37 protein-coding genes (1 of these 37 only partly in view) are annotated in these 42288 nt (G+C 39.0%); 7 read left to right on the top strand and 30 right to left on the bottom strand.

All coding sequences use genetic code 11. The annotated features are described in order from the left end of the window. From FZC40_RS01490 to FZC40_RS01480, 4 genes are all read right to left on the bottom strand, one after another. On the bottom strand, positions 1-328 hold a 328-nt coding region (locus FZC40_RS01490; RefSeq protein ID WP_186843608.1), incomplete at its 3' end, for a dihydropteroate synthase. Positions 329-1132: 804 nt separating this feature from the next. Beyond that, on the bottom strand, positions 1133-2440 hold the full coding sequence (locus tag FZC40_RS01485; RefSeq protein WP_148566570.1) for a DEAD/DEAH box helicase: 1308 nt from the start codon (positions 2438-2440) through the stop codon (positions 1133-1135). Positions 2441-2598: 158 nt separating this feature from the next. Next, positions 2599-2751 (bottom strand): hypothetical protein, encoded by a 153-nt coding sequence (locus FZC40_RS17005; RefSeq protein WP_186843609.1) that lies wholly within the window; start codon positions 2749-2751, stop codon positions 2599-2601. A 440-nt stretch (positions 2752-3191) separates the two neighbouring features. Beyond that, on the bottom strand, positions 3192-3890 hold the full coding sequence (locus tag FZC40_RS01480; protein WP_148602165.1) for a TrmB family transcriptional regulator: 699 nt from the start codon (positions 3888-3890) through the stop codon (positions 3192-3194). A 253-nt stretch (positions 3891-4143) separates the two neighbouring features. Here FZC40_RS01480 and FZC40_RS01475 point away from each other — a divergent pair, with 253 nt between their 5' ends. Continuing rightward, positions 4144-5550, top strand: a complete 1407-nt coding sequence (locus tag FZC40_RS01475) for a DUF1254 domain-containing protein (protein ID WP_148602164.1) — start codon at positions 4144-4146, stop codon at positions 5548-5550. Positions 5551-5721: 171 nt separating this feature from the next. On the opposite strand, the gene FZC40_RS01470 is transcribed toward FZC40_RS01475, so the two are convergent. From FZC40_RS01470 to mtnK, 7 genes are all read right to left on the bottom strand, one after another. Next, complete coding sequence (locus FZC40_RS01470; RefSeq protein WP_148602163.1) at positions 5722-6609, bottom strand: patatin-like phospholipase family protein; 888 nt, start codon at positions 6607-6609, stop codon at positions 5722-5724. Continuing rightward, the gene (locus FZC40_RS01465) at positions 6596-7924 is read right to left on the bottom strand and encodes an HD-GYP domain-containing protein (protein ID WP_148602162.1); all 1329 of its coding nucleotides are present in this window, start codon (positions 7922-7924) and stop codon (positions 6596-6598) included. Before FZC40_RS01465 ends, FZC40_RS01470 begins: the two co-directional genes overlap by 14 nt. 172 nt (positions 7925-8096) lie before the next feature. Continuing rightward, positions 8097-9980, bottom strand: coding sequence for an ABC transporter ATP-binding protein (locus FZC40_RS01460; protein ID WP_148602161.1), 1884 nt, complete (start codon positions 9978-9980; stop codon positions 8097-8099). Then, entirely contained in the window at positions 9970-11706 is a 1737-nt protein-coding gene (locus tag FZC40_RS01455) for an ABC transporter ATP-binding protein (RefSeq protein ID WP_148602160.1), read from the bottom strand. Before FZC40_RS01455 ends, FZC40_RS01460 begins: the two co-directional genes overlap by 11 nt. A 126-nt stretch (positions 11707-11832) precedes the next feature. Beyond that, entirely contained in the window at positions 11833-12267 is a 435-nt protein-coding gene (locus tag FZC40_RS01450) for a MarR family winged helix-turn-helix transcriptional regulator (RefSeq protein ID WP_187389058.1), read from the bottom strand. A 151-nt stretch (positions 12268-12418) separates the two neighbouring features. Beyond that, the gene (locus FZC40_RS01445) at positions 12419-13270 is read right to left on the bottom strand and encodes a DegV family protein (protein ID WP_148602158.1); all 852 of its coding nucleotides are present in this window, start codon (positions 13268-13270) and stop codon (positions 12419-12421) included. A gap of 206 nt (positions 13271-13476) precedes the next feature. Then, positions 13477-14763 carry an S-methyl-5-thioribose kinase gene (gene mtnK / locus FZC40_RS01440; RefSeq protein WP_148602157.1) on the bottom strand — a complete coding sequence of 429 codons (1287 nt, stop codon included), beginning with the start codon at positions 14761-14763 and terminating at the stop codon, positions 13477-13479. A gap of 705 nt (positions 14764-15468) precedes the next feature. On the opposite strand from mtnK, the gene FZC40_RS17000 reads away from it, so the two are divergent. From FZC40_RS17000 to FZC40_RS01430, 3 genes are all read left to right on the top strand, one after another. Further along, the gene (locus tag FZC40_RS17000; RefSeq protein WP_186843610.1) at positions 15469-15651 is read left to right on the top strand and encodes a hypothetical protein; all 183 of its coding nucleotides are present in this window, start codon (positions 15469-15471) and stop codon (positions 15649-15651) included. Positions 15652-15883: 232 nt separating this feature from the next. Beyond that, on the top strand, positions 15884-17272 hold the full coding sequence (locus tag FZC40_RS01435; protein WP_148602156.1) for a diguanylate cyclase domain-containing protein: 1389 nt from the start codon (positions 15884-15886) through the stop codon (positions 17270-17272). Between the two features lie 356 nt (positions 17273-17628). Next, the gene (locus FZC40_RS01430; protein WP_148602155.1) at positions 17629-20385 is read left to right on the top strand and encodes a methyl-accepting chemotaxis protein; all 2757 of its coding nucleotides are present in this window, start codon (positions 17629-17631) and stop codon (positions 20383-20385) included. Between the two features lie 170 nt (positions 20386-20555). Here FZC40_RS01430 and FZC40_RS01425 read toward each other — a convergent pair whose 3' ends face one another. Together FZC40_RS01425 and FZC40_RS01420 are read right to left on the bottom strand one after the other, a co-directional pair. Then, positions 20556-21062 (bottom strand): GNAT family N-acetyltransferase, encoded by a 507-nt coding sequence (locus FZC40_RS01425; RefSeq protein ID WP_148602154.1) that lies wholly within the window; start codon positions 21060-21062, stop codon positions 20556-20558. Positions 21063-21147: 85 nt separating this feature from the next. Next, positions 21148-22002, bottom strand: a complete 855-nt coding sequence (locus FZC40_RS01420; RefSeq protein ID WP_148602153.1) for a pirin family protein — start codon at positions 22000-22002, stop codon at positions 21148-21150. Between the two features lie 247 nt (positions 22003-22249). Here FZC40_RS01420 and FZC40_RS01415 point away from each other — a divergent pair, with 247 nt between their 5' ends. Next, positions 22250-22516 carry a hypothetical protein gene (locus FZC40_RS01415; RefSeq protein WP_148602152.1) on the top strand — a complete coding sequence of 89 codons (267 nt, stop codon included), beginning with the start codon at positions 22250-22252 and terminating at the stop codon, positions 22514-22516. A gap of 198 nt (positions 22517-22714) precedes the next feature. Continuing rightward, positions 22715-23314, top strand: coding sequence for a hypothetical protein (locus FZC40_RS01410; protein ID WP_148602151.1), 600 nt, complete (start codon positions 22715-22717; stop codon positions 23312-23314). A gap of 477 nt (positions 23315-23791) precedes the next feature. Here FZC40_RS01410 and FZC40_RS01405 read toward each other — a convergent pair whose 3' ends face one another. The 4 genes from FZC40_RS01405 to FZC40_RS01390 form a co-directional block, all read right to left on the bottom strand. Beyond that, positions 23792-26713, bottom strand: a complete 2922-nt coding sequence (locus FZC40_RS01405; RefSeq protein ID WP_148602150.1) for a methyl-accepting chemotaxis protein — start codon at positions 26711-26713, stop codon at positions 23792-23794. 358 nt (positions 26714-27071) lie between these two features. Beyond that, entirely contained in the window at positions 27072-27350 is a 279-nt protein-coding gene (locus FZC40_RS01400; RefSeq protein WP_186843611.1) for a GNAT family N-acetyltransferase, read from the bottom strand. Between the two features lie 135 nt (positions 27351-27485). Then, positions 27486-28010 carry an O-acetyl-ADP-ribose deacetylase gene (locus tag FZC40_RS01395; RefSeq protein ID WP_148602148.1) on the bottom strand — a complete coding sequence of 175 codons (525 nt, stop codon included), beginning with the start codon at positions 28008-28010 and terminating at the stop codon, positions 27486-27488. A 131-nt stretch (positions 28011-28141) separates the two neighbouring features. Next, a complete protein-coding gene (locus tag FZC40_RS01390; RefSeq protein WP_148602147.1) occupies positions 28142-28414 on the bottom strand; it encodes a late competence development ComFB family protein in 273 nt (90 codons plus the stop codon). 297 nt (positions 28415-28711) lie between these two features. On the opposite strand from FZC40_RS01390, the gene FZC40_RS01385 reads away from it, so the two are divergent. Continuing rightward, on the top strand, positions 28712-29941 hold the full coding sequence (locus FZC40_RS01385) for a multidrug effflux MFS transporter (RefSeq protein ID WP_148602146.1): 1230 nt from the start codon (positions 28712-28714) through the stop codon (positions 29939-29941). A 79-nt stretch (positions 29942-30020) separates the two neighbouring features. Here the strand turns inward: FZC40_RS01385 and FZC40_RS01380 are convergent, their stop codons facing one another. The 13 genes from FZC40_RS01380 to FZC40_RS01320 form a co-directional block, all read right to left on the bottom strand. Further along, entirely contained in the window at positions 30021-31697 is a 1677-nt protein-coding gene (locus FZC40_RS01380; protein ID WP_148602145.1) for an RCC1-like domain-containing protein, read from the bottom strand. A gap of 46 nt (positions 31698-31743) precedes the next feature. Next, complete coding sequence (locus FZC40_RS01375) at positions 31744-32709, bottom strand: protein phosphatase 2C domain-containing protein (RefSeq protein ID WP_148602144.1); 966 nt, start codon at positions 32707-32709, stop codon at positions 31744-31746. Positions 32710-32744: 35 nt separating this feature from the next. Then, entirely contained in the window at positions 32745-33476 is a 732-nt protein-coding gene (locus FZC40_RS01370) for a vWA domain-containing protein (RefSeq protein ID WP_148602143.1), read from the bottom strand. 54 nt (positions 33477-33530) lie between these two features. Further along, positions 33531-34817, bottom strand: coding sequence for a serine/threonine protein kinase (locus tag FZC40_RS01365; RefSeq protein ID WP_186843612.1), 1287 nt, complete (start codon positions 34815-34817; stop codon positions 33531-33533). A 290-nt stretch (positions 34818-35107) separates the two neighbouring features. After that, a complete protein-coding gene (dhaM, locus tag FZC40_RS01360) occupies positions 35108-35491 on the bottom strand; it encodes a dihydroxyacetone kinase phosphoryl donor subunit DhaM (RefSeq protein ID WP_148602141.1) in 384 nt (127 codons plus the stop codon). A gap of 3 nt (positions 35492-35494) precedes the next feature. Continuing rightward, positions 35495-36133, bottom strand: a complete 639-nt coding sequence (gene dhaL, locus FZC40_RS01355) for a dihydroxyacetone kinase subunit DhaL (RefSeq protein WP_148602140.1) — start codon at positions 36131-36133, stop codon at positions 35495-35497. 45 nt (positions 36134-36178) lie between these two features. After that, positions 36179-37174, bottom strand: coding sequence for a dihydroxyacetone kinase subunit DhaK (gene dhaK, locus FZC40_RS01350; RefSeq protein ID WP_148602139.1), 996 nt, complete (start codon positions 37172-37174; stop codon positions 36179-36181). 145 nt (positions 37175-37319) lie between these two features. After that, positions 37320-38105, bottom strand: a complete 786-nt coding sequence (trpA, locus tag FZC40_RS01345; RefSeq protein WP_148602138.1) for a tryptophan synthase subunit alpha — start codon at positions 38103-38105, stop codon at positions 37320-37322. Continuing rightward, the gene (trpB, locus tag FZC40_RS01340) at positions 38098-39282 is read right to left on the bottom strand and encodes a tryptophan synthase subunit beta (RefSeq protein WP_148602137.1); all 1185 of its coding nucleotides are present in this window, start codon (positions 39280-39282) and stop codon (positions 38098-38100) included. The genes trpA and trpB overlap by 8 nt, the downstream gene beginning before the upstream one ends. Further along, positions 39279-39887 (bottom strand): phosphoribosylanthranilate isomerase, encoded by a 609-nt coding sequence (locus FZC40_RS01335; protein WP_148602136.1) that lies wholly within the window; start codon positions 39885-39887, stop codon positions 39279-39281. The genes trpB and FZC40_RS01335 overlap by 4 nt, the downstream gene beginning before the upstream one ends. 31 nt (positions 39888-39918) lie before the next feature. Then, entirely contained in the window at positions 39919-40692 is a 774-nt protein-coding gene (gene trpC, locus FZC40_RS01330; RefSeq protein WP_148602135.1) for an indole-3-glycerol phosphate synthase TrpC, read from the bottom strand. Next, on the bottom strand, positions 40689-41717 hold the full coding sequence (trpD, locus tag FZC40_RS01325; protein WP_148602134.1) for an anthranilate phosphoribosyltransferase: 1029 nt from the start codon (positions 41715-41717) through the stop codon (positions 40689-40691). Before trpD ends, trpC begins: the two co-directional genes overlap by 4 nt. Beyond that, positions 41710-42288, bottom strand: the 3' portion of a protein-coding gene (locus FZC40_RS01320; RefSeq protein WP_148602133.1) for an anthranilate synthase component II. 6 nt of this gene lie beyond the right edge of the window; only the last 579 of its 585 coding nucleotides appear in the window; the start codon falls outside the window, past its right edge; its stop codon occupies positions 41710-41712. Before FZC40_RS01320 ends, trpD begins: the two co-directional genes overlap by 8 nt.

Here is a 42288-nt window from a genome sequence, read left to right as displayed (position 1 = left end):
TGAAGGCGATATCCACTTTATCCCCTTCCAACGAAACGGAGTTGAATAGTCCCGGTTTGTTGCAGTATTTCATCGCTTCAACGCAGGTGTGTACGTTGGGGCTGTCCACTGCGATCGGCACATCCGTAGCGTCCTGGACGATGTCGATCAGCCATTTCATGGTTTCCAATTCGATGACATCATCCACCGAAGCACAGACATCAATAAAATCGGCACCGGCTTCCGCCTGTTTGATGGCTAAATTTTTAATAAATTCTGAATCCTTGGCGGCAATGGCCTTCGCGGTGGAAGGTATCGCACCATTAATTTTTTCTCCAATAATAATCATTTTTTATCTGCCTCCTTATAATATCTTTTCAAAGAGCTCTTATAATTTTACATTTCTACGAGCCGTCTAACTATACGCGTACATTTTGTATGGACTTAGTATAGCATCGTTGTAAAGGTACGTCAATCGTTTTTTTTATATGTATTTAATTTTTTTTATTTATATTAAGTGTCTTAAAATAGTGTATTAGTCTAATATATATATATTATTATTAAATGCATTTAAATATTTATTTTGCTTTGAATGACTGCTGTCGACTAATTAAGTAAGTACAATTACTTATTATGCTTGTTGCTGGCCCGCAAAAAAGTGCCAGAGGATTTCAACAATCCCAAGGCACTCAAGTATATGATCTGACAATCTCACAAAATATATGATATACATCAGATATGAAAAAGCCAATAAAATGATGATACTAATATTAATTGGCTTTTTATTAATAGTTACTATCTAAATTGATATTAAAATTTGAGTCTTTCAATTTCTACATTACTTCTTTTATTGATACCCTGTTAGGGGAAAATTTATCATATAACGTTTGTTTTTAATAAGAACGACCAATTTTTTCCATAAAAAAAGCACCCTTATACAGAGTGCAAATAGATATTATCCTTATTTTTCTTTGCTTTCCGGCACAACTAACGATACTATTTTGACAGTTGCTTTTTTATCAGCTTTTTTCTTCTTTGTTTCTTTTTTTCTTGGACTCTTGTCTCCCATGATATTCCTCCTCATCACTTAGTTTTATTGATTTATAAAAACGAGCCTGTTTGTAACATCGATAAAGCCTATTTTAAAATTTTATTAAAATTGGTTTTCAGCCCGCTTATTTTTAGAATAATAGTGTTCTTCATTATTCTTTCTCGTTTTATTCTTTGAGGTGCTGGTTGTGTTACCCCGGCGGTGTTTAGTTGGTGGCGTTTTTGGACCAAATGATCTTCGGGCGGGTACCCCTTTTAATTCAGATGGCATTTCAATCAATGGATATGGATGATCTTCAACCAGAGGGATTGATTTTGACACAAGTTTCTGAATTTCTGCCAATAGTGGTTTTTCTTCCTGATCACAAAAAGAAATTGCAATTCCACCAAGGCCGGCTCTTCCGGTACGACCAATTCGATGAACATAGGTTTCTGGAACTTCCGGCAAATTGTAATTAAAAACATGAGATAATTCTTCAACATCAATTCCTCTGGCAGCAATATCCGTTGCAACCAATATTCTTGTTTTTCCCTGTTTAAAATTATTTAATGCCAACTGTCGTGCATTCTGGGATTTATCGCCATGAATCGCCTGCGCTTGTAATCCCGCTTTTACTAAAAGTTTTACAATTTTATCAGCGCCATGCTTTGTTCTGGAAAACACTAATGCCGAAACAATAGCTTTATCTTTTAGTAAATGAATCAGTAAGTTTGTCTTATTACTTTTATTCACATAATAGACAGATTGTTCGATAACTTCAACTGCAGATGATACTGGCGTTATGGCTATTTTTACCGGATTCTTTAATATATTACCAGCCAGTTTTTCAATTTCCTTCGGCATCGTCGCTGAAAAGAGCATGTTTTGTCTTACCGCAGGCACATATTTCATAATTTTTTTGACATCTTGAAGCATTCCCATATCCAGCATCATATCTGCTTCATCCAGTACAAAATATTTTATCTTATCCAGATGAACATATTTTTGATTAATCAGGTCGAGCAACCTTCCCGGTGTTGCGACCAAAACATCAATTCCCTTGGTCAGTGCATTCGTCTGCGGATGTTGGGATACTCCCCCATAGATTGCAAGCGTTCTAAGGCCTAAATGCTTGCTATACGCTTTAAAACTATCGGCAATTTGAATTGCAAGCTCTCTTGTTGGCGCAAGCACCAATGCTTTTATATGTCTATTTCCTTTTAAATTTCTTTGTTCAAACGAAATGCCTTGTAAAATTGGTATGGCAAAGGCTGCTGTCTTTCCCGTACCTGTTTGAGCACACCCCAGTAAATCCGCTCCATCCAATAATTGGGGAATGGCCTCTGTCTGTATCGGTGTAGCTTCTGTATATCCTTCAGTTTTTAAAGCCCTCTGAATCGGCTCGATTATATTTAAATTTTCAAATAACAATAATTATTTCTCCTTTAATTTTTTTTCGTATTACTACGTATTGTGATTGGCAAACTGGCAAGTATTTAATAATTCAAATAAACGCTTGCCTTTGCCAAAAATAAAGAACGCATACACTGCGTTCTTTCAGAATGACGACATATTTCTTTTTACAGCCATTATTTGTCAAAAACTCCGCCGGATTTTTTGTTTCTAAACGCTTTTCGGCTGTTTACTTTTGTTTGACTCGGCTTTTTTCCATTAATACCTTGCTGTGAACTTTGCTTCTTTTTCTCATCAATTAATTTTTTCATTCCTTCAATATTGTTCATTGGTATAATTTCCTCCTTTGCTTTCCCTTAGAGAACCAAAGGCAGATGCAGGCACAAGGACATTTATTTGTCTTTTTTTTTAATAAACAAAAACGTCCCTGTGTCTGCACCCTAGCTAGTTTGGAAACCTGTATTCTGTAAGGTGTTATTTCGTAACGCAACATTTTCTGGCATCTTGCAAATGTACGGTTATTTTTATATTATATCCTATTAAGAAGAATTTAGCTACAAAACATTTTATATTAAGGCATTAAACGTCTGTTTCTTGAAGTTATCAACTAATTTTTAAGAATCCTTTCTATCTTTGTTGGTCTTCATCTCTTTAGCCAAAATGAAAAAAGCGCTTCCTGTGAACCGTAATTATGGTAAAACATTAGAAATACCTTAAACGAATATTAATTAAACACCGATCGCTAGTTATTATCGTTTAAAATACCAATTTATTTTCCATTATTGTTTCTCTCTAATTCAATTAATTTTATTTCATTTCTAAGGGCTTCCTTAAAAACATTCACAAAGTTTTTCTGTCCAGAATATAAACACGTATCATAGTCACTTTCTGAAAATTCTCCTGTTAAAACATAGGTTGAATCGATAATAAACCGTATTTGTTTATCTTTTTTATCAGCCAGATAAACTTCAGCTCCCGGCATTTTGAAATCTTCGTTTGTTATTACTACGACCTTGATCCTGTTATTAATTAATTTTTCTAATTTGTTCCTGATTTCTTCTAAATATTGAAATGGCAAAGAAATGTAAATCCTTTTTTCTGCCTGATCAAGCATATTAAACATTTTATCTTTTATGTGCACACAGCCGTCAATGGTAATGTACCCAGCTGTTGCATCTTTCGCCGGAATTAAGTTTTTCAGCAAAAATTCTTTTGCCTCTATCATTACCCGCAGTTTATTGTTATAAAATTCTTCAATCGGCACCGCAATATATTTATTGGAAGCCCCTTCCATCAGGTAGGCTGCCCCCTTTTCCACCAAGCCGGCAAGGGCATTGTATACATTTGATCGCGAAATGCCAGTTGCCTTGGCCACTTCATATCCATTGGACGCGCCATTTTGAAAAAGACTAATATAAATGGTCGCTTCCTGCCTGGTTAAACCAAACAAAGTCAATTTTTCAATCATCTGTACATGCCTTTCTGTTTATTTTACGTTAGTAGTATTCATTAGGAATACTTTATCCATTTTAAATGATCTTGTCAATCATAATTCACAAGACCTTTGCTTTAATCGACAACGATCATATTTAACCAGCTATTAATTGATTGGGTACTCAATTTCATATAATTATTTCCCATATTCTAACTTTCTTTACTACAAAGCACCTTTTAATATGATATAATTTTCTTATTAAATTTTGTTGGAAAGGAATGTAACAATGAAGAAAACGATTACCCTGGTTCTTGCCTTATGCCTGCTGTCGACTGCGTTTTCCGGCTGTACCGAAAAACCGACCTCGACAACAGCTGAAACCGATGGTTGGCAGACTGTCTCAGATGCCTATGTTTACTGTCTTCCCCTTGTTCTGGTAAATGCAACGATGGAAGCGATGACAAATACCGTCGAGCCCAGCGATACCAGAGCTCCCATCAATCAGCTGATTCACGCCAAAGGCCTTGCGACAGCTGCATCAAAGGATATTGTAACTCCCAACGTGGATACCGTGTATTCCCAGGCATTTCTTGATCTTACTGATACTGCTATGGTTTATGTCAAACCAAAAACAGACCGCTTCTGTTCAGTCGAAGTCATGGATGCGTACACCAACGCGGTGTCCATTCTCGGCTCAGGCGGCGATACCCAGGATCAGCAGACCTACCTGTTTACTGGCCCCAATTACAAGGGAACCGTCCCTGACAATATGAAGCAGGTTTCCTTGCCCACCAACCTTTCCTGGATTCTGATCCACACTGTCTGCAACGGCGACGCCGATCTCGATAATGTCTATGCCATCCAGAATCAGATGCAGCTGCTTCCTCTGGAGGCCTACCTCTCAGGTGAACCCTATACCCCGCCAACTGGAACCGATAATGCAGACAACGATTTTGTCCCAATCACTGCTGTCGATGCGATGACCCCGCAAGAGTTTTTTGACACCGCCAATCAGCTCATGGTGAACAATCCCCCGACAGCAGCGGATGTCCCTTTGATGAAAGCCCTGAATAGCATCAATGTCGGCCCGGGATGCACTTTTGATGTTTCTGCTCTCGGTGACAATGCTTCTGATAAATGGGAAACCATGGTGACCAATCTCACCGGCGTTTTAGCAACGGACTGTTCTAAATTTTCCGTAGCGCTGGGAAGCTGGAGTTACTTCGGCGAACCGATTGCCAAATTTGGGACGGAATACGAATTCCGGGCATTGATTGCAATCAATGGCATTGCCGTAAATCCCACTGCTGTTGCCATTTACCCAAAAGCTTACAAAGACAGCAATGGAGAAACCCTGAGTGGCAGCAATGCCTACACCATTCACTTTGATAAAGACGCCCTGCCCCCTACTCAAGAAAACGGATTCTGGTCCATCACCGCTTATAATAGCAACAATTTTCTTATTGATAATGCATTGAACCGTTATTGCATCAATGACCGGAGCAGCTTTACTTTAAATGAAGATGGTTCCTTGGATATTCTGGTTCAGACCAATGCTCCTGATGCATCAAAACTGTGTAACTGGCTTCCAGTTTCAAGCGATGATTTTCATCTGTATCTGCGGATCTACCTGCCCCAGGAATCGGTTCTCAATGGCCAATGGTCTGCCCCCGTCATTAAAAAAATAGTTTGACTTGATAGAAACAGTGCCACAATCCAGCTCTTAGCTGTTTTGCGGCACTGTTTCTATCTACCATTATTTTAGGATATTATCGTATTATACGATTTTTCACCCCATTTAAAAGCTATCTCATTTTTTTTTGATCATCATTCTCCACGTTCGTTTTTTTCTAATTTTTTGATTTCAGACTTGATCAATTCCCAGGAATTCTTTCCATTGGGGTAAATCTCGCTTGCCCTGGGCGTATCCCAACCGATAACTTCTGGACAGTTTATCAAAATTGATCTCTCGATTGGATACCGGCATGGTTTCCGGGTAAACAAGGAAGGCTTTGCCTTCTCTTTCCAAAGCTTCAAGTTCATCCAGTGTCTGATTGTAGATGATATGGCGGCTCAGCATCGCTTCCGCCACTTTCGGATGCTTGCGGTAATAATTTTTAATCGTCCTTTTTAATTTCATCGGACTTTTACGGTAGCCTTTTTCTCGGGTCAGCACAACAAAAAATTTCTCAAAGCCATCCTTTTTGGCAATGTCCAAGGCAATCCCACCGCCCAGTCCGCCATCTACATAATAATGCTCCTTGTAAAAGGTTGGCGGCATAAAAATCGGCATGGACGATGAAGAACGGACAATTTTCACCAAATCATCTAACGTGTGAATATCATTCTTCGTATAATAGACCACTTCGCCCTTATCCCGCTCAAAAACACCGATACGCAACTGCGCCGGATTGGCCATAAATGTCTCAAAATTAAAAGGCAGTGAAGCCCCTGGTTCGGACGTTTTTTCATAAATATAATCGGATCGAAAAAAACCTTCCCCTTTAAAAAAAGATTTCCAGCCGCCAAATTCCGGATCTAAAACTAAATCCACAAATGAGCGCTTGGCACGACTTCTGTCCCGGGATAAATAATTGATACTATGGCTGGAACCTGCTGAAATTCCGGCCACGTAATCAAAATATATTTCATTTTCCAACAGGTTATTCAAAAATCCAGCACTGTAGCTGGCCCGCATTCCACCGCCTTCAAAAATTAATGCTGTATCTTTGATATTATTAATTAATTCCATGGGTTTTGCCTCTCTGAATTTCCATCTGATCGTCCATCTGATCGTCCTCTTCTAATGCCAGTTCAAAATCCTTATAGCGTTTTCGCGCTTTCGTTTGCTTTTTTATCCGGGTTCGGGTTACTTCCTGGTAATGGTCTATCAGAATCGCTACTATTTTTTTATCGATCTTATTATCATCTGCCATTTCTTCGAGAATTTCAATCACAGCTTCCTTCTGCATGCCCTTGCGATAGGGTCTGTTTTCTGTTAATGCCGTAAAAATATCCGCAACGGCCATAATTCGTGACCCTAAAGGCAGATCTTCACCCTTTAGCTTAAACGGATAGCCTGTGCCATCCAGCCGTTCATGATGCATGGAAGCATAAATATTGATTTCCTCAAGTCCTTTCACATGATCCAGTAAAACATAAGTTTGATAGCTATGCCCTTTAACGACTGCAAACTCATCTTCCGTCAATTTTCCTGGTTTTTCTAAAATTTCCGTTGGAACAGACAGTTTCCCAATGTCGTGGACATAGCCTGCTGCCAGAATTTTTTTACAAGTCATTTCATCGCAATTTGAAAGTTGAGCCAGCAGTCTGGCAACGGCCGCAACACCCTCACTATGGACCGCCGTAAAATTGCTCCGGAAATCAATCACTCGCGCAAATAATTTTCCAATTCCAATCAATGCATCAATATCAATCAATTGATCATTAAAACTTAATTTTTTATAATAATTGCTGCTGCAGGAAATGGATTCCAGATCGAACCAAAAGTATTCTTTTTTCTTAAGTCGTTCAAAAGCTTTTACAAATTCAGGATTGAATCGCTTCCCCGAAGCTTCTTCTATTCTGCTATAAATTCGCTCTGCCTGATTGAACGGTTTATCATCCTTTGAAATCAGAGTAGCGATGCGATCGGCTAAATGGATCAGGTGACTTTCCAACGGCACATCTTCACCGTCTTTTTTTAGTCCATTGCCATTGTCCCAATCGACATGATGAAATTTGATAATCTTTGCCTCTTCAGAAAACTCTTTGTAATCTTTTAGTAGCATCCAACCAATTTTAGCATGTTTATGAGGATTAAGCGCATCAAATTTTAAGACATCCAGCCTTTCCTGCATGCTTAAACCGCCAATATCATGCAGAATAGCGGCCACACTTAAGTGATTCTGCTGCTTTTCATTTAAGTTAAGTTCTTCCCCAAGGTTGTAAGTTATATAAGCAACCAATCTGTGATGATTATTTAGCTCCGGGCTTACCATATCGGAAGCCCTTGATAATTCAAGGGTCAACTCAAGAAATGAGATCATGGTCACTTTTCCTTTCATTCAAATCATTCTATTCTGGAATATTGTGCTATAAAATCATATTTTTGTCAAATTTATAAAGGATGAGAAATAATACGCAATTATTTTTCATCCTTTAAGCGATAACCAGATAAAACAATTGTCTTTAAATATTCAGGCGACACCTTGAGAAAAATCAACCAGCTTAGTTTTATTAATCAATTTCCAGTGCTCCGGTATACAATTGATAATAAACACCTTTTTTCTTTAACAGACTTTCATGGTTTCCCCGTTCAATGATACGTCCTTGATCCATTACCATTATGGCATTGGAGTTCTTAATGGTGGATAGTCGATGAGCAATAACCAATACCGTTCTTCCTTCCATCAAGTGGTCCATTCCCTCCTGAACAACTTTTTCGGTACGGGTGTCAATGCTGGAAGTTGCTTCGTCTAAAATCAGTACCGGAGGATCTCCGACCGCCGCCCTGGCAATCGCGATTAATTGGCGCTGTCCCTGAGATAAGTTTCCGCCGTCACCGGTAAAAACCGTATCATAACCTTCGGGCAAATGATTGATGAATGAATGAGCATTGGCCAGTTTTGCTGCCCCAATGACCTCTTCATCTGTAGCATCCAGTTTTCCGAAACGAATATTTTCCATAACCGTACCGGTAAACAAATGCGTATCCTGAAGTACGATTCCAAGTGACCGTCTTAGATCCGATTTTTTTATCTTATTGATATTAATCCCATCATATCGAATTTTACCATCCTGAATATCATAAAAACGATTGATCAAATTGGTGATCGTCGTTTTTCCCGCTCCCGTTGCCCCGACGAAGGCGATCTTTTCACCCGGTTCAGCATACAGTTCAATATCATGAAGAATCATCTTGTCGTCATTGTAGCCGAAATCGACATGGTCAAAGACCACATTTCCTTTTACCAACGTATAAGTGGTGGTATTATCCGCCTTATGATGATGTTTCCAGGCCCAGATGCCGGTTCTTTTCGGAACTTCAATTATTTCACCGTTTTCTGAAACCTTAGCATTGACTAGTTCCACATACCCTTCGTCGAACTCTGGTTTCTCATCCAAAAGCGTAAAAATTCGCTCTGCTCCTGCCAGCGCCATCACAATCGCATTCAACTGCTGTGACATCTGATTGATTGGCATGGTAAAGCTCTTGTTAAATTGAAGGAAAGATGCCAACCCCCCAAGGGTAAAACCGCCAACAGCAAAAATTGCCAGAATCGATCCGATGATAGCAGTAATGACATAGCCGATATTTCCGAGATTTGCCATAATCGGCATTAGAATATTGGCATACATGTTTGCTTTATCGGCGCTGTGAAACAATTCGTCATTCCGTCGATTGAATTCTTTCAGACTCTCTTCTTCATGGCAGAATACTTTGATGACTTTCTGTCCTTCTACCATTTCTTCAATATATCCGTCAATCGAACCAAGGTTTTTTTGCTGCGAGATAAAATAACTGCCACTTTTTGCAGCCACTTTTCTCGTAACAACAAGCATCACGCCAACCATTAATAAAGTTACCAATGTCAACGGGATATTTAATATCATCATGGCTGCAAAAACGCTGACAACGGTAATAACTGAGGATACCAATTGAGGCAAGCTCTGGCTGATCATTTGTCTTAATGTATCCGTATCATTTGTATAAACACTCATGATATCTCCATGGACATGGGTATCAAAGTATTTTATCGGCAAATTCTCCATATGCGAAAAGATGTCATTTCTGATGTTTCTCAGAGTACCCTGAGCGACATTGATCATAATCCGATTGTAACCCCAAGTGGCAAGCGCCCCGCAATAGTAGACACATGCCATTATCATCAGCGCGCGAAAAAGAAGACTGAAATCAGGGTTTTGTTTTCCAATAAAGGGTACGATATAATCATCAATTAAATTTTTCATAAACAACGTTCCCGCGACATTAGCTAAAGAAGAGAGAACAATCAACGTTATAACTGCTAGGCAGTGAATTTTATAGTGTTTAAAAATGTATCCAAACAACCGCTTAATACTTTTTTTCGAATTATTGGTTTTTCTTTTATTATTCTCCATCGATGTCAGCTCCTTTCGTCTGGGATTCATAAACATCTTTATAAATACTACTGCTTTCCAGAAGCTTTTCATGCGTTCCCATGGCGTCGATGACGCCATCATTCAATACGATGATTTTATCCGAGTCCTGTACCGATGAAATTCTTTGTGCAATAATAATTTTTGTCGTATTCGGAATTTCTTCTGCAAATGCTTTTCGGATTAACGTGTCAGTTTTTGTGTCGACTGCACTGGTGGAATCATCCAGGATCAAGATCTTTGGTTTTTTTAGCAGTGCTCTTGCAATGCAAAGCCGTTGTTTTTGTCCACCGGATACATTGCTTCCCCCCTGTTCAATATAAGTATCATATTTTTGTGGTAATGTTTGAATAAACTCATCAGCTTGAGATAGTTTGCAGACTCTTTGCAATTCTTCATCAGAAGCATCCTGACCTCCCCAGCGAAGATTATCTTTAATCGTCCCTGAAAATAATACATTCTTTTGCAAAACCATAGTGACTTCATTTCTTAGTGCTTCAATATCATAATCTCTTACATTCAGACCTCCGACCCTAACTTCCCCAATTGAAGTGTCATAAAGCCGCGGGATGAGCTGAACCAGAGATGATTTTGCGCTGCCGGTTCCACCAATAATTCCAAGCGTTTCACCTGATTTTATTGAAAAATTGATATTGCTTAATACATAATTATCGCTGTTTTCTTTATAAGTAAAACTCACATTTTTAAACTCGATCGATCCATCAAAAATCGTATTTTGAGGATTTTCCCCATTTATCAAATTTGGTTCTTCATTGATGACTTCGGCAATACGATCGGCTGATGCCTTGGCCATTGCCACCATGACAAAGACCATGGAAATTAACATCAGACTCATTAGAATATTGATGCAATACGTAAATAGTCCCATTAACTCGCCAGTAGTTAATGATCCTCCCACAATCATTTTGGCTCCCAGCCAGGAAAGCAAAAGGATGCAAGTATACATCACAAATTGCATAATTGGCATGTTCAATACCAGAAGTTTTTCGGCTTTTAAAGATATTTTATATATTTTCTCTGTCGATTTTTGAAAGATGCTTTTCTGCTGTTCTTCCCGAACATAAGCCTTGACAACTCGAATGGCATTGACATTTTCCTGTGTGCATCCATTAAGCACATCGTACTGTTTAAACAGTACCGTAAATATTGGAAATGTTTTGACTGTAATAACCGCAAGAACAAATCCCAGAAATATAATTGCTCCCAGAAAAATCAATGATAATCTTGCATTAATATAAAAAGCCATCGCCATTGCACAGATCAACATAAACGGAGCTCTCGTACAAATACGTAGAATCATCTGATAGGCATTTTGTACATTGGTAATATCGGTTGTTAGCCGTGTGATCAAGCCGGCTGTTGAGTACTTATCAATGTTTGAGAATGAAAACTTCTGAATGTTTTCAAATATTGCTTTTCTTAAATTTCTGGCAAACCCCGAGCTTGCTTTTGCTGCAAATATTCCTGACAGTACACCAAATACAAGCGAAAGCATTGCCAGCAAAATCATTACTCCCCCCATTACACAGACATGTGTAATATCGCCTTTTTCAACCCCATTGTCAATAATCGATGCCATCATTAATGGAATAATAACTTCCATGATAACTTCGAGAATAACAAATAACGGTGCTAATATTGAATCTTTTTTAAACTCTTTTATTTGTGACATTAATGTTTTAACCATTGTTCCTCCTAATTTTTTTCTCTTATATTTTTCATTCAATTCAAAATTGTTCATGTTCTTATAGTAAGGAGCCTTACTGTAAGGTTCCTTACTATAAGGCTAAAAAAAGTTAAAATTCTTAGATCATTATCCATTGATATTTCTTGAAAGTATATTTATTACACTTAAAAATGTCTCCAGATCCTTATTCGAAATCCCTTTTATCAAATTTTGTTCAAAAATATAAATATTCTCATGCAAATGATCTCCTAATTTCTTGGCCTCTTTCGTTATCCCAATTTTCTTTAGTCTTGCATCATACGGAACGCTTTCCCTAGAAATCAGTCCTTTTTTTTCCATCAGCTGCAAAATACCTGTCACCGAAGACCGACGAATTTGTAATTTTTCTTCAATATCTTTTTGAAATACATCCCCGTTATTTTTTTGCGCTTCTGCCAAAATTCCCAGCACCCGTGCTTGAACACCAGTTATTCCACTGTCTTCAGCGGCACGGTCAAGAGATCTTTTAACCTGATTTGATAATACAATGACTTTTTTTCCGACATCATATTTTATTTCCATCATTCACCTCCGAATTTGTTAGCTACCTAACATAGGATAACATTGAATCTTCTGTTGTCAAGATTAAATTCTCAATATATTAAAGCTTTCATTCCTAAAGTTCCGAACGAAGTGCAAACCTGATGCCGCATTTAAAAAAATAAAGCAGTGGTCAATTAAGAATATAAAGAACACCTAAAGTATTCGGCCCACAATGCGAGGATATCACGCCTCCTGCCTGAGTTACTAATATCTCTTCAAATTTATTCAAACTTTCCAAGTACTCTTTTACTTTATTGATGATCTTCTCTGAACAACCGGAATGGGTGATGAATACTCTGGCAGAATTTGCCAGTAAAAGTTCCTTTTCCCGTTCTTTCGCATATTTGAGAATAACCGATTTTGCGTTTCCTCGATATTTCTTTCTCACTTGCATTTTTGCATCAGAAACAACAATTTCTGGTTTCAATTTTAATGAATTGCCAATGAGTGCGGTAACCGAAGAACATCTTCCCCCCCGATAAAGGAAGGTTAATGTGTCAACTACAAAACTAGCCTTTACTTTTCCGTTAATTTGTCTGTTGTCCGCTAAAATTTCTTCTACCGTACATCCCCTGCTCACCTGTTCAGCCGCCCGGATGACTTGTAGTCCGATTCCCGTTGATAAATTCCGGGAATTCACAACCACCAGCTTTTTATAATTGAGCGTCTCGGCTGCCAATCTCATTACATTGCAGGTTGTCGACATAATCTCTGAAATTCCGAAAAATATAATGTCCCGCTCTGCTTCTATATAAGGTGTTATGACATCAATTGCTTCTCCGATAGTGGGAGCCGCCGTCTTAGGTGTCTCACCCGTCTTATTGGACCATTCATAAATCTCTTTCTGATTCATGCCATTGCCGTCCTTTACAGATTTATCCCCCATGGTAATCGTCAATGGAAGAATACCAATGTCATATTTTTCTATCAAATCCGCTGATAAGTCACAGGTGCTGTCTGCGATAATCTTGATATTATCCATCTGTGTTTCTCCTTCTATATTTATTAATTTTTATATAACAGTTTTGTCATGAACTATTCTAATGTGAACTAAATATCTTGTCAATAAATAAAAACAACCTTGAATTTCATATACCAAGAAATCTAAGGTTGTTCATTACAACTTATTTAATTTTACTGATGGCGACCGTTCCAAATCAGTCGTCTTATTTTCGCAAAATCAATATGCTAACTGAGTGTCTCGTGCATTGGATAAATTAATGCCTTCATCACATCAAAATATCGGTGAGTAATGGTTTTAATGAGTTTAATAATATCCTTAACGGTTTCGACTTCTTCATGTTTCATAATCAATGTATCGGCGATCAGCAATGAAAGCCGCCGGGCAGAGTTACGACTGTCCAAATTTTGCAATACATCGAAATCAGGCAACGGAACCAGGGCTCCAACCCGACTGGCAATCTGACAACCGGCAAATCCGCATACTTCTTTTATCTGTTTTTTAAGAACATCGTCCCGATATTCCGGATACTCCCGATAGATTGGTTTTGCATCTTTATCCCAGCATCCAGAATACACTTTTTGATATTCATAGACCATGTCTTTGATATAACCCAGGATCTCTTTGCGATAGGCCTTTCGAGACTTTGGGGTTCCTTCAGTATGATAAAACCAGGCAATGTACTCATAAATCAGGTTTCCCATCAGATAGCCCATATCCGATGATGTCGGCCCCATAAAAGGATACTCCATATCGATGACTTTCATTTCTTTTTCATCAATCATGATGTTTGACGTATGGAGATCGCCATGAACCAGGCACTCGCTTCTTTTCATGAAAATCCCACGTAGTTTTAATAATTCAACTCTTACTTCACGTTTATCCCAAAACAATTCAGCCATTGCTAAATGATTAGGGTCACCCTCCAAAGTATGATCAATATCATGCTCAAGAAATGACTCTCTTGAGAAAAGAATCGTTTCCATGATCCGCCGCATCTCCGGATTCATAAATTTACATTCCAGGGCTTTGTGGGTAATCTGGTCTAAATAAATTTCCGACGTATAAAAATTTGATTTTGCAATGAATTCGCCAATTTGTTTCGGAAATCCAGGGAAATATTTTCCTTTGATCAACTCAAAACGCATGATTTTCAAATGACCGCAATCTTCATAAACAAAAAGATTATTTTCCGGATCGATATGATACATTTCCGGCAAATATTCAGGCGTGATCGCTGTCCTCAGCTTGATAATTTCTGCTTCTGTTTGATTTCGCTTAGTCGTCAGTTTCGCTGCTTCACCTAATACACGCATATGCGGTTTTGCCTGTTTTAGAATAACTGATTTTCCGGTTTCATCCCAAACCCGGTAGATATGATTGACAAAACCATCGCCATCATCTTCTCCCCCGCCAACTTCATAGACATCAAGCATTGCTTCATTGGGAAAAACATTGGTGTAGTTTTTTATATATTCTATCACTGTTTTTGGTGTCAAATCTCTGTAAGACATATCTTACCTCACGTTTCTTTACTCGATAACTATGAATGTTATTTTATCACGATCACGAACGGAAATAAATGAACTATTTATTTCAATGATGCTAATTATTTGTATCCCCTTCTCATTTTTAATTAATTTTCCTTACTCACTTTTAGAAGTGCCTTTTTACTCACACTGCCGCAAAATTGCTGGCCGTAAAAATTATGTTATTAAAAAGCCTGACTAACACAAAAAAAGATCAGCATCATTATATTCGTTGATAATCCACAAAATAGTGAAATAACTGTAAATCCGATAAAACCAGACATATAGATTTTTTTTGCGGCCGTCGTGATCTGAAATTCTGCCAAATACAGAAATAAAAGGCATAAATAGATTGACTAAAAATAAAAATTATGCTAGCATATATAAAACATATATTTATAGTATGATATGAAATGTGGTACTTGTTTTAATAGACTCATTGTCTTGTACACTTTTTCCCCATTAGACAAAATATGTGGTGCGCATTGCACAAATCTGGCAAGATTCTCGTGTGCAATATATTGCTATTTTTTATTTAACTATACAATCTTTTCAATTATGTTATACAACGGTGGATTTAATCGATATTATTTTGATGTATGCAGCCTTTACTGATTGCCATTCTGAAAAAGTTGTAGTAAACTTATATCAATTGCTATAAATAGTATCAGTAAAGAGGTTGTTGCAGCTATGAACACCATGCTCTTCACAAACATACTTTCTAATAAAAAGCATAAAAATTTAGAATCCATATATCTCAACTTAAAGTATCATAGTTTATTGATTGCTTTAAAAACCGCCTTCATTGCGCTGCCAATTGACGATTCTAACGGAAATCAACTGGTGGCGTTTATTCATAAAGAAGATAGATAATTAAATTTTTAACATCAACCGCCATTTACTTTTATATTGTATTATATGCCCCGTCTACGCTTTATCAGGAAACATAATAATTAGTAATACAACTCTGGTTTCTTATTCATCAAAGCTACTCATCTTTCGTTGTTTTTTCTCTTGTTTCTATCATATCAATTTCAGAGATTTTAACTTTCGCACTGACATTCGACGTAATTTTCCAATAATTTAAAGAAAGGAATAATTGATAATGAAAAGCTTTTATGACACAAATAGTCAAAATGAAATATTAGAACGGATTTTTTCTCTAACTCTTGGACTTCTATGCGTAACTAACTTAAATGGTCAGTTTCTAAAAGTGAACGCTGCCTGGAAAATCACCCTCGGTTATTCAATGAATGAACTCACACAAAAAAATTTGATTGATTTTGTACATCCAAATGATTTGGATGCTACACTTTTCGCCATAAAAGAGCTTATCAACCAAAATGATGTTCTCAATTTTACAAATCGATATCGTTCAAAAGAAGGCACTTACTGCTACATCGAATGGGAACTCCACCGCTATGGCAATTTTCTCTATATTGCCGCAAGAGACATCGCTCAAACAAAAATATCTGAAGTATCAAACCAGGAATTCAAAAATAATATCGACGAGAAACAAGAGCAAAATCGAAATAATCATGAATCAAGTTTAAGCAAAAGACAACGAGTACTAATTGTAGATGATTCACCGTTGAACACAAAAGTATTGGAGCAGTCTTTAAGTGGCGATTATGATGTTCTTGTCGCACACAGCGGTATGAAAGCATTATCCATTGCCAATTCAACCGAACCGCCTGATATTATTCTTTTGGACATTGTCATGCCGGAAATGAATGGCTATGAAGTATGCAAAAAACTCCATCTGAATCAAAGTACAAAAGAGCTTCCTATCATTTTTCTTACCTCGCTGAATCAAGCGGATAGTGAAGAATATGGATTAAAACTTGGTGCTATTGATTACATTACCAAGCCGTTTAGTATTGCAATTGTAAAAGCCAAAATAAAAAATCATTTGGCATTGAAGTACTATCAGGATGTTTTGAAAATAAATACAGATGTAGATCAATTGACCAACATTGCCAATCGCAGACGATTCGATGAGATGTTATCCATCGAAATAAAAAAATCAAAACGGACCGGTAGTCATTTATCTTTGCTGATGATCGATATTGACCATTTCAAACTATATAATGATACCTATGGTCATTTAGAAGGAGATGAATGCCTTCGTAAAGTTGCTTTTATCTTAAAAAGCACATTGAAAAGGCCTGGAGATTTAGCTGCGCGCTGGGGCGGCGAAGAATTTACCTGTCTGCTTCCCGATACAGACAATAAGGGCGCCGCTAAAATCGCTGAATTATTGAGAATAGCCATTATGGATTTAAGAATTCTCCATAATTCCTCTCCGGTTAAAAAAGTTGTTACCATATCTATTGGTGCCGCCACGTCAAACCCTTCGGACGAAGCATCCTATGAAACCCTTTTAAGACATGCTGATGATGCGTTATACAAAGCAAAGGCTTCAGGACGCAACCGAATAAGCATCGAACAGCTTTCTACCTATGCCCACCGATCCATAAAGGCCATTGGGTGAAACCTAATCAAGGTTGTACACTTTTTTCCAAAATCTATTTAGGCATAAAAGCCACTTTTATTTTGCAATAAATATAAACAATCCACCGTAATTGAAAATAAGCCCAACTACGCAAATGATAAATTTGTGTAGTTGGGCTTATTATTTTTGGATTGATCTAACGGAAAATATTTATTTTTCTTTCTTAAGTTATATTCATACATGACGATAAATGAATTGATATTGTGAATAAAGTAATTTACTTTGAAATATTTTAGTGGCTCAATATTTTTTTGTTAACGTAAAATTTTAGGGCGTCACTTTAAAAATCACGGTTAATTATTATTCAAACAAAAATTGAAATACGGAGGTTCTATATGCAATGGTTTTATAATATGAAAACAAGATCTAAACTGGTATTGGGTTTTATTCTTGTAGCGCTTATATCAGGAATAGTAGGGATTGTTGGAATTGTAAACATTAACTCGTTAAACGCTTCAAGCACTGAGCTTTATGAAAACATGACAGTACCAATATCTGATGTTGGTGTAATATCAGCTTCGTTTCAGCGAATGCGTGTAAATGTCCGAGATATGATTCTTGAAGATAATCCTGAACAGATCAAGGTGGCTGCTGATAAAGTCGCTATCAGAAATGATGAAATTGACACAGCCGCCGCCGACTTTGAGAAATCAATTGATACAGATGAAATGAGAACTGCCTATGACGAATTTATTGCTTCACGTAAAGCCGTTGCTGAACAATTTGAAATAGTAAAATCACTTGCCACTCAAAATCTGGATGATGAAGCAACTGCATTGATGTCTGACAATGCTTCTTTTGAAAAGGCCTCAAACATCGAACAGGATGCCATTTCCAAGTTAGTACCAATGAAATTGGAAGCTGCTGGCGTAAAGGAAGCGTCCAATACAAAACAAGCAACTAGTTCAACAATTGTGATGATTATTATTACAATTATCGTTATTATCGGTGCCATTGCTTTAGGTCTATTCCTCAGTTCAATTATCAGCATTCCCCTTAAAAAAGCAGTTAATATGATTAAAGACATGAGCAAAGGGCATTTGGGAACCCGGCTAAATATGAACACCAAGGACGAAATTGGTGAAATGGCAGTTGCCATGGACAACTTTGCAGACGAGCTTCAAACGATCACCATTGGAACCCTGGAAAAGATATCCAACGGTGATGTATCCAGCACTATAGAAATCACTGATGAACAGGACGAAATTAAACCAGCCCTTAAAAAGACTATCGACAACGTCAGAGGGCTCGTCGCTGAAGCATCCATGCTTTCCCAAGCAGCTGTGAATGGCAATCTTGAAGCAAGAGGCAATGCATCGGCTTTCAATGGCGGATTTAGAGAAATTATTGAAGGGGTTAACAATACTCTGGATGCCTTAGTTGGTCCACTTAATACCACTGCTGATTATCTTAATCGTATCGGGAAGGGTGAAATTCCTCCAAAAGTCAATAAGACTTCCTATGGTGATTTCAATACCATTAAAAACAACATTAATGCCTGTATCGATGGGTTGGAAGCCCTACAAGAAGGCAATCGCGTTCTCGGTAAAATGAGCTTAAACGATTATTCTGAAAAAGTTGAAGGCTCTTACCTTGGAATTTATGGCGAAATTGCGAATTCAATCAATAACATTCATACCCGATTATGTCGTGTTGTGGAAATCTCAACCCATATTTCTGAAGGGGATATGCAGGATTTGGAAATTCTGAAAAACATTGGAAAACGCAGCGAAAATGATCATCTTATTCCGAGTTTGGTTTTGATGATTGAAATGATTGTCATGCTGGTAGACGAAACCGATAAAATGGCTCAAATTGCGATTGAGGGCGACTTAAATAATCGAGGCGACCTTAGTCGGTTCTCAGGAGAATATTCAAAAGTCATCAATGGTTTTAACAATACTTTAGATGCAATCATTGCACCCATTCAAGAAGCCTCCTTTGTCCTAAATGAATTATCCCAAGGTAATTTAAGCTCATATATGGAAGGCAACTACCAGGGCCAAAATGGCAAAATTAAAGACGATATGAATAAAACCGTTGAGTTTCTCAAACGCTATGTCAGCGAAATTACTGCGACTTTGGAAGCTCTGGGTCAAGGAAATATGGATCAGGACATAACGACTGAATATCTTGGCGATTTCTTAGCCATCAAGAATGCTTTAAATGATATCACCACAAACATGAGTCATACCATGAATGAAATAAATATCGCTGCCGGACAGGTTGAAATAGGGGCCCGACAAATCTCGGACGGCGGACAGGCTTTGTCTCAGGGAACAACCGAGCAAGCTAGTGCTATCCAAGAATTAACCGCTTCTATTGATGAAATTGCCAACGAAACAAAGAAAAATGCCTTAAATGCCAATAAAGCTAATGAACTAACGGTTGATGTTCAATCAAATGCTGAAGTAGGTAATGACCAAATGAAAAAGATGATCACTGCTATGAATGAAATTAATGATTCATCCAATAGTATTTTCAAAATTATTAAAGTCATCGACGATATTGCATTCCAAACCAATATTCTAGCCTTGAATGCAGCGGTAGAAGCTGCTCGGGCAGGACAGCATGGCAAAGGTTTTGCCGTAGTCGCTGAGGAGGTACGCACTCTTGCCGCACGAAGTGCGGAAGCAGCTAAACAAACAACCGGCCTTATTGAAGGCTCCATCCAAAAAGTGGAAGTCGGAACAAAGATCGCTGATGACACAGAAAAAAGCTTAAAAGTAATTTCAAATAATGTTGGCATAGTTGCCGACTTGGTTAGAAATATTGCCCAGGCTTCCAACGACCAGGCTTCTGAAATTGCGCAAATCACCCAGGGCATTGAACAGGTTTCCCAGGTCGTTCAAACCAATTCAGCAACAGCTGAAGAAAGTGCCGCCGCCAGCGAAGAACTATCCGGTCAAGCTGAAATGCTTAAAGGAATGGTAGATGAATTTAAATTAAAAGAGCAAAACAAAAATCCTATGAGTGATTCATCTGTGTCACAGCCGCTTAAACCAATTGATAATCGTCCCTCTAAACTAATTAACAATCGTCCGTCAGAACCAATTATCATTTTGGATGATATGAATTCAGATAAATACTAAATCCATCAACTCTTTAATAAAATGATATTCACTGCAAAAGTCACTTTCTTGATACAGCATTGAAATTCGAACCAATAAGAACCCATTCTTTATGCATTGTTATGCCAAAGCATGTCAATGAAAAAGAATGGGTTCTTAATTTATCTTGCAAGTTCTATTCAGTTCTCAAATTATTTTTTTAAGAGTGCATATATACATGAGTCATAAATCTCGTCGTGTTTGCAAACACTCTTTTTCAAAACGCCCTCCAGTTTGAAATCCGCTTTTTCAAGCACTCGCCTGGATCCTGAATTATAGGAAAAAGGTTCTGCAAAAATTCGTATAATGTCAAAGCGCTCAAAAGACTCATAACAGATTTCTTTCACTGCTTTTGTCATAATTCCGCCATTCCAGTATGACTCACCCAACCAGTAGCCCAATTCTCCGCTTTTTCTATAAACGTCCTCTTTCATAAAAACACCGATACTGCCAACCGCTTGTCCATCCACAACAATCGCTCGACAAATCTGATGCTTATCCCCTTTTTCTATACAATCATTTACATACCATTCAGCATCGGTATTCGTATAAGGAAAAGGGAAAGCATCCCGAAGGTTATCTGCTATCTTTTTATTATTCCCATATTTGGCAACATCAGGAATAAAACTTGTTTGCCATTTTTTAAGTACAAAATTCATACACAGCCTCCTTGATTTTTCTAGCATTCTTCTCTGAAACACACATTTTAATTCAAGCAGCGATGCGCCTTGTCTTCATTAAAGATTATTTCATTTCCGAGAGTTTAGGCGACTCTTTTATAAATGTGCTATCTTCCAAATCCGCAAATGCCTGTCTTAATTCTTCCTCAGTATTCATAACAATGGGGCCACCCCAGGCGATCGATTCTTTTATTGGAGGTGCAGAAAACAGTACAAAGTGGAGAGCTTTTTCTGTTGCCCTTACTTGCACAAAATCACCATCATCAAAAAGGATTGCTGATTTTTCATGATAGATCTCATCTGCAACTTGCCCTTCTCCTTCAAGCAAAAAAACAAATACCGTTTCTCCCTTCGGTGTAGGAATTCTAATTTCACATTTGGCCTCAACCGTTGCATCTAAGATCATGGCCTGGATATGATGCGATTTAACGCCCTTCGTTCCTTGAAATTCTCCGGACACAATACTCACACTGAACCCATCCCCTTGAACAATCGGAATATCTTCTTTTCGGATTTCAAAATATTTCGGTTCAGTCATTTTTTCCACTTGAGGGAGATTTAGCCACAATTGAAAACCCAGCATTTTTTTTGCAGGTTGAGGCATTTCCTGATGCATAATCCCACTTCCTGCCGTCATCCACTGTGAGCAGCCGGATTCAATAACACCTTTATTCCCCAAGCTGTCCTCATGAATGATGCTGCCCTGTATCAGATAAGTCACGGTTTCAATCCCACGATGAGGATGCATTGGGAATCCCTTGATATAATCCTCCGGGTTTTCAGAATCAAAAGAATCCAACATTAAAAACGGGTCAAAAGCTTTAACCTGGGGGTGGGATAATACACGGCTTAAATGAACACCGGCACCATCGATTGCATCAGTCCCTCTAATTACCTGCGTAACCTTTCTTTCCTTCATAGCAAAACCTTCTTTCTTAAATTTCATACAGATTTTTCAATGTGATTAATAGCTGAATTGTACCCTATTTGCATTATTTTTAACTTAATGTTTCGTTTCTATCATTGCGTTTTCTTAATTGTTTCGCCTGTCTTTCTATTTTTTCTAAAGTTATATTAGCCCATGGCGATAATATAATCAGAACATTATTTAGTAAATTAAATATAAAAATTGAAGTGTTCAAACAAAATAAGGAGGTTTATTCATAATGAAATACCTTGACGACATAAAAAAAAGTACCAAGCAATTATTAAACTTCAAATCAAGCACCAGAAACAAAATCAAAGAGACAGCCATGATCACGGAGTGCTTCTCTTACTACCTGCAAAGCATGGTCACCGAAAAAAAGGAACCTGTTTCCATTGCGGACATATCCGCTGATATTAATGTCAAATCTGACCAAAATAAAAGTGAACTGCAAATTAAACAACCTGTTGAAACAATCAGAGGCCTCATACCAATAAAACAAATATAATGATTCAGGATTCCGAAAGGTGACTAGTTTTTATCTGTCTGCACTGACTTAACAACCTTGTACTAGATTTCTCGGATGATGATAAATTTCATATCAACAATTACTAAAGCCTTGCCCCAATTATGTCGATATCTCTTATAATAAGGGTCCAGTATGATATTTAAAAAAATAATCTCAATTTATTACAAGGAGGATTTTATGAGTACTAATTCAATTGATAGCAGCAAACTGCTGACTCAAACACCTCAGACAAAAATCGCCACGCAAAATGCCAATGCAAAAGAAGCTGTGCAGGCTGTCGAAAAAGTCGCATCAGTGGACGCACGCACGGATACCGTCGAACTTGGAACAAACTCAAAAGAGGATATCGGGACCTACACCATCGATCAAAAAAAGCTAAGTGAACTCAAAGCTGATTTTTCAAAAAACACTGCCGCATTCAAAAAAATGGTTGCTGCAATGCTTGAAAAACAGGGTTTAAAGGTTAATGAAGTCATTAAATCCTTAAGTGAAGGCAAGGATGTCTCCATTACCGTGGACGCTGACACGCAGGCATCGGCTCAGGATGCGATCTCTGAAAATGGTTACTGGGGTGTTGATAAAACGGCTGAACGGATCGTAGATTTTGCCAAAGCCGTATCCGGCGGAGATAAAAGCAAACTTGAAACTCTGAAAAGCGCCTTTATTGATGGTTACAATCAGGCCAAAAAATCTTTTGGCGGAGAACTCCCAGACATTTCTCAAAAAACCTATGACAAAGTCATGGAAGGTTTTGATACTTGGAACGAAGAAAAATAAATTCATAGCTTTGTAAACTGACCCTTTTAAAAATCCAATGACCGCACCTTGGGATCTTCATAAAAAAAATGACCGAGCCGCAAATATTCAAGGCCAATTATTTCACAGTGCTCCCATCGTGACATTGTGAAATAATTGTTCCCTGAGCTTCTGCTTTTTCAAATGTGTTCATATTCAATTTGCGATTTACACCAATACCGTTATCTTATTCTTAACTCTTTTATCATGCTCAGGAGTTTCCATTGTATCTTTTCTTCAAAAATACTTTTGTCTCAATGTATTATTTCACAATCTTTTCCAGTAGCATCTCATTATCTAAGGCTTTCTGAGAGCACTTTAATATTTCAGCTCTTTTTTTTATCAGTTGTGAATTCATTTTTTTCAATAGAAAATACGCCCTTCAAAATCCAATATTTTTTCCATTGTCCACTTTGAAGGGAGCATATCATAGTACCTTGTCTCATTATTTAACTTACTTTATTTAAGTCTAAACTGTGAAATCAGTTCTTTAAGAAGTTGTGCCTGACTGGATAATTCTTCGCTTGACGCTGCTGATTCCTCAGCTGTTGCTGTGTTTCCCTGTACCACCTGCGATACCTGATCAACGCCAAGATTTATCTGTGCAATATTAGTCGCTTGATCATTTGATGCCTGAGCAATTTCTCGCACAAGTTGTGCTGCCTTGGTAACTTCTATTACAATTCCCTGGAGGGCTTCGGCTGCTTCATCGGCTATTACGGTTCCTTCTTCCGTCTTTTTAACAGATCCTTCAATGAGCACGGTTGTTTCCTGAGCTGCTTCTGCACTTCTGTTTGCCAAATTCTTGACCTCTTCCGCCACAACAGCAAATCCTTTCCCATGTTCGCCGGCTCTGGCGGCTTCTACAGCTGCATTAAGCGAAAGTATATTTGTCTGGAATGCGATATCATCAATGACCTTGATAATCTTAGAAATATTTTCAGAAGCCTGATTAATTTCATTCATTGATTCCTGCAGCTGTCGCATCTGCTTATCGCCTTTTTGAGCTTTTTCCTGTGCTGTTGTTGAAAGCATGTTTGCCTCATTTGCCCGAGTTGCATTGGCTTTTGTCTTATCAGCAATTTCATCTATGGATGAGCTGAGCTCTTCTATTGTGGCAGCCTGCTCTGTCGATCCCTGGGCAAGCATTTGGCTTCCATCGGATACCTGCGAAGATCCTGCTGAGACTTGGTCTGCAGCTTCATTGATATCTCTGAATATATTATTAAGTGATTCGATTATGCTATTGAGTGCTGTCTTTATGGGTTCAAAATCGCCCTTGTAATCGCCCCTTATACTAACCGCCATATTTGCATTTGCCATTTGGTTTAAGATATCCGAAACTTCATCAATAACACCCTGTAAAAAATCAAGGGTACTGTTTAACGCTACTTTAATTGCTGAATGCTGTCCTCTATAATCGCCTTCCATTCTAAGTTTCAGGCTGCCGTTTGCAACCTCCTCCAGAACAATGCTGGCTTCCTGAATCGGTGCTACCATTGCATCTAGGGTTGCGTTGACACCACCAATTATTTTAGCATACTCGCCATTGTGTTTTGATCTATCAGCCCGGGCATCAATATCGCCATTGACGGCTGATTCTACCAGACTGTTTGTATCACTCGCCAGCATTTTTATGGCATCAAAGGTTTTATTCACCGATACTTTAACCGTTGCATAATCGCCTTTGTAATCCCCATCCATGGAATGTGTTAAATCACCTTTTGCCATCGCTTCCAGTACGCTGGATGCTTCTTTGATTGGTTCTACGACAGCATCAAGGGTTTTATTGACACCATCAACGATTTTCGCATATTCACCTTGATGCTTGGAGACATCTGCTCGGTCATCAAGTTTTCCTTCCACAGCTGATTCCACAAGGCTGTTTGTATCACTGACCAGCATTTTAATTGTATTAAGGGTTTTATTCAGAGACGTCTTGATTACTGCATAATCGCCTCGATAATCCCCTTCCATGGAGTGTGTTAAATCACCTTTTGCCATCGCTTCCAGGACATTGGATGCTTCCTGGATCGGTTCAACCACAGCATCAAGGGTTTTGTTGACGCCATCAATAACTTTGGCATAGTCTCCATTGTATTTTGAAACATCCGCTCTTTCACTAAGTCTTCCTTCAACTGCCGCCGTTACAAGAGTATGGGTATCATTAACCAACGTCTTAATTGCAACTTGTGTATCTTTTAATGCTGGACCTACCTGATCATTTTCACCCACCATGACAATTTCATCATCCAGGTTACCCTGGGATATATTTTTAAGTTTATTAATCAGGTTTTCCTGAACATTTTTCTGCATGGAAGCAACTGATTTCAGCATGGCTCCAATTTCATCATTTCGGTTTATATATTTACTGCCTTTCTGGTTTTTGTTTTTTCTGAAGTCAAAACCAGACAACCGATTTAATTCCTCAGTTGTCGCAACAATTGGGTTTGCAATGCTACCGCTGATAAAGAACACCGCTACAGCACCGGCAATAATTGCGACTGCTACAATAGCTATGATTATATTTCTGACCGACGCTATTTCTACATCCAGCTCAGATTGATTCATGGCCACCGCCATAATCCATGGGCTGCCGTCCACCGGAGCATAACCAACCAGAAGATCCTTGCCTTCAAAGCTGTAGTCGCCAGATCCAACTTCCCGTGTTGTCATCTTTGTTCTCACTAATTCAGATAACTGGGCATAGTCAGGATTTTCTTCATCAGCTGTCGCAAAATTGAATTGCTGCGTTACCAGATCAAGATTCGAATTTCCGACTGCAACCCCCGAGTTGTTAATTAAATATCCAAACCCGGTTTCCCCATAGGTTACCTGCTTGGTGATTTCACTTAACGAAATACCTTCTTTTCTTCCGTAAAGCACTCCGGCAATTACGCCATTTTGATAAATTGGAGTCGCGTAGAGAACAACTGGCTGACCCGTAACACGACTGATTGTAACATCTGATGCAGTTGCTACCCCACTTGCTGCCGCTTTAAAATAATCTCGGTCAGCTACGTTTACCGTATCTCCAGTACTGTTTTGGGTAACCCCGTTTCCGCCAAGATCAGCCAAAACATATGCGTCATATCCTGCTCTTTTTGCTTCAGCCATTAAAAAAGCAACTCGCTGATCCTGGGGTACATTAGCATCCAGAATAATTGAGTTTTGAGCTAACCCTGACATGTATTGCAACTCGGCATCTCTTCTGGAGCCAACATATTTTGCCTGAACCTCGGCAAGATTTTGCAATTGATTATGAGCGTCTTTTTCCAATACAATCGTGAAGTTACTAAGAACAACGACTCCCAAAATGCTTGTTACTACCAATATAAGAGCTGTAAATATTGTTATTAGTCTTAATCTTATTGATTTCATTTTTCTCTCTTCTAACTATATTTTTGATGCTATTTCGACTCTTCGTTAATTTAAAAAGACTATTTTTATTTTATTTACCCTTTCTAAACTGCTTTTAGCATCATTACAGTGTTTTTCTTTTTTTTATCAACAAATGATTTTTCATTTAATTGTGAAGCAATTATTTGCCTTTTATTATCAAGCCGCAACTTACTCAAGTAATATTTCGACATATTTATGTTTTGCTTTAGTCTTTTTAGTAAATAACAGCACTCTCCGTTAAATTAAACTGAGAGTGCTGTTATTTACTACAATATTCATTTAATCAGTTCCTATTTTCCATCAAGATGCAAGTAACCCAGTTTTCTCTTAACTGTCATCATTGTTCATAAACATCTGTATATTTTTCATCTTCTGCGAGTATTTTATCGGCATAGGAACAGCGGGAAGTTATTTTCTTGTGTTCTTCCTTTGCATAATCTACCATCTTTTCAACCAATATTTTCCCAATCCCCTGTTCCCTCAATTCTCTGGAAACATAAACGTGCTCAATTACAATTTTATTCTCATTCTCAAGCGAAAAGTTTACCTGAGCTATTGGGTCGTCCTCATCTGCACCGATATAAAACTTATTCTTTCCTTCATGAATGGTTTCCATAATATCCCCCATTTTTTTATTGACTTATTTTAAATATACTCAATATTTTTTATACCCCTTTTTTCGTCAAACAAAACCTCTGATCGGCCTTCTTATAACTTGGTAGGAAATCATTTCTCCATTTATGGAATATTTTCACTGTCTAGTACCATTTAAATATTTTTTCAATGCCTGGTCAAAGTGTTTTTTTGTTGTTTCATCAAAACATATCATTTCAACTAACTGAATTTCTGGATGATTTTCCCCATAGTTTAAGATGGCTGACACTGCAATTTCGGCCGCCTTTTCAATGGGAAAATGATATATACCAGTGCTGATAGAAGGAAACGCCACTTGTTTGCAGTGATATTCTTCAGCCAAAGTCAGACTATTTACATAGCAGCTTGCCAAAAGTTCGATCTCTTGGTGGTTTCCTCCCTGCCAAACCGGACCAACGGTATGGATCACATAGTCTGCAGGTAAATTATAGCCCTTTGTTATCTTGGCCTTCCCTGTTTCACATCCACCCAGACTACGGCATTCTGCAAGCAGTTCTGGCCCTGCAATACGATGAATGGTGCCATCCACGCCCCCTCCCCCTAAAAGAGAATTGTTTGCCGCATTTACGATCGCAGCTGCTTTTACTTTTGTAATATCGCCCAATTTAATTTTCAGTTTCATACTTACACACCCTTGTTTAATATTAAATCACAAATAAAACTACTCAACAAAAACAATTTATTCGGGTTTAAGCGGCATCAGCAATAAGATCACATCGATTAATAACTTTTCACGATCTTGTTAATACTAAATTAGATTAATTTGTTATGTCTCGGATTCTGGCTGACAATATCGATTGCTTTGGTCAACTCACTGGTAAGATCGGCCTTATATTGGGTTGTCATTTCATCAACTTTCGAATATAGCAGTCCTTCTTGTGTTACATAGTAAGCTGGTTTTAGGTTGTTTAAAGCAATTGCCTTAATATCTTCAATACATCTTTCACATTTGCATATATCAGGATATTTAGCAATAAGATGGGGTAAAAAAGCATCCACGGTATTTTCCATATAATTATTTAACATTTCTTTTCCTCCAATATTGCATATTTTTTAATTTCAAACAAACAAATTTCACATTTAACCGATTACTTTTTAGCTAAATATATTTACCAAAATTCAGCTTTCTATTTAAAGTATACTCTCTATACCATTTATTTTCAACTATTTTCATTCAGATTACTAACGTCGTTTCTCGTATGTATTGAAAGATTTAGTCTTGTCTAAAAGCTTAGAATTATTGTTTTAATAATAACCTTGTATAAATTTAAAAAAACTTTATAATATTAGGTAGAACTAATTTTTAAAGAATGAGAGAAAATAATGGATAAAATAAAGCAATCTGAAAATGAAACTACCACCAAGCAAAAATATCTAGGCAATCGTGGTATGATCATATTTTTAGTATTATTAAGCGCCTTTGCACCCTTGTCAACGGATCTGTATCTACCCTCATTACCAACTATGACAACCTATTTTAATGTCCCAGAATATCTGACAAACCTCACACTGATTTTGTTCTTTGTTTTCTTCAGCCTTGGGATTCTAATTTGGGGGCCCCTCAGTGATAAATATGGGCGTCGTCCCATCTTACTCATTGGGATCACTGGCTATGCCATTGCAAGCTTTTTATGTGCTGCTTCATTTAACATCTATCAACTCATATTTTTTCGGGTTTTACAAGCAATTGGAGGTGGTTCTGCCAGTGCTGTCGCAACTGCTATCGTAAAAGATGTGTATCAGGACAGAAAACGTGAAGAAACCTTGGCCTTTGTACAATCTATGGTTGTTATTATACCCGCTGTCGCACCCGTAATCGGTGCTCTTTTACTGACCTTTACCTCATGGCGGGGTGTTTTTATCATTCAAGGGGTTTTGGGAATTATCATCCTTACCGGTTCAATTGTCTTCCAGGAAACTCTGGTTACTCGAAGCACTGGTAGTATCTTACATACCTTAGGACGCCTTGGCGTGGTTCTAAAAAATCCGGGATTTACTTCTCTGCTTCTTATTTTTTCAATGTCCAGTATTGCCTCATTAGCCTTTATCTCATCATCTTCATATATCTTCCAAAATGACTTTGGTTTAAGCAGCCAGGTTTACAGTTACTTTTTTGCTTTTAATGCCATGGCAATGCTTCTGGGACCATTAATTTATATTAAGCTGTCAAGCCATTTCAAACGGTTTTCAATCATTAATCTTTGTTTTATTGTTACCGTTTTAAGTGGAGTGGCTATTGTATTGTTAGGTCATCTCAGTCCATGGATCTTTGCTCTCGCCCTCTTTCCTGCGACACTTGCAGGCAGTTGCTCCCGACCCCCCAGTGCATATCTTATGCTGGATCAACAAGTCGGAGATACTGGATCAGCATCTTCGCTGATGGGTTCTTTTGCAACCATTATGGGTAGCTTGGGTATGATTATTATATCATTTAACATGGATCACCTTATTCTGATCATTGGTGCTCTCAACATTTTCCTGGGACTTTTTGCTGGCGGATGTTGGCTGATTGTAACCAAAAAACCATTTTTACGTAAAGTAAGAGAAGATTGAGACATTTCTCGTTTTTTTAATCCCGCTGTTAAGATTGTCTCTAAAACTCACTATCATATTTTATCAAAATCTGAAGCCATTACTTAATAATTGGCTTTGCAACACACTCGGGAATTATTGCATCGTTGGTGGTTCCGTCCCCCAATTCTCCGTCTCCGTTACAACCCCAGGCCCATAAGGAACCATCCTCCTTCACTGCTAAGGAATGAAGTCCACCTCCATCAATATCAACGATATCGGCAGATAAAATACATTGAGGGCTGTTCCGATTTATTTGCGTGCCATCGCCGAGTTGACCAAATTTATTATATCCCCATGTCCATAACGAGCCGTCCTTTTTAATCGCTAATGAATGATGGAACCCCGCAGCTATTTTAACGACGCTATCGGAAATAATACACCTTGGATTGTTCCCATTAATTTCTGTGCCATCTCCTAATTGTCCAAATTGATTGTATCCCCAGCTCCATAACGAGCCGTCACTTTTGATGGCCAGGGAATGATGAAATCCTGAAGCGATGGCAACGACGTTATCCGGTATAATGCATTGAGGATGATTGACATCAATCTCAGTTCCATCTCCTAATTGACCGTATTGATTATCTCCCCAGCTCCATAACGAGCCGTCACTTTTGATGATCAGGGAGTGACCAAATCCAGCTGCAATTTTTTTAACATCACCTGGATATATCCGCTTAGGTGTCTTTCGGGAAAACTTTGTGTGGTCTCCCAGCTGACCATATTGATTATTCCCCCATGCCCATAGTGAACCATCTGTTTTGATGGCTAAGCCATGGGCGTTTCCGGCCGCTGCCTGAACTACGTTCTTCTTAATAACACAAACAGGAAACGAGCTGTTTGCTAATGTGCCATTCCCGATTTCGCCCTCCTGATTGTATCCCCAGCCCCATAAGGAACCATCGGTTCCCAGAGCGTAGGTAAAGTCTGCAATGGCTGAAAGCTCAGCAATATCACCGGCAATGATGCAAACCGGAACGTTTGAATCCCTGTTTGTTCCATCTCCCAGCTGACCAAAATAATTTCGTCCCCAAGTCCACAGCGAGCCATCTTTATCAATGGCGAGACTATGCTCCGAGCCAGCTGCAACGCTTATAAAACCTGATGGTTTTTCTTTAATAATCGCACGTGATTTCTCTTCCATCAGATTCTCTTCTGATAAAAGCTCTTCAATATCATTCTCTGTTTTTAGATTTCCTTCCGATAGCTGTTCTACGACCGGGATTTCTCCAAACGTTACTTTTAGCAATCTGTCATCAATAACATCGTCTTGTAAATTAGCAAAATCGGCTATCGTTTCGGTAAGACAGTCAGGCTCCTCCAATACCTCTAAAACATCCATATAAGTTTGCACCGTTTCCAAGGCTATTTCTTTTACCAGGCTGTTTTCATAGCTAAAATAGAATATAATCTGCTGAAGTTTTAATTCCCCTTCAGGCCGGGTAAGATTTTTTAAATTCAGAAGTTTTTCGGGAATATTTTCTTGCACAGCTAGTGTTAAGATTTTTTTTGTCTTGAGATCTTTGGAAAAATAATCCGCCAGGAGACCTCTCATCCTTTTCTTTTCTAGAAAAACTTCCGTTCCATATTCATTTTTAATCAGCCTTAGTATCTCACTTGCCTTGGGACTATCATGATGGCCAACGTTAATGTTAATTTTCGAATAGCAAAACGGACAGATTGATCCGTCAATTCCTTCCGGTGGATTCCATTCTCCCCCACATTTACTGCATTTCATAATACACCTCTACCTTATGACTGCCATTTCCAAATCATCCATTCATTTAATTATCTTCAATTTCATCCAGCTCTTCAGAAACTGCTTCATCTATCATTGCACTATCAACGGTAACTTCACTTATTTCTTCTGATAAAATCTCATATTTGGAGGGAACAAATAAATTTTCGATTATATTTTTTCCCTTTATATTTAAAATACCGGCGACGGAAACGTCATCCCCACTGCCCTTTTCTGATAACTGCGGCAAAAACTCCTGGAGCTCAGCGACAGCGGCCTCAAAATCTGACGAATTAAAGGAAAGAGTTATTTTCTTGTAAAAATCGTACAGATTCTCGATGCCGGCAAATGAATCATCAATTCCGTCCGTTCCAACAAAAACAGCCAGAGGCAATGATTCACTATAGTAATGCCGAAAGTTTGCATAAGCATCGGTATTGCATATCGAAGTGGTCACATTAAGAACGCATTTATGATCCCATGGTATGGGTTGGATAATTTCGCCGTTTTCACAAATGGCACAACATTTTCCATCTCCAATTTGCAGCCCAAAACAAAAGTTTTTGCTTAAAACAAAGGCAATAATGGTGGTGCCATAGGCGGATTCCAGTTCAAATTTATTTTCAAATATCAGTCGATCGGCACCGGATAACGCAACCAGTTCTTCTTCCGAAAAGGGGTTTTCATCAGCATCTGTATTGACAGCATTGTTCCAGTTAGAGATGATATTCTTTTTCAGCTGCCCTAAAACCTTATCCGGATCGGCTCTTAGCTCTTCCAAAATCTGATTTTCGTAGCTCATAAATGCTTTAATCGAATCAAGAGTGATTGTCGCCGCAAATTGAGATCCGCGATGACTGCGAAAGTATTTATTTCCCCCATGGCCATCACAGACTATCGCCACCGCCATGTCTTTATCATAAAAGCTCACGGCGCTATCCTGACATATTTTGCTCTTTTTAATATGACTATAACCGATCACTGACAGATCAAACGCTTGTAATTCATCCAATTATACTGACCCCCCTTTCAAAAAACGAACATTGGTTACCATTCGATTTCCGCATCGTCATCAAAAATATCCGCATTGAAATCTTGAATCTGTTCGACAAAATTATCCTGCTTACTGGGGGCGGATGATTTTCCTGAAAATCCCACACTGCTGCTTTGGCTGCCAATTTTCGATGCTGTAACACTGACAAAAGTTATCATTTTTTTAAGTGCTTCCGGATTTCGCGCAGTTAAGACACTCTCACTATTCCCGGTAAAATCCTTTAACACATCCTGATCGGCATCGTCTCCAATTGCTACCGCTACTTTGATGGCATTTTTATACCAATTATTTTCTTTAAGTTTTGCCAGTCCCTTTTCATAATGATCGGTGGGTTGTCCATCAGACATGAGAAAAATGGCAGGAGCAAAAGACCCGGCAACATCACTCATAAATTCATTGCGGGATAGTTTTTCATCCAACATTGTAAAAGCGGTGCCTAAATCAGTGACGCCTCCGACATCCAGATAATCCCATTCGAAATTTTCTGCCTCAATAGGGTTAGGATATAACCACTCAGCGCCGCTGTTAAACTCTAAAACTGCAATCTTTATCTGCGCATCGGCATTATTATCAGAAATATCTCTAAGTTCAGGAACTATATCATTAATTGCTTCATTAACCGCTCCGATTTTTGAACCGGCCATGCTTCCTGATGTATCTACAAGAAAGAATAAAACCATCGTTCTTCTGGCTATCCCCCCACATAATTCATCATAAATTCCCATTTTTACACTCCTTAAAATTTATATTTTGGACGATTTTTTTGTTGATCAAGGCAATTAAATAATCTCGCCGCGATTTTTTCCAAAATCGATCATGATTCCCCGAAGAATTTGCACCACGCCGCCTGGCCTGACATCTTTTTGTTTTCCATCCGGGGTTGTCATATACCAGGTGGTATTAGAACTGTTTCTAAGCCCCCATAGACCAGGGTTTGATTTACTCTGAATGACTTCACCCATTTCTTCCTTGAAATCGTCACTATCGATATTCGTATGACATTTATACAGTTTGGATTTAGGATAAAGGGCGACCTGATTATTTTTCACTTTCAAAAAAAGCGGTGTTTGGATGGTCTTCCCACATCCCATACATTGAATGGCGTCTGCCTCGGAATCTACAAACACTTCCGATCCACATCCACAGGTAATGGTTTCATCTCTTAGCCGAAGAAATAATTTCTGCCACTGTGTTTCAGTCAATCGGGCATTTTCTTTTTTCAGGCCTTCACCAAAAGATTTCTCAAAGGCCTCCTGAATATATCGCGGATATATCGGCCATAATTTTATGGCATTGTTATGGATTCCTCGCACTGGGCGATTGGTGTCATTTTCCGGGTCAAAAATAAAAACCGGTTCACTTCCATAGAATTTCTTTTCCAGGCTTTCAGTCATACATGGGCAAGTTGTTCGGCTGCCTTCCAATGGGTGGGACACAAAGAGCAATAAAAACAAAGTGACGGCTAGAGAATAGCGATCCGTATGAACACTTGGGTGTTTTTCTCCCAAAACAACCTCCGGCGCCATATATCGACATTTTCCCGCTATTCCTAAATTATCGCCATATTGGGCGACGTTATCATTATCACAAATTAAAACCTCGCCACTTTCCGGATTGATAAAGAAATTTCCATCGTTAATATCCTGATAACTATAGCCGCAGCGGTGTAGCTCCCTAAACCCATTGACAATATTTAATGCTGCATTGACAACCGCTGATACACTTGAGAACTTGACTTTTGCCGTTAAGAATCTCGAGAAATCTTCATATTCTATTGGTCTGAGGTCCATCAGATAGCCAAAACTGTCATCTTGATTTTTAGTAATCATCTGCGGCCAAATAAAAGCCTCCGTGGGTGGCCCTTGTTTGATATTATTGACAATATTTTCTTTGAACTGCTGAGCATTTTTCAATTTATTTGGATAATACCACTTGAGTGCATAGGGCTTTTTTTTGTAATTCACAAAATATACAATCCCCTGTCCGCCATCACCAAGCTTTTTTACCACCTCAACGCTATCACCAGATTCCAACTTTATTTTTGTTCCTTTTTCAAAAGTATTCATCATTCCTCCTGCCACTTGTTTCCATAAGATGACCGTTTAGTTTTAATTATTCGTTTACCTTTATACTATAAAATATAACTCGGCCTAAAGTCTACAATTTTATTCGTTTAAACTTTATTGTAACCGATCAAACTTCGCTCTTGCTTAATTTAGGAAAAATCATTTCTTTATCATATCAATTTTTCTCAAATGCATTTAATTCTCCTAAGCATTACCTCAATTTTCATCCTAGTCATCCGTATCAAAAAAGCACCCGATCTATGGGTGCTTTTTGAATGCTATTATGCAATTTAAATCTTTTTATAACTTTTTGTGCCCGCTAGAACATCTATTACTTCTTCAAGCGAAGATCCGATGGATGCTTGAACAGCGCCAAAAATCGTTCCTTCCACAATGGGTGCGTCCACAATTTTTACATTGCTGCCATCTGAAAGCATTTCAATAGCCATTTCTGAGCTCATCACAGCACTGCCAAGATCGACAAGAACGACCACGCCATCCCCTGTTTGAACAGCTTCAATGCCGGCTAGAATTCTGGATACATCCGTCCCAATGCTGCCATCTTCCATGCCGCCGGCAGCTGAAATCTTGACATCTGCCGCCATTTGCTTAGCAAGTTCTACCGTTCCTTCAGCAATTTTCTGACTGTGGGAAACCACTACAAATCCTACCATTATCTATTTACCTGCCTTTTGAGCAACTTCATTGGCCGCCTGAAAAGCATAAGCCATCGAGGTTGCCCCGGGGTCTTGATGTCCAATACTTCTTTCGCCTAAGTAACTTGCTCTTCCTTTTGTGGCGATAATAGTCTTTGTATATTCCACACCGTTCCAAGCCGCTTTTTCAGCTTCAACCAGTGCTTCTGCCATTGTTTTTCCTTCTTTGATGCTGGCTTTGATGGCATCAATCGCAGGGATCATGCTGTCTAAGATCGTTTTTTCACCTCTGACAGCTTTTCCTCTAAATTGGATACCACCAACGGCTTCGTCAAATGCCAGGATAACATCCTCATTGGATAATTCTTCTTTTTCTTTAGTGGACATACCGGCTTTCATGAAAGCTGTCCCGTAAAGAGGGCCAGATGCGCCTCCGACGGTTGAAATCAAGGTCATTCCCACTGTTTTTAGAATCTCATCAATACTTTTATTTTCAACTGCCGGTAATTTCTCCATCACTGCCTTAAAACCACGGCTCATATTAATACCATGATCACCGTCTCCGATTGCCTGATCTAAATCGGTTAGTTCTTGTCGATGTTCTGCCATTTTATCTGCATAAATCCGGATAAAATCCAGCACTTCTGCCTTTGTTGCCATTTACATTCCTCGTTTCTTCTCTACTATTCTTATTTTTTAAACCTTTTATTCCATTTTAAAGCCAATGGTATCTGCTTTCGCCATAAGCAAGTCTTTTAATTCACCATCAAGTTTTAACAACGTAATGGATGCCCCAGCCATATCAATGGAAGTCATATAATCTCCTACAAAAGTTTTGAATATCTTGACCCCTTTGTCAGCTAGAATTTGATGAACCCGACGATTAAGAATATATAGTTCCATTGGTGGGGTTGCGCCAGATCCGTTGATCATAACCGCTACTTCATCCCCAGATTGAGGATTCATATCTTTTAGGATTCTTTCCATTAAATAATCAACAATGACATCCGCTGTCTGAATCGGTTTTCTCTCAGTTCCTGGTTCACCATGAATCCCGATACCCAGTTCCATTTCATCTTCTGACAATTCAAATCCCGGTTTTCCGGCAGCTGGAACCGTACATGGTTTAAGTGCCACGCCCATCGTTCTCACGTTTGCAATGACCTTTTCTGCTACCGCTTTTACTTCTTCAAGGCTGGCACCAGCTTCAGCTATTGCTCCTGCAATTTTGTGAACAAAAACGGTTCCCGCAACACCGCGTCGACCGGTTGTATAAAGACTATCTTCAACAGCAACATCATCATTCGTAACAACATTGGCTACTTTAATTCCTTCTGCTTCAGCAAGTTCAGCCGCCATTTCAAAATTCATGATATCACCAGTATAATTCTTAATAACTAATAACACACCTTTACCGGCATCAACCGCTTTAATCGCTTCAAATACTTGATCTGGTGTTGGAGAAGTAAATATGGAACCTGCTACAGCAGCGTCTAGCATGCCTTTTCCAACATATCCGCCATGAGCTGGTTCGTGTCCGCTTCCGCCGCCACTCACTAATGCAACTTTTCCAACTTTCTTGTCTGCACGAACAAGAACGTCAAAACCCTCAAGACGTTTCACATATTCGGGATGAGCTAGAACAATACCTTCCAGCATTTCATTTTCAACGTTTTCAACATCATTAATAAACTTTTTCATAAGACTTCCTCCTATAAATATTATTAGTATCCTAAACTATACTATAACATGTTTTACCCTTTTTCACAGATAAAAAAAGCAATATTGACTGTTATTTTTTGCTCAAGTATTTATTAGTTCATGTATTAAACCAAGTTAAATGGTTCTATGAAATGGCTTCCTTCATTGATTTTACATAATTGTATAAACTATCACTGGCGTTATCTCCGTGTTCGGAGATGATTTTCACAATGGCACTGCCGACAATCACGCCATCAGATATCTTCGCGATTGCTTTAGCCTGATCAGGATCTGAAATTCCAAATCCCACGGCGATTGGTGTCTCAGAAACCTGCCGAATATCGTCAATCATGGTCTTCAAGTCTGTTTTTATTTCGCTTCTCACTCCGGTAACGCCCATTGAAGAAACAAGGTAAATAAACCCGGTGGCTTCCTTCGCCAGTGTCTGAATCCGGTCTTTTGAAGTTGGCGCAATCAAGGTAATCACATCCACGCCATAGGTTTTCGCAACGTCTAAAACTTCTCCTTTTTCTTCAAAAGGCAGATCGGGAATGATGATCCCGTTAATTCCTGATTCCTGACAAGCTTTAAAAAAGCGATCAATCCCATAAACAAAAATGGGATTGATATAGGTTAAGAAGACCAGCGGAATCGCTGTTTTCTGTCGCACCCGTTTTACCATCATAAAGATTTTATCAGTTGTGGTACCAACGCTCAGGGCCCGTTCATTGGCTTCTTGAATAACCAGTCCTTCGGCAATGGGATCAGAGAATGGAATCCCAATCTCCACCAGATCTGCCCCGGCTTTTTCTATTGCTAAAATAAATTCTTCGGTTTTATCCAAAGACGGATCTCCGGCGGTGAGAAAAGCAATAAAGGCTTTATTGTCTTTAAAGATTTTCGATATTTTATTCGCTTGTAAATTACTCATAGATATTTTCCCCCTTATATCGGGCAATGGCTGCCACGTCTTTGTCGCCCCGACCGGAGACATTGACAATAATAATTTCATCCTTTTTCATTTTTGGCGCCAACACCATGGCATAAGCAATGGCATGAGCCGATTCAATGGCGGGGATAATTCCCTCTGTTTTTGAAAGATATTCAAAAGCATTCACCGCTTCATCATCTGTAATCGCGACATACTCGGCCCGTTTAGTATCATGAAGGTTGGCATGTTCAGGACCAATACCAGGATAATCCAAGCCCGCGGAGATGGAATACACCGGCGCGATTTGGCCGAACTCATCCTGACAGAAATAGGACTTCATGCCATGGAATATTCCCAAACTGCCCTTGGCAATCGTTGCTGCGGTAAGAGCGGTATCGACACCTTTGCCGGCAGCTTCACAGCCAATCAGTTTAACCTCTTTATCCGCTATAAAATTATAAAAGGCACCCATGGCATTACTGCCGCCGCCGACGCAGGCGATTACGGCACTGGGCAGCTTTCCCTCTTTTTCAAGAATCTGCTGCCGCGCTTCTTTACTGATCACACTTTGAAAATCCCGAACCATTTCAGGAAAGGGGTGAGGTCCCATCACCGAACCGAGAACATAATGGGTATCTTCCACCCGTTTCGTCCACTCCCTCATCGTTTCATTAACCGCATCTTTAAGGGTCATGGTTCCCGCCGTCACCACATGTACCCGGGCTCCCAGCAATTCCATTCTAAAAACATTAAGGGCCTGCCGATCAGTATCTTCTTTTCCCATAAAGATCTCGCATTCAAAGCCCATCAGCGCTGCGGCGGTAGCAGTAGCCACGCCATGCTGTCCTGCTCCTGTTTCAGCAATGAGACGTGTTTTTCCCATTTTCTTAGCCAACAAAGCCTGACCTAATACGTTGTTTATTTTATGAGATCCGGTATGGTTTAAATCTTCTCTTTTTAAATAGATTTTTGCTCCGCCTAAATCTTTCGTCATTTTTTTTGCATAATACAACCGAGATGGTCGTCCGGCATATTCATTCAGCAACTCTGTGAGTTCATCTTGAAAATCTTGATCATTTTTATAGTGTTCATAGGCTGCTTCCAGTTCGATGATTGCATTCATCAGAGTCTCGGGAATGTACTGTCCCCCGTGAACCCCGTATTTTCCTTTGCTCATTGATTCATTCTCCTTATTATTTCGATAATTTTTATGATTTTGTCACGATCTTTTTTTCCGTCCGTTTCAACCCCGCTGCTGATATCCACGCCATAGGGGTTCACTTGATTAATCGCTTCTTTAACGTTATCACTATTAAGACCTCCCGCTAAAAAGAAGCCCTCTTTAATATCAGCAATCAATCCCCAGTTGAAACATTCTCCCGATCCGCCATACTGATTGGCATCATAGGTATCAAATAAACGAAAGTCGCCAATGGTTTCTTTAATATCCATCCTGCCTCTAATTCGCATGGCTTTGATGATTGGAAGGGATACCGCCTGTTTTAAAGTAATAATGGTCTCATCATCCTCATCGCCATGAAGCTGAATCACATCAATCACCCCATTATTGGATAATTCTATTATCTCTTTTATTGGCTGGTTGACAAAGACACCCACCGCTTTGATAGTCGGGTCCAGAGCAGCTTTCAAAACTTTAGCTTTTTCTCCATCCACCTGCCGCCGGCTTTTTGCGAAAACTAATCCAACATAATCCGGCATGGCTTCATTGACTGCCTCAATATCTTCCAGCCGAGATAATCCGCAAATCTTTATTTTAGTCATCTCATACCTTTTTCTAATTTATTTAGAAGCCTTACATGCCTTTGAGTTTATTCAGTTCTTTTTTCTTATCTCCACTTTTCATCAGGGTTTCGCCAATTAATACCGCATTCGTTCCATTTTCTTGTAGTTTTATGATATCATCTGCTGTCTTTATTCCACTTTCAGAAATAAAAAGGATTTCCGGTGGCACCAGTTTTCGCAGCCGAATGCTGTTGTTGATATCCACTTCAAAGTTTTTTAAATTTCGATTGTTCACCCCAATCATTCGCCCGCCGGCGTTTAACGCTCTCTGTATTTCCTCTTCATCATGAGCTTCCACCAAAACGGATAAGCCCAAGACATCAGCAATTTGAAGATAACGCTTCACCTGATCATCCGTCAGTATGGAACAAATCAGTAAAATCGCATCCGCCCCAATGAGACTGGCTTCATAAATCTGAATTTCATCAATGATAAAATCTTTTCTCAGCAATGGGATACTCACGTTTTTCTTGATTTCTGTCAGATAGTCGTTGGATCCCTGAAAAAATTCTGGTTCGGTTAAAACCGAAATGGCATTGGCTCCGGCGGCTTCATATTCTCTGGCAATGTTCACATAGGGAAAATCTTCTGCAATCACCCCTTTTGACGGGGATGCTTTTTTTACTTCACAGATAAAGGCGATCCCGTCATTCGACAAGGCTTTTTCAAAGGCAAAGGGATGATCCGATATTTTTGCCTGATCTTTTAGGGCTTGAAGAGGGATGGTTTGTTTTAATGTCGCGACCCGTTTTTGGGTGGATTCAACAATGCGGTCCAGGATCATGCAACAACCTCAACGGCAACTTCATTGGTCCGTTTAATAAAGACATCTAACTTTTCTTTAGCCTTACCCGAATCAATCAGTTCTTCCGCTAATTTGACACAATCCTGAAGGCTCCTGTTGTCTTGAGACAGATAGAGACAAAATGCCGAGTTTAAAACCACGACATCCCGTTTAGAGCCTTTTTCTCCATTGAGAATATTCCGGGCTATGCGTGCATTTTCCTCTTGATCCCCGCCAATCAGTTCGGATAGCTCACATCGTTTCAATCCAAACTGTTCCGGTGTAATAACGAAAGACTTTATTTTCCCTTCAGCTATTTCACAAATGGTGGTAGCCTCCGACAAGGTGATTTCATCCAATCCATCGTGTCCGTGAACTACCATACCGTGCTTCACATGAAGGTTATTTAGAACATTGGCTAAGGGTTCCACCAGCTTTTCATCATAAACACCAAGCAGCTGCAGGTTGGCTCCGGCCGGATTGGCCAGCGGTCCTAAAATATTAAAGATCGTCCGTATTCCCAATTCTTTCCTCACTGGCGCCGCATACTTCATGGAGGCATGATAGGTGGGTGCGAACATGAAACAGATTCCCAGCTCATTCAGGATTTTTTCACTTTCTTCCGCCGACAAGGCAATGTTTACTCCCAGCGCTTCCAATACATCGGCACTTCCGCATTTGCTGGAAACACTGCGATTTCCATGTTTCGCAACCGGTACTCCGCCAGCGGCGATAACAAAGGATGAAATCGTGGAAATGTTGAAAGTCCCAACCTCGTCGCCTCCGGTTCCCACGATATCCAGAACATCGGTTTTTGGGTGGATTTTTTTGCATTTATCCTGCATAACCATAGCACAGCCGGTGATTTCATCAATGGTTTCGCCTTTTTGGCGTAAAGCCGTTAGAAAGGATCCCATCTGGGCATTGGTCGCTTCCCCACTCATAATCTGATTCATAACTGCTTTTGTTTGCTCCAGGGATAAATCATTCCCATTAACAACGTCATAAATTGCTGATTTAATCATTATCTTCGCTCCCTATCTTTAAAAAATTCTCGATCATTCTGTTTCCGTTTTCTGTTAAAATCGATTCCGGATGGAACTGAATCCCATACACCTCATAATCCTGGTGCTTCACTGCCATGACTTCCCCGTCATCATCTTCTGCAATAATCAGCAACTCATCCGGAAGGGTGTTTCGCTCCGCCCCCAGGGAATGATACCGTCCTGCTGCGATCGTCGCTGTCAATCCCTTGAAAATGGCGTTTTCATTGTCAATATGAACCCAGCTTTGCTTTCCATGCATCAATGTTTTGGCATAGGTAATTTCTCCGCCAAACACTTCACAAATGGCCTGATGCCCGAGGCATACCCCGAGGATCGGCGTTTTATCTTTAAAATAATCAATCACCCGCTCACAGATACCGGCATCCTTTGGCCTTCCCGGCCCAGGCGAAATAATAATATGGTCCGGCTTTAATTCAGCGATTTCTTCCAAACTGAGTTCGTCATTTTTAATCACTCGGATATTCGGATTGATGACCCCCACATATTGATAAAGGTTATAGGAAAAGCTGTCGTAATTGTCGATAAGTAA

This window comes from Acetobacterium tundrae, assembly GCF_008086615.1.
In the GTDB taxonomy this organism is placed as follows: domain Bacteria; phylum Bacillota; class Clostridia; order Eubacteriales; family Eubacteriaceae; genus Acetobacterium; species Acetobacterium tundrae.
This window is presented reverse-complemented; position numbering and strand designations above follow the sequence as displayed.

Bases quoted from the DNA above. Each gene is read 5' to 3' on its own strand.
- FZC40_RS17005 (WP_186843609.1), bottom strand. From the start codon at position 2,751: ATGAACAATATTGAAGGAATGAAAAAATTAATTGATGAGAAAAAGAAG.
- FZC40_RS01480 (WP_148602165.1), bottom strand. From the start codon at position 3,890: ATGATTGAAAAATTGACTTTGTTTGGTTTAACCAGGCAGGAAGCGACC.
- FZC40_RS01475 (WP_148602164.1), top strand. From the start codon at position 4,144: ATGAAGAAAACGATTACCCTGGTTCTTGCCTTATGCCTGCTGTCGACT.
- FZC40_RS01470 (WP_148602163.1), bottom strand. From the start codon at position 6,609: ATGGAATTAATTAATAATATCAAAGATACAGCATTAATTTTTGAAGGC.
- FZC40_RS01465 (WP_148602162.1), bottom strand. From the start codon at position 7,924: ATGAAAGGAAAAGTGACCATGATCTCATTTCTTGAGTTGACCCTTGAA.
- FZC40_RS01460 (WP_148602161.1), bottom strand. From the start codon at position 9,980: ATGGAGAATAATAAAAGAAAAACCAATAATTCGAAAAAAAGTATTAAG.
- FZC40_RS01455 (WP_148602160.1), bottom strand. From the start codon at position 11,706: ATGGTTAAAACATTAATGTCACAAATAAAAGAGTTTAAAAAAGATTCA.
- FZC40_RS01450 (WP_187389058.1), bottom strand. From the start codon at position 12,267: ATGGAAATAAAATATGATGTCGGAAAAAAAGTCATTGTATTATCAAAT.
- FZC40_RS01445 (WP_148602158.1), bottom strand. From the start codon at position 13,270: ATGGATAATATCAAGATTATCGCAGACAGCACCTGTGACTTATCAGCG.
- mtnK (WP_148602157.1), bottom strand. From the start codon at position 14,763: ATGTCTTACAGAGATTTGACACCAAAAACAGTGATAGAATATATAAAA.
- FZC40_RS17000 (WP_186843610.1), top strand. From the start codon at position 15,469: ATGAACACCATGCTCTTCACAAACATACTTTCTAATAAAAAGCATAAA.
- FZC40_RS01435 (WP_148602156.1), top strand. From the start codon at position 15,884: ATGAAAAGCTTTTATGACACAAATAGTCAAAATGAAATATTAGAACGG.
- FZC40_RS01430 (WP_148602155.1), top strand. From the start codon at position 17,629: ATGCAATGGTTTTATAATATGAAAACAAGATCTAAACTGGTATTGGGT.
- FZC40_RS01425 (WP_148602154.1), bottom strand. From the start codon at position 21,062: ATGAATTTTGTACTTAAAAAATGGCAAACAAGTTTTATTCCTGATGTT.
- FZC40_RS01420 (WP_148602153.1), bottom strand. From the start codon at position 22,002: ATGAAGGAAAGAAAGGTTACGCAGGTAATTAGAGGGACTGATGCAATC.
- FZC40_RS01415 (WP_148602152.1), top strand. From the start codon at position 22,250: ATGAAATACCTTGACGACATAAAAAAAAGTACCAAGCAATTATTAAAC.
- FZC40_RS01410 (WP_148602151.1), top strand. From the start codon at position 22,715: ATGAGTACTAATTCAATTGATAGCAGCAAACTGCTGACTCAAACACCT.
- FZC40_RS01405 (WP_148602150.1), bottom strand. From the start codon at position 26,713: ATGAAATCAATAAGATTAAGACTAATAACAATATTTACAGCTCTTATA.
- FZC40_RS01400 (WP_186843611.1), bottom strand. From the start codon at position 27,350: ATGGAAACCATTCATGAAGGAAAGAATAAGTTTTATATCGGTGCAGAT.
- FZC40_RS01395 (WP_148602148.1), bottom strand. From the start codon at position 28,010: ATGAAACTGAAAATTAAATTGGGCGATATTACAAAAGTAAAAGCAGCT.
- FZC40_RS01390 (WP_148602147.1), bottom strand. From the start codon at position 28,414: ATGTTAAATAATTATATGGAAAATACCGTGGATGCTTTTTTACCCCAT.
- FZC40_RS01385 (WP_148602146.1), top strand. From the start codon at position 28,712: ATGGATAAAATAAAGCAATCTGAAAATGAAACTACCACCAAGCAAAAA.
- FZC40_RS01380 (WP_148602145.1), bottom strand. From the start codon at position 31,697: ATGAAATGCAGTAAATGTGGGGGAGAATGGAATCCACCGGAAGGAATT.
- FZC40_RS01370 (WP_148602143.1), bottom strand. From the start codon at position 33,476: ATGGGAATTTATGATGAATTATGTGGGGGGATAGCCAGAAGAACGATG.
- FZC40_RS01365 (WP_186843612.1), bottom strand. From the start codon at position 34,817: ATGAATACTTTTGAAAAAGGAACAAAAATAAAGTTGGAATCTGGTGAT.
- dhaM (WP_148602141.1), bottom strand. From the start codon at position 35,491: ATGGTAGGATTTGTAGTGGTTTCCCACAGTCAGAAAATTGCTGAAGGA.
- dhaL (WP_148602140.1), bottom strand. From the start codon at position 36,133: ATGGCAACAAAGGCAGAAGTGCTGGATTTTATCCGGATTTATGCAGAT.
- dhaK (WP_148602139.1), bottom strand. From the start codon at position 37,174: ATGAAAAAGTTTATTAATGATGTTGAAAACGTTGAAAATGAAATGCTG.
- trpA (WP_148602138.1), bottom strand. From the start codon at position 38,105: ATGAGTAATTTACAAGCGAATAAAATATCGAAAATCTTTAAAGACAAT.
- trpB (WP_148602137.1), bottom strand. From the start codon at position 39,282: ATGAGCAAAGGAAAATACGGGGTTCACGGGGGACAGTACATTCCCGAG.
- FZC40_RS01335 (WP_148602136.1), bottom strand. From the start codon at position 39,887: ATGACTAAAATAAAGATTTGCGGATTATCTCGGCTGGAAGATATTGAG.
- trpC (WP_148602135.1), bottom strand. From the start codon at position 40,692: ATGATCCTGGACCGCATTGTTGAATCCACCCAAAAACGGGTCGCGACA.
- trpD (WP_148602134.1), bottom strand. From the start codon at position 41,717: ATGATTAAATCAGCAATTTATGACGTTGTTAATGGGAATGATTTATCC.